Raw genomic sequence first — 55,397 nt, 5'->3', positions numbered from 1 at the left:
CGGTGGGGTGAAGATCACAGCACTCCTACCTCTTGGGCGGACCGCGCGCTGAGTACCGTGAGCGGGTGCCCGAGCCCAAGAACACGTTCTCGTTCTCCTCCTGGCGGCGCCGCCTCCTCCAGCGCGCCGTGCACGCGGGCTGGGCGTGGGTGCAGCGCACGGGCTCCGTCACCGCCGAGAGCCCGGGACGGCTGCGCTTCGGCGCGATGGGAACGGGTACCAGGCTGGCCTTCCCGCTGGGCACGGTCTTCGGCGAGCCCTGGATCCACCTGGGCGCCCACTGCATCATCGGCGAGCAGGTCACCCTGACCGCGGGCCTCATGCCCGACCTCGACCTCGGCCCCGAACCCATCCTGCGCATCGGCGACGGCGTCGTCCTCGGCCGCGGCAGCCACGTCATCGCCGACACGACGGTCTCCATCGGCAGCGACTGCTACTTCGGGCCGTACGTCTACGTCACGTCCACCAACCACTCCTACGACGACCCGCACGAGCCCATCGGCAAGCAGTGGCCGCGGATGGACCCGGTGGAGATCGGACCGGGGTGCTGGATCGGCACCGGCGCGGTGGTCCTGCCGGGCGCGCGGATCGGCCGGAACGTGGTCGTGGCCGCCGGCGCGGTGGTCCGCGGGACCGTGCCGGACCACGCCGTGGTGGCCGGCGCGCCCGCCCGCGTCGTCCGGCGCTGGACCGCGGCCGAGGGCTGGCAGCCCCCGCTCCGGACCCCGCCGCCGGTGCCGATTCCGGAAGGCGTCACCCCCGAGCAGTTGCTGGCGCTGGCGGATCTGGACGAGGAGGGCGCGGCCCGGCTCGCCGAGCTGGAGACCGAGGGCTGACTCGGATCCCCCTTCGGGACTCTCAGCCCGTCGCGAGCAGCAGTGTCCCCAGCAGGGCCAGGCCCGCGCCCGCAGCCTGGACCGCCCTCAGCCGTTCGCTGAGGAAGCCGCGGGCGGCCAGGGCGGTCACCACCGGGTAGAGCGAGGCGAGTACGGCGGCCACGGTGACCGGGCCGTGCTGGGCGGCGACCGAGTAGGTGCCGTTGGCGGCGACATCGGCGAGGCCGACGAACGAGAGCGCCGGCAGCGAGGCCCAGGGGAAGCCGCCCGCCGGGAGCGCGGAGCCGCCCCGCCTCACGGAGACGTACAGCGCGGCGCCGCCCGCGGCGACGTTCGTCACGCGCTGCACGAACAGCGCCAGGAACAGGCCGGTCACGGTGGTCGAAGCCTCCGCGATCAGCGCGAACACCGTGCCGAAGCCGAGCGCCGCGACCAGCGTGAGCAGGATCGTCTGCCGCTGCACCGGCGCCCCCCGCAGCTGCGGCCCGCCCGCGAGGACCACACCGGCGACGGCGACCGCGATGCCCGCGACCTGCGTGAGGCCGGGGCGCTCGCCGAGGACGAGGCCGACGCCGACGGGGACGGCGACGCTGAGGGTGGCGAGCGGTGAGACCACGCCCATCGGCCCCAGCGCCAGTGCCTTGTAGAACGAGAGCAGCGCGACCGGGCCCACCAGGCCCGCCGCGAAGGCGAACCACAGGCGCGGGCCTGCCTCGCTCCAGCCGCCGGTGGCGACCACGATCGCGCCCAGCACGGCCGCCGCGATCGCCTGCGAGACGACGACCACCGTCAGCGCCGGTGTACGTCGTGTCAGCAGCCCGCCGCCGAAGTCGGCCAGCCCCCACAGGAGACTGGTGGTCAGGGCGAAGAATGCTGTCACGGGCCGCCTCGCAGTACAGTTCGGTGAACGATCGGGTGCACCCCACCGTAGTTCAGTGAAGTGAACTCTGTCATCTATCATATTGGACCGGTGGTGAACCGGGCCGGACCGGACTCTTGGACGTGATGTGTCGGACCTCGACCTGCTGACCCAGTCCCTGGCGCGCAACGTCAAGCGCTGGCGCACTGAGCGCGGCTTCACCCTGGACACGCTGGCCGGCCGCGCGGGAGTCAGCCGCGGCATGCTCATCCAGATCGAACAGGCCCGCACCAACCCCAGCATCGGCACGGTCGTCAAGATCGGCGACGCGCTCGGCGTCAGCATCACCACGCTGCTCGACTACGAGCAGGGCCCCAAGGTCCGGATCGTCCCCGCCGACCAGGCCGTACGGCTGTGGCACACCGACGCGGGCAGCTACAACCGGCTCCTAGCGGGCACCGAGGCCCCCGGCCCGCTGGAGATGTGGGACTGGCACCTGATGCCCGGCGAGCGCAGCCCCTCCGACCCGCACCCCACCGGCACGGTCGAGCTCGTCCACGTCACGGCGGGCGAGCTGACGCTCACCGTCGACGGCGTGGAGTACCGGGTCCCGGCAGGCGCGAGCGTCTCCTTCGAGGCCGACACCCCGCACACGTACGGCAACCAGGGCGACGTCCCGATGGAGATGGTCATGGCCGTCTCCGTCCCGCCCGTGCACTGAGGCGCCCGGACGGCTTTGCCGGCGTGCCGGACGCGCCCATCGGACACCTCGACCACGCCACACCCGCCCCGGACGCCCTCGGGAACTGACCCGCCCGGTCGCCGACGCCGTACGCCACCGGAACGGCAGCGTCCCCGCCGAGCGGATCGGCTACGTCGACACCGACCCGCAGTGGGCCGACACTGCCACCTTCGCCGAGCTGCCGGGGGCGGTGGTGCTGGAGGGGCTGGGGCCGTCCCGAGGTCAGACCGTCAGGTGGTGGGCCAGCGGCAGGTGCGGGTCCGCCTCGCCCGGAGCGGGTGCCGGATCCGCGTGCACGAGGGCCGCGGTGAGCCTCGGGACGGCGTGCAGCAGGGCGTGCTCGGCCTCGACGGCGACCGCGTGCGCCTGGCGGACCGTCGCCTCGCCGTCCACCACGACGGCGACCTCCGCCCGCAGCCGGTGCCCGATCCACCGCAGCCGCAGCTCGCCGACCTCCCGCACGCCCGCGACCTCCCGCAGCGCCCGCTCGGCCCGGTCCACCAGCGCCGGGTCGACGGCGTCCATCACCCGCCGGAACACCTCGCGCGCCGCGTCCCGCAGCACCAGCGCGATCGCCGCCGTGATCGCCAGCCCCACGAGCGGGTCGGCCAACTGCCACCCCAGGGCGGACCCTCCGGCGCCGGCCAGCACGGCCAGTGACGTGAAGCCGTCCGTACGGGCGTGCAGACCGTCGGCGACCAGCGCGGCCGAGCCGATCGCGCGGCCCACCCGGATCCGGTACCGGGCCACCCACTCGTTCCCCGCGAACCCGGCCAGCGCGGCCACGGCGACGGCCGGGACGTGCGCGACGGGCCGCGGGTCCAGCAGCCGGTCCACCGCCGCCCATGCCGCGAAGGCCGCCGACGCGGCGATCGTCAGCACGATCGCGATGCCCGCGAGATCCTCGGCCCGCCCGTATCCGTAGGTGAAGCGGCGCGTCGGGGCGCGCCGGCCGAGCGCGAAGGCGATGCCCAGCGGTACGGCGGTCAGCGCGTCCGCGGCGTTGTGCACCGTGTCGCCGAGCAGTGCCACCGACCCGGAGGCGCCCACGACGACCGCCTGCACCAGCGCCGTCGCGCCCAGCACGGCCAGCGAGACCCACAGGGCGCGCATGCCGCGCGCGCTCGACTCCAGCGCCGGGTCGAGCTTGTCGGCGGTCTCGTGGGAGTGGGGGGTGAGGAGGTGGGCGAGGCGGTGACGGGCGGAGGGCCGGTGGTGGTGCTCGTGGTGAGGATGGTGAGGGTGCCGGTCGCTCACGTGGTTCCCCTTTCGGTGCGGGAAGTGGACGTACGGCAGTCCACAGAGCCATTATGTGCGTATGAGCGCACGCATGCACCTGTCACCTGCGCACCATGCGCACCCGCGCACCCCGGGCGAGGAACAGTTCGCGCTCGCCGCCGAACTCCTCGCCCTGCTCGGCGACCGCACCCGCCTCGCCCTGCTGCACGCCCTGACGGCGGGGGAGGCCGACGTCACGACCCTCACGGCGGCCTGCGGGGCGGCCCGGCCCGCCGTCAGCCAGCACCTGGCCCGGCTGCGGCTCGCGGGGCTGGTGAACACGCGCAAGGAGGGCCGCCGGGTGGTCTACTCGCTGCGCGACGGCCATCTGCGCCGCCTCGTCGACGAGGCGCTGAACGTGGCGGACCACCGGCTGAGCGACCGGCCGGTGCACGACTGACGGAGGTCATGCCCGCGTGCCTGCGTACGTGCCTCAGTACTGCGCGGCCGTGCCCAGGTACTGCTCCGCGAACGCGGCGGCCGCGGCCGGTGAGGTGAACAGGCGGCGCAGCCGGGCCAGCGTGGTGCCCGCGCGGTAGGGGTCGCCGGAGGCGGCTCCGTGGTAGATGCCGGACAGCCACTGCGAGAACTCCTGGTAGTCCCACACTCGCCGCAGGCACGCCGCCGAGTAGCCGTCCAGCCCGCCGCCGTCGCCCCCGGTGAGGAACGCGGCGAGCGCGTCGCCGAGCAGGAAGGCGTCGTGCAGGGCCAAGTTCATGCCCTTGGCCGCGATGGGCGCGGTGACGTGGGCGGCGTCACCGGCGAGGAACAGCCGCCCGAACACCAGCGGTTCGACGACGTAGTCGTGCATGTCCAGCACGCGCTTCTCGATCAGCCGCCCCTCCGTCAGCGGCGGCGCGCCCGCCGCGCCCAGCCGCTCCCGCAGCTCGGTCCAGACGCGCTCGTTTCCCCAGTTCTCCGGGTCGTCGCCGGGCGGGCACTGCAGGTAGTAGCGGGTGACCTCGGGGCTGCGCGCCATGTGCCCGGCGAAGCCGCGCGGATGGACGCCGAACAGGACGCAGTCGGACGACGGCGGCGCCTCGGCGAGCAGCGCCAGCCAGCCGATGCCGTAGTCGTGCCGCGCGATCCGGGCCCGCCCGGCCGGCAGCGCGTTCCTCGTCACGCCGCGCGCCCCGTCGCAGCCCGCGACGAACGCGCAGCGGATCACCCGGCGTTCGTCCGTCTCCGGGCACAGGTACGACACCGAGGGCCGGTCCGTGTCGAGGTCGTGCAGCCGTACGTCCCGCACGCCGAAGCGGATGTCGCCGCTCCGGACGTCGGCGTACTCGCGCACCAGGTCGGTCACCAGCAACGGCTGTGGATACACGTAGTGGTGATGGCCCGTCAGGTCCGTGTAGGGGAACCGGTACCGCTCGCCGCCGAAGCGGAACTCGCACTCGGTGTGCGCCTGGGCCCGGACCGGCAGGTCCTCGGCCAGCCCGCGCCGCCCGAGCTCGCGCACCGCCCACTCCTCGACGACGCCGGCCCTCGGCCGCGTCTCGGTGAACTCCCGGCTCTCGGTCTCCAGGACCACGCAGTCGACGGAGGCGGCCCGCAGGATGCTGCCGACGGTGAGCCCGGCGGGCCCGGCGCCCACGACGACGACCGGACGGTGCTCCGCGGAGGGGGAACGGGGGTGGGGTGAGGGCAGCGGCACCCGAGCATTATGACGGTGTCCCGTCAGCCGCGGCCGGGGAGCCGTGGCGGACGGGACACCGCATCGGTACGGGGGCGGGTCAGTGCGCCGGAGCGTCGGTGAGCACGACCTCCTCGATGCTGCGCTCGATCTCCTCGGGCTTCGAGGCGGTCGCCCGGGCCCAGTAGTAAATGACCACGGAGAAGGCGGCGACGACCAGGATGTCCCACCACAGCGGGATGTTGCCCTGACCGCCGAAGGTGCTCTGCCACGAGATCAGGCCCAGGCCCACCAGGTAGGCCGGCAGCCACTGCGCGGCGCGGAAGTCGAGCCGGGGCGCGTCGGGCCGTCCCTTGCTGGTGGCGTACCAGGCGTAGCTGCCGAGCAGCACGTAGCCGAGGACGATCGCGAAGCCCAGCCGCCACAGGGTGTCCCAGCCGGCCCAGTAGATGATCAGGTTGGCCACCACGAAGGACAGCGGCGAGATGATCTTGCCGCCGGGCAGCCGGTAGGGACGCTCGTGGTTCGGCAGGCGGTCGGCGAAGACGCCGTAGGCCAGCGGTGCGCCCGCGTACATCAGCACGCTCGCCGAGGTGATGAAGCCGACCAGCTCCTGCCAGCTCGGGAAGGGCAGGAAGCAGACCACACCGGTCACGAAGGACATGGCGAGACCGAACCACGGCACGCCGCGCGCGTCCGTCTTGGCGAACGCCTTCGGCGCGTAGCCGTTCTTGGCCAGGCCGTAGGAGACGCGGGAGGTGGCGGTGGTGTAGATCAGGCCGGTGCCGCCGGGGGAGATGATCGCGTCGACGTAGAGCACCCAGCCCAGCCAGCCCAGGCCCACCAGGGTCGCCAGGCCCGCCCAGGGGCCGCTGATGCCGGCGAAGTCGAGCTTGGCCCAGCCGTGCGCGAAGGAGGCGTGCGGCAGCGCGGCGATGAACACGACCTGCAGGAGGATGTAGATCACGGCGCCGATCGCGACCGAGCCGAGGGTCGCCCGCGGCAGGTCGCGCTTCGGGTTACGGCTCTCGCCCGCCAGCTGGATCGCCTGCTCGAAGCCCAGCAGGGCGAAGATGATGCCGCTGGAGCTGATGGCGCCGAGGACACCCTTGGCGCCGAACGGCGCGAAGCCCTCCGAGGTGAAGTTGGCCGGGTGGAAGTTGCCCACGGCGATGATGAAGATCGCGGCAAGGGGGACGGCGATCTTCCACCAGGTGGCGGCGCTGTTGGTGTGCGCGAGAGCCCGGACACCGAAGAAGTTGACCCCGACGAAGACGGCCATCAGAAGGACGGCGGTGAGGAAACCGCTGGTCGTCAGCGTGCCGTCGGTGTGCTGCAGGCCCTGGGCCCACTTCCAGTGACCGGCGTAGCCGATCATGGCCTCGACCTCGATCGGGGCCACGGTCGCCGCCTGCAGCCAGGCGAACCAGCCGAAGGACATGCCGGCCAGGCCGCCGAAGGCGTAGTGCGGGTAGCGGGCCGTGCCACCCGCCACCGGGAACATGCCGCCGAGCTCGGCGTGCACGAGGGCCAGCAGCACGATCGCGACCGCGCCGATCACCCACGAGATGATCGCTGCGGGACCGGCCACCACGACCGCCTTCTCGGCTCCGTACAGCCATCCGGAGCCGATGATGGACCCCACGGAGGCCCACATCAGTCCGATCAGACCGACGTCCCTCCTCAGGCCGCCGGGATCGTTCTTGGTCGTCGGCACGGCACGGTCAACGTTCACCATGTGCAGGGGCCTCGCTGGTTCTGAGCGCGGATTTAACGGGGAAGACGCCACAGGTTAGGGAGACGTCACGCGCCAGGAAAAGACTGTTGCCCAAATCTTGACCCTCGGCATGCGTGGCGAAGGCAACACTCTTCGTACAGGTCAGCAGGCCGGTGGGAATGCCTGTATTCACCAGTGATAAACGAGAAGAGGATGAGACAGCTAGCGAAGACGGGGAATTTCGATCGCCGGGCACCGGTCCATCACCATGTCGAGTCCCGCCGTCCTGGTCCGCTCGTACGCGGCCTCGTCGATCACGCCGAGCTGGAACCAGACGGCCTTCGCGCCCGTGGCCACCGCCTCGTCGGCGACCGGTCCGGCGAGAGAGCTGTTGACGAAGACGTCGACGACGTCCACCTGGAAGGGGATCTCCGCGAGGGAGCCGTAGCCGCGCTCGCCGTGCACCGTCTCCCCTTTGGGATGGACGGGCACGACCCGCTTGCCGAAGCGCCGCAGCACCTCCGCGACGCCGTACGCGGCCCGGCTCCGGTTCGAGGAGAGGCCGACGACGGCCCAGGTGTCGCCGAGCTCGGTCAGGATCCTGCGGATGGTCGCTGCGTCGCCGTACACGGCGGGCCTCCTCGGGCCTCGGGGGTGACTGTCCTCGGCGGAAACGGCCGCCGCGGGGCGGTGATTCCCGCCAGACTGTCCGGGATCCCCCGGGCATCCCCGCCACAACAGCCGTAATCGGCGCCAAGTGCCTGCATACGGCCGCCCGGCCGCCTACGCTCGGCCCGTGCTGCGCATCATCGACGCCCGTACCGGTGAGCCCGTCGAGGCCGCCCCCGCCCGGCGGGGCCTGACCCGGGTCCAGGCTCACGCCTCGGGCCTGGACGCCTCGGCCCTGCGCGTGCTCCTCGTCGCCGACGTCCTCGTCCGCGCCCTGGAACTCGGCGGCACCCCCGTCTGGGCCATGCTCACCGGCGACCGCCGACAGCCCGAACTCCGCGCGGTCGCGACGACCCTCGGCGTCCGCCCCTTCGAGGACGGCCAGGACCTCGCGTCCGGGCTGGGCGAGGCGCAGGTCATCCATGTGGCGGGGGAGGCAGGGGCGAGTGCCGACGGGGCTGTGCTGGTCGAGGTCGCTCCGGTGCTCGGGAGCGGGGACGGTACGGCACCGGGATCCGACCCTGCCGCGGCGGCCGCACCCGAGGCCGCCGTCACCGCGGCGGCGGCCGAGCCCTCAGCCTTGCGCCTGGCCCTGCTCTCCGCGCCCCGCGGCACGCCCGTGCGGCTCGACGCGGACGCCCTCGACGAGGCCGGCCGGAGTCTCGCGCACTGGCGGCACGCCGTCGCCGTCTGGGCCCGGCAGCCGTCGCGGCCGGTGCCCGAGGAGGTGCGCGGGCGGCTGCGCACCGCCTGGGAGGACGATCTGGACGTACCCGGGGTGCTGCGCGTCCTGCGCTGGGTGGAGGCCGCGCCGGGCCTGCCGGACGGCGCCCGCTTCGAGACGTACGCCTACGCCGACCGCCTCCTCGGCCTCGACCTCGTCCGCGACCTCGGGAGGCTCGCGTGAGCGCGGGCCCGCTGCGCCGCCTGGTCGTCCTGCGGCACGCCAAGTCCGCCCGGCCGCCGGGCGTCCCCGACCACGAGCGCCCGCTGGCACCGCGCGGCCGCCGGGACGCACCCGCCGCGGGCCGCGCCCTCGCCGAGGCCGACCGCCTGCCCGACCTCGCCCTGTGCTCCACCGCCGTACGCGCCCGCCAGACCTGGGAGCTGGCCTCGGCGCAGTGGGGCACCCCACCCCCGGTACGGCTCGACCCGCGGCTGTACGCGGCCGGAGTACCCGAGCTGCTGCACGTCCTGCGCGAGGTACCGCCCGAGGTCGGGACACTGCTCCTCGTGGGGCACAACCCCGGCCTGGAGGACCTGGTCCTCGAACTGGCCGGGGACGACCTGGACGACGCGCTGGACCAGGTACGCACGAAGTTCCCGACCTCGGCGATCGCGGACCTGACCTGGCGCGGCCCGACCTGGCGCGACCTGACCCCCGGCACGGCACTGCTGACGTCGGTGACCGTGGCCCGGGGCGCGAAGGCATAGCGCGCCGTCCGCGCCGGCTGTGTCCCGCACCTCGCCCGGGGGCGACCGCGCGGGTCGGCATAGGCTGGCCGGATGCAGGACGAGTACCGCACAGTCGCCCGCGCGGGCGTGCACGAGACCGAGGTCAACCGCTCCCGCTTCCTGTGCGCGCTCGCCCCGGCGGCCACCGAGCAGGAGGCCCAGGACTTCATCGCCGCCGTCCGCAAGGAGCACGCGGACGCCACGCACAACTGCTGGGCGTACGTCATCGGCGCCGACGCCTCCGTCCAGAAGGCCAGCGACGACGGTGAACCGGGCGGCACGGCCGGCGTGCCCATGCTCCAGATGCTGCTGCGCCGCGACATGCGGTACGTCGTCGCCGTCGTCACCCGCTACTACGGCGGCGTCAAGCTCGGCGCGGGCGGACTCATCCGGGCGTACGGCGGCGCGGTGGGCGAGGCCCTGGACGCGCTCGGCACCCGCACCCGGCGCCGCTTCCGGCTGGCCACGGTCACCGTCGACCACCAGCGCGCCGGCAAGGTGCAGAACGACCTGCGCGCCACCGGACGCGACGTGCGGGACGTGCGCTACGGGGAGGCGGTCACCCTCGAGATCGGCCTGCCGGACGCCGACGTGGACGCCTTCCGCGCGTGGCTGGCCGACGCGACGGCCGGGACGGCGGCGTTCGAACTGGGCGGAGAGGCCTACGGCGAAGCGTGAGGCCCGGGCGGTGCATGGACGGGGTGGCCCTCGTCCCTCTCGCGGCCACCCGGCACATCGGCTCCGACATTTCCGTCTATACAGCGGCAGATGTGGAGGAGGTTTGGGGTCCGTGGTGGATCAGGGGCCGACAGGCGTTAGCGTGGTGGGTGCTGACGACGAGCCGGAGCGGTTTCTTGAGAGTGCTGCACACCTCCGACTGGCATCTCGGCCGGGCGTTCCACCGGGTGAACATGCTCGAGGCCCAGGCCCAGTTCATCGGTCACCTCGTGGCGACCGTGCGGGAGCGCGACGTGGACGCGGTGGTCGTGTCGGGAGACGTGTACGACCGGGCGGTGCCCCCGCTCGCCGCGGTCGAGCTGTTCGACGACGCCCTGCACCGGCTGGCGGAGCTGGGCGTGCCCACGGTGATGATCTCCGGTAACCACGACTCGGCCCGCCGCCTCGGCGTCGGCGCCGGCCTCATCGGGCGCGCGGGCATCCACCTGCGGACCGAACCGTCCGCCTGCGGAACGCCCGTCTTCCTCGCCGACACCTTCGGGGACGTCGCCTTCTACGGCCTGCCCTACCTCGAACCCGCCCTGGTGAAGGACGAGTTCGGGGTGGAGAAGGCGGGCCACGAGGCCGTCCTCGCCGCCGCCATGGACCGGGTCCGCGCCGACCTCGCCGCACGCGCGCATGGCACCCGCTCCGTCGTCCTCGCCCATGCCTTCGTCACCGGCGGCGAGGCCAGCGACAGCGAGCGGGACATCACCGTCGGCGGGGTGGCCGCCGTCCCGGCCGGCGTGTTCGACGGCGTGGACTACGTGGCACTGGGTCACCTGCACGGCTGCCAGACCATCACCGAGCGCGTGCGTTACTCGGGCTCCCCGCTGGCGTACTCCTTCTCGGAGGCCGGCCACCGCAAGAGCATGTGGCTCGTCGACCTCGGCGCCGACGGCTCCCTCGCCGCCGAGCGCGTCGACTGCCCGGCGCCGCGCCCGCTGGCCCGCATCCGCGGCACCCTGGAGGACCTCCTCGCCGACCCCGGGCTGGCCCGGCACGAGGACGCCTGGGTCGAGGCGACCCTCACCGACCCGGTCCGCCCCGCCGACCCCATGGCCCGCCTCACCGAGCGCTTCCCGCACACCCTCAGCCTGGTCTTCGCCCCCGACCGGGCCCTCGACGATCCCGCCGTCTCGTACGCCCGGCGTCTCGCCGGCCGCAGCGACCAGCAGATCGCCCAGGACTTCGTCGCCCATGTGCGCGGCGCCGGACCCGACGAGGAGGAACAGGCGGTACTGCGTGAGGCGTTCGACGCGGTCCACGCCGACGACGCGGTGCGGGAGGTGGCCCGGTGAGGCTGCACCGGCTCGGCATCACCGCCTTCGGGCCGTTCGGCGGCTCCCAGACGGTCGATTTCGACGCGCTGTCCACCGCGGGACTGTTCCTGCTGCACGGGCCCACCGGCGCGGGCAAGACCTCCGTCCTGGACGCCGTCTGCTACGCCCTGTACGGCTCCGTACCGGGCGCCCGGCAGAGCGGGCAGGGACTGAGTCTGCGCAGCGACCACGCCGACGCGGGCACCCGCACCGAGGTCCGCCTCGAACTGACCGTCGCCGGACGGCGGTTGGAGATCACCCGGCAACCGCCCTGGGAGCGGCCCAAGAAGCGCGGGTCGGGTACGACCCTGGACAAGGCCCAGACCTGGCTGCGCGAGTACGACGCGAGGGGCGGCGCCTGGAAGGACCTCAGCCGCTCCCACCAGGAGATCGGCGAGGAGGTCACCCAGCTGCTGGGCATGAGCCGCGAGCAGTTCTGCCAGGTCGTCCTGCTGCCCCAGGGCGACTTCGCCCGCTTCCTGCGCGCCGACGCCGAGGCCCGCGGCAGGCTGCTCGGCAGGCTCTTCGACACCCAGCGGTTCGCCGACGTCGAGAAGCGCCTCGCCGAACGCCGGCGCGCGACCGAGGCCCGGGTGCGGGAGGGGGACGCCGCGCTGCTCGCCGACGCGCACCGCATGCAGCAGGAGGCCGGCGACGCCATGGAACCGCCGGAGCCGGCCCCGGGCGAACCGGGCCTCGCCGAGGCCGTCCTGGGCGCCGCCGCCGTCGCCCGCAGCACCGCCCGCGAGCGGCTCACCCTGGCCCACTGTCGCCTCAGCGCCGCCGAGTCCGCCCAGGCCGCCGCCGACCGCCGGCTGGCCGGCGTACGCGAACTGGCGCGGCTGCAACGGCGGTTCGCCCAGGCACGGGAGCGGGCCGGGCTCCTGGAGGAGCGGGCCGGCGCCCACCGGGAGGCGCAGGCGCGGATGGAGCGGGCGCGCAAGGCGGAGGCGGTGGCGCCGGCGCTGGAGCTGCGCGAGGCCGCCGACGCCGAACACCGGCGGGCCGCCGCCGCCCAGGCACGCGCGCGTGCCGCCCTGCCGGACACCTACGCGGACGCCGGTACGGCCGGACTCGCCGCCGCCGCCCGCCGTGCCGCCGAGGAACTGGGCGGCCTGGAGTCCGCCCGCCGCGCCGAACGGCGGCTCACCGAACTCGTCACGGAACGCGCCGGCCTGGACCGTCAGCAGCGCGCCGACGAGGACGTGCTGCGCGAGGCCGAGAACTGGCTCGCCGAGTGGGACACCACGCGCGCGTCCCTCCAGGCCCGCGTCGAGTCCGCGCAGGAGGCCGCCACCCGGGCCGAACAGCTCGCCGTCCAGCGCGAACCCACCCGGCGACGCCTCGACGCGGCACGGACGCGCGACCAGTTGGCCGGTGACACCGAGGAGGCCCAGCGACGCGCCGTCGCCTCGCAGGCCCGCGCGCTGGACGCCCGCGCTCACTGGCTCGACCTCAAGGAACAGCGCCTGAACGGCATCGCCGCCGAACTCGCCGCGAACCTCACCGACGGAGAGCCCTGCGCCGTCTGCGGCGCCACCGCACACCCCGCCCCCGCCCGCAGGGTCGCCGGGCACGTCGACCGCGAGACGGAGGAGCAGGCGCTCGCCGCCTGCCAGCGCGCCGAGGAACGGCACGCCGAGGACGAGCGGCGCCTGGGCGTCGTACGGGAGGCACTGGCCGCCGCGACCGCCGAGGCGGGCGACACACCCACGGCCCGGCTCGCCGCCGAGGCCGACGAGTTGGAGCAGGAGTACGCGCGCGCCCGCCGGGACGCCTCCGGGCTGCACGCCGCCCGCGAGGAGCTGCGCCGGGCCGAGCACGAGCGCGAGCGGCGCCTGGCGGACCGGCAGCAGGCCGCGGTCCGGGCCGCCTCCCGGCTCACCCGCCGCGAGGCCCTCGAACGCGAACAGGCCGCGCTGGAACAGGAGTTGGCCCAGGCCCGGGGCGGCGCCGACAGCGTGGCCGCGCGAGCCGCCCAGCTGGAACGGCGGGCGGCGCTGCTCACCGAGGCCGCCGACACCGCGCGCGCCGCCGAGGACACCGCCCAGCGCCTCAAGGACGCCGACGCCCGCCTGGCCGACGCCGCCTACCGCGCCGGCTTCGAGACCCCGCAGGCGGCGGCCGCCGCGCTGCTCGACGACGCGGCCCACCGCGAGCTCCAGCACCGCCTGGACGCCTGGCAGCACGAGGAGGCCGCCGTACGCGCCGTCCTCGCGGAGCCCGAGACCGCCGCGGCGGCCCAGCAGCCGCCCGCCGACCTCGCCGCGGCCGAACAGGCCGCCGCCGACGCGGCCCGGCGGCTGCGCGAGGCCGCCTCCGCCCACGACGCGGCCGCCCGCTGCTGCGCCGAGCTGGACCGGCTCTCCGCCCGCGCGACCGACGGCGTACGACGGCTGGCGCCGCTGCGCGAGGAGCACGAGCGCGTGGCCCGCCTGGCCGCCCTCACCGCGGGCACCTCCGCCGACAACGAACGCAGGATGCGTCTGGAGTCCTACGTGCTGGCGGCCCGCCTGGAACAGGTCGCCGCCGCCGCGACGGTACGGCTGCAGCGCATGTCCTCCGGCCGCTACACCCTCGTCCACTCCGCCGACCGCAGCGGACGCGGCCGCAGCGGGCTCGGGCTGCATGTCGTCGACGCCTGGACCGGCCGCGAACGGGACACGGCCACCCTGTCCGGCGGCGAGACCTTCTTCGCCTCGCTCGCGCTCGCCCTCGGCCTCGCGGACGTCGTCACCGACGAGGCCGGCGGGGTGCGGCTGGACACCCTCTTCATCGACGAGGGGTTCGGCAGCCTCGACGACCAGACCCTCGACGAGGTCCTCGACGTCCTCGACTCACTGCGCGAACGGGACCGCAGCGTCGGCATCGTCAGCCACGTCGCCGACCTGCGGCGGCGGATTCACGCGCAGCTGGAAGTGGTCAAGGGCAGATCGGGGTCGGTGCTGCGGCAGCGGGGCGTGCGGTAGGCGGTTTGTGATCATCGGGAGTCTTACGACAGCCTCCGAACAGCGTGTCGTCGACTGGCCGGACGACTGCCTGGCCGCGGCGTGACACCGTCCGCGCGCCTCACCTCTTCCGGCTCCTGCCGGGCCGCTTCCGGCGCCCGGGGGAGGCGGGCTCGGGGACGGTGGTGACGTACGGCGCCGAGAACTGCCGGTTGGCGATGACCTGTTGGCGAATGGACTCGGGCAGGTCCGGCAGGGCGAGCAGCAGGTCGCAGGCGCGGACGGCGGCGGTGTGGTCGCCCACCCAGTGGGCGGTGATGGAGAACTCGAAGAGCAGCCCCCACCGGTACACCCAGGACCGGGTGAAGAGCAGGTCGTCGGGTTCCGGCCGGCCGATCGTCGTGGCGAGGAGGGCGTGCGCGGTGCGGTACCGGCCCTTCATCCGCAGCCGGGACGCCAACTCGTAGCAGGCTTCGAGCCGTTGGGGGCGTGCCTCCCAGGCCCTGCTGAACGCGTCCATCGCGCCCGGCCAGTCGTCGGTGCGCTCCGCCCGCAGGATCCCGGACTCCAGCAGGGAGACGTACACCTCCTCGGGCCAACCGCCCATCGCGGCACGGCGTTCGTAGAGGGCGATGGCGTCCTCGGCGTGCCCGAGGTCGCGTTCGGTGTTGGCCAGGTAGAAGACGGTGCGCGGATTGTCCGGGTCGCGGTCGAGTTCGCGGCGCAGCAGCCGGGCGTCCCGCTCGAACTTCTCGGCGCGGCAGCCGCCGTCGGCGTGGTCCTCGATGACCAGCGCGTCCAGGTTCTCCTGCGTGTCGGGGGAGTCGGTGCACGGGTACTCGTGGGTGACGCCCTCGTAACGCCACTCCAGGTCACCGTGCATGAGGTGCTTGAACCGGTGCTGGGTGCCGGGGGTGTCGTAACGCAGCATGTACGACGTCGCGGTGAGCCGGGGCAGAGGGGCGTCCTGACGCAGCACGTGGTCGGCGTCGAGGGTGAGCAGGTAGTCGGCCCTGCCGCGGGCCCGGCGGATGTTGCTGGTCCGGTTGTGCCCGAAGTCAACCCATTTCTCCTCGACGAGTTCACCGGGGATGCCGTCCAGCACCTTGCGGATCAGTTCCTGGGTGCCGTCGGTGGACCCGGTGTCGGAGATCACCCAGGTGTCGATGAGGGGCCGTACCGACTCCAGGCAGCGCTCGATGACGCGGGCCTCGTTCTTGACGATCATGCACAGGCACAGGGTCTGCGGCTTCACGGCGGTCAATCTGGCACACATCCGCTGCGCGGCCGTCGCTCCACGCGCAGAGCGGGTGCCGAGGGCGCCCGATCGGCCGTGCGTCGGGGTGATCGGGTGACGCAGGGTAAGACGTGCCTCTTCGGAAGGCCGGGATTGGTCCGACTTGAGGATAAATATCCTCCTTTGGACCGTCCGAATTGGCCGAGATCGAATGACCGGGTCACGCTCGCACTGGAGTCCGGCACTTCATCGGACTCGCGTCCGGGACTCCCCCGGACCGCTTCGAGTCAAGGAGCACGACCATGAGTCCTGACCACAGGACCTCCCTGCTTGGGCCGCTGGCCCGCGACAGGGTCAGAAAGGCCGGGATGGTGGCCTCACTCGCCCTGGTCCTCGCAGCCGGAGTGGCCAGCCCCGCCGCCGCCGCGGCTCGCAGCATGACCGGCCACGGGGCCACCAAGGTCCGCGCGGCCAACGGTGACGAATGCGACGGCCCGCGCCACCATCGCAACGAGCAGTCCCCGAAGGCGACCCCAGGCCCCAACGGCAACGACCAATGCAAGCCAACCGGCCCCACCGGCCACACGGGCGCGACCGGAGCCACGGGCGCGACGGGGGCGACCGGCCCCACGGGTGCGACCGGCCCCACGGGTGCGACCGGAGGCACGGGCGCGACCGGAGCCACGGGCGCGACCGGAGCGACTGGTCCCACCGGACCGCCCGGCCCCACGGGCACCACCGGAGCGACGGGAACAGCCGCACCGTGCGCCGACATCGACGCGGTCCAGTACAACGAGAACTACGAACTGAGGGCCGCGCTCAGCGGCGGCAGGACCTACGCGGGCATCCGGGACATCAGCGGTGCCGTACCCGGCTTCCTGTGGACCGATCTCAGCAATCTGGCCAACTATCCGACCACGGCCTGCGGTGTGGCCATCAACCAACACAGCAACACCGCGAACAGTATCAAGATCGACGTCCTGACCACGGCCGGGCAGGTCTGGGAAACGACCTGCTCGGAATCCGACTCCCCGCCACCGCCCCCGATCCACCCGATCCTGACATGTACAAGCCCCTGGGTCCTGCAGCACTCACCGGTCCCGGACGTCACCAACGGCTAGCGCCGCCCCCTGCGCGCCGAGCCCCCTCCCCCCGGGAGGGGGCTCGCCCCGTCAGGCCTCGACAGGTCAGAGCCGGGACAGTTCGTCCACCAGGTCGTCCAGCCCGAGTGACCCCTGGGAGAGGGCCGCCATGTGCCAGGCCTTCAGGTCGAAGGCGTCGCCGTGCCGCTTGCGGGCGTTCTCCCGGCCCAGCAGCCAGGCCCGCTCGCCCAGCTTGTAGCCGATCGCCTGGCCGGGAATCGTCAGATAGCGGGTCAGCTCGCTCTCCACGAAGTCCGCCGGCCGGCTGCTGTGCGCGGCGAAGAACTCCTGGGCCAGCTCCGGCGTCCACCGCTCACCGGGGTGGAACGGCGAGTCCGCGGGGATCTCCAGCTCCAGGTGCATACCGATGTCCACGATCACCCGGGCCGCCCGCATCATCTGCGCGTCGAGGTAGCCCAGCCGCTCCTCGGGCCCGGAGAGGTGGCCGAGCTCGTCCATCAGCCGCTCCGCGTACAGCGCCCAGCCCTCCGCGTTGGCGCTGACCCCGCCGACCGAGGCCTGGTAGCGGGAGAGGTCCTCGGCCACGTGCGCCCACTGCGCGAGCTGGAGGTGGTGACCCGGCACGCCCTCGTGGTACCAGGTCGACACCAGGTCGTACACCGGGAACCGGGTCTGCCCCATCGTCGGCAGCCAGGTGCGGCCGGGGCGCGAGAAGTCCTGCGACGGGGGAGTGTAGTACGGGGCCGCCGCCCCGCCGGGCGGCGCGATGCACGCCTCCACCCTCCGCACCCGCTCGGCGAGTTCGAAGTGCGTGCCGTCCAGTTCCCCGATCGCCCGGTCCATCAGACCCTGCAGCCACTCGCGGACCTCGTCGACGCCCTCGATGTGCCGGCCGTGCTCGTCCAGGTGCGCCAGCGCCACCCACGGCGTCTCGGCGCCGGGCAGGATCTTCTCGGCCTCCTGCCGCATCTCGCCGAGCAGGCGGTGGTACTCGGCCCAGCCGTACGCGTACGCCTCGTCCAGGTCCAGGTCGGTGCCGTTGTAGTAGCGTGCCCAGCGGGCGTACCGTTCCCGGCCCACCGTGTTGGGCTCCCCCTCGACGGCCGGCGCGTACACGTCCCGCATCCAGTCCCGCATCTCTGCCACGGCAGCGGTCGCCGCGCGGGCGGCCTCGTCCAGCTCCGCGCGCAGCGCCTCGGGACCGGCGGCGGCGAAGTCCTCGTACCAGCCGCGGCCCTTGCCGTCCGTGTCCGACCACTCGGTGAGCTGCTCGACGAAGGTGGCCGCGGGGCGCGGGCCCGCGTACAGCTTGCGTTCCAGTCCGAGCGCCAGCGACTCGCGGTAGCCCGCCAGCGCGGCCGGCACCGCGCGCAGCCGCTGGGCGATCGCCGCCCAGTCCTCCTCCGTCTGCGCCGGCGTCACGGTGAAGATGTCCCGCACCGCGTGCCCGGGTGTCCCCAGGTTGCCGACCTCGCGCAGGCCCTCGTCGGCCTCGTGCACCGCGAGCTGGGCGGTCAGCCGCTCGCGCAGCAGCCGTCCGCAGCGGCGCTCCTGGTCGCTGTCCGCGCCGGGCTGACGCTCGGCCTCGTCGAGCCGGGCCAGCGTGGCCCGCGCCAGTTCCGCCCGGGCCTCCTGGCCCGCCGGCGAGAAGTCGGGCAGCCTGCTCGAACTCTCCTTGACGCCGAGGTAGGTACCGATGACCGGATCGAGGGCGATGAGGTCGTCGACGTACGCGTCGGCGACCTCGCGGGGCAGCGGGCTCTTCGTCTGAGACATGCGGCCATCCTCGTACGGGACCGACGGCCGCGTCACCCCGGTTCAGCTGAGGGCGTGCCGGGTGGCAGCAGCGGTCCGCAGTCCCACTGCTGGAAGATCAACCGGGTCTCCACGCGGGCCACTTCGCGCCGTGCCGTGAACTCGTCAAGGACCAGCCGCTGCAGGTCCGCCATGTCCGCGACCGCGACGTGCACCAGATAGTCGTCCGGCCCGGTCAGGTGGAACACCGTCCGCGACTCCGGCAGCGCCCGGATCCGCTCCACGAACGGCCCCACCAACTCCCGCCGGTGCGGCCTGACCTGCACCGACAGCAACGCCTCCAGCCCGCGCCCCAGCTTCGCCGGATCGAGCCGCAGCTGATGGCCGAGGATCACGCCCGAGCGGCGCAGCCGGGCCACCCGGTCCAGACAGGTCGAGGGCGCGACACCGACCTGCGCGGCGAGGTCGCGGTAGGTGGTCCGGGCGTCGTTCTGCAGCAGGCGCAGCAGATGCAGGTCCACCGGATCCAGTACGACGGATTCGGCCATGGCCCGAACGTAACACGGAGTACGTGACCGGAGGACCGTTCGGTGTTCACCCTTCCGCTCATGGACCCAGCGAGCATCCGCGCACACGACGACGCGCGCACCGCGTCGAGAGCACTCGCCACCGAGGCCGTACACGCCGGCCGTGACGACCTCGCCCGGCAGGGGCTGCACGCCCCGCCGATCGACCTGTCCACCACCTACCCCTCCTATGACAGCCGCGCCGAGGCCGCCCGCATCGACGCCTTCGCCACCGACGGCGCGGAACCCGTCGGCCCGCCGGTCTACGGGCGGCTGGGCAACCCGACCGTGGCCCGCTTCGAGACCGCCCTGGCCCGGCTGGAGGGCACCGAGGCCGCGGTGGCCTTCGCCAGCGGCATGGCCGCGCTCAGCGCCGTCCTCCTCGCACGCGCCTCGACCGGCCTGCGCCACGTCGTCGCCGTACGTCCCCTCTACGGCTGCAGCGATCACCTGCTGACCGCCGGCCTGCTCGGCACGGAGGTGACGTGGACCGACCCGGCCGGGATCTCGGACGCGCTGCGCCCCGACACCGGGCTGGTCATGGTCGAGTCACCGGCCAACCCCACCCTCGCCGAACTCGACCTGCGCGCCCTCGCCCACGCCTGCGGCAGTGTGCCGCTGCTGGCGGACAACACCTTCGCCACGCCCGTGCTGCAACGCCCGGCCGAACACGGCGCCCGGCTGGTACTGCACAGCGCCACCAAGTACCTCGGGGGGCACGGTGACGTACTGGCGGGCGTGGTGGCCTGCGACGAGGAGTTCGCGCGGCGGCTCAGGCAGGTGCGGTTCGCCACCGGCGGCGTCCTGCACCCGCTGGCCGGCTACCTGCTGCTCCGGGGGCTGTCCACGCTCCCGGTGCGGGTACGGGCCGCCTCCGCGAACGCCGCCGAACTGGCCCGCCGCCTCACCGCCGACCCGCGCGTCGCCCGCGTCCGCTACCCGCGGCTGGGCGGCGCGATGATCGCCTTCGAGGCGCACGGCGACCCCCACGAGGTGATCGCCCGGGTCCGGCTGATCACCCCCGCCGTGAGCCTGGGCAGCGTCGACACCCTCATCCAGCACCCGGCGTCCATCAGCCACCGCATCGTCGACACCGAGGACCGCCGGGGCGCGGGCGTCAGCGACCGGCTGCTGCGGCTGTCGGTGGGGCTGGAGGACGTCGAGGACCTGTGGGCGGACCTGGACCGGGCGCTGGGGGAGGGGGCGGGAGGGCCGGCTCCCGCGCGACACCGGGAGACGGTGGGCTGAGCCGGGTGCCGGAGGCCCACGCGGTGACGGGTGACGCGCGGGACGGTGAGGCCGGCGCGGGGGCGGGCACGCCGGGGCACCGTCGGGGCGGAGGCCGCCCTGACGCATGACCCGGCGTACCGGCATGCCGGGCCGTGCGTCACCGCGGGCGGGCGGGGTCAGTCCCGCGCGGTCCGTCCGCCGGACGGCTGCTCCCGTCGCTGTCGTGCGACAGGCGCGAGCCGACCGGGGTGGCGTCCAGACGGGCGGTGATGACCAGGGTGCCCTCCTCTATCTGGTAGTCGAGGGGGAGGCCCAGGCCGCGCATCGCGGCGACCATGCCGGTGTTGGACGCCTGCGTCACCGCGTACACGCTGTCGCAGCCCGCGTCGACCGCCAGCGCCACCAGCCGGCTCAGCAGTTCGCTGCCGATGCCGCGCCGCTGCCACTCGTCCTCGACGAGCAGCGCGACCTCCGTCTCGTCGCCGTCCCACAGCAGGTGGCCGAGGCCGACGACGCGGCCGGACGCGGTCTGCACCGCCAGCGTCCGCCCGAAGCGGGGACTGAGCAGGTGGTTGAGGTAGCGGTCGGCGTCGCCGACCGGCCCGTGGTACCGCATGCTCAGGGTCCGTGCCGAGCAGCGCTCGTGCATCGCCTTCGCCGCCTCCACGTCGCGCGTGTCGGCCCGGCGTACGGTGATGGAGTTGCCCTCGGGCAGCGTCAGTACGTCCTGGCTGCGCGGGATCCGCGGACCGAGCCGGGCGTCCAGCTCCACCAGCGCCCGCGCCCGCGCGAACTCCGTCGGTGTGAACGGCAGATACGGCCGCTCGACGGTGATCACTCCGCCTTCCGGCGCCCGCAGCCGCAGGACGGTGTCCTCCAGTACCCCCTCCACCGGAACGGCCTCCGGCCCGCGCCCGCCGCCGACCGGCGTGGCCGGCAGCGAACGGATGGTGCACCGTCCCAGCAACTGCCGGAGCGCCAGCGGCAGTTCGGCCGCGTCCAGCGCCGTGCGGGCGGCGAGACCGAGCACCCGGGTCGGCGCGTCCACGAGATCGTGCGCGTCCGCCCGCTCGATCCAGATGCTCGTGCCGCCGGCCAGGGAGACCACCCGGCTGATCTCGGCCGCCCCCAGCTCGCCCGGGGCCCGCAGCAGGAACTCGTCCACCGTGCCCTCGGCCAGCGGATGCGTCTGCAGGCTCAGGATGTCGACCCGCCGCCCGGCCAGCGCCGTGCACAGCGCGGCCAGCGATCCCGGTTCGTCCTTCACCGTCGTCCGCATCCGCCACAGCGTGCTCGACCCGGCCACGGCGTCGGGCGTCGCCGCGGGCTCGGCGGACGGCCCGGCCTGGCGCACCTCGGCGCCCGGCCGGGCGCCGGTATCACCGGCCGGGGGTGCGTGGCCGTGCCGACGTGCCCACCAGGTGTGGAATCCCGCGGTCGCGGCCAGCATGATCGCCGAGATCACCAGCAGCGCCGGACCGTCCGGGCCGTGGCCGACGAGGTTCGCCACCACGTCCGCCACCGCGACGGCCGTGAACAGGGCGGCGAGTTCGACGAGGTCCCGTCGCCAGTGGTGCACCGGACGTCCGTCCTTCGCACGCGTCACATCAGATATGTCTCGAGTCATGCAGCCACTGTGAAGGAAGGGTGTTGCGTGATCACGAACGCTTTGTGACTGATGGGTAAAGCATGCTTCTGTCCCATTTATTGTTTTTTCTATTGTTGCTGTTTCATCCGGCCGCTTTCTCCGCAGCGCGCCGCGCACCGGGGGATGACGCCGGTGCGCGGCGCGGGTGAAGAGCGTACGGGAGTTGCGGGAGTTACCGGCCGACCCGGCCCGGCCGCAGCACCTGCGTGAACAGCACGGTGCCGTCCTGCTCGCGCAGCCGACCGTCGGTTCCCCGCTGTCGCCGTCGATGTCGACCTCGCCGGAGAACTGGTAGCCCCCGGCCGGCGACACGTTCGACGCGGACGGCGCCTTGACGAAGGCGCGGTCCGGGCCGAACGTGCCGTCGAGCGCGTTGGCCGGGAAGGCGCCGGCGTTGAGCGGGCCGGAGACGAACTCCCAGAACGGCTCGAAGTCCTTGAACGCGGCCCGCGAAGGGTCGTAGTGCTGGGCGGAGGCGTGGTGGACGTCGGCCGTCAGCCACAGCGTGCCCGTGATCCGCCGGTGCTCGACGAACCGCAGCAGCTCGGCGATCTGCAGCTCACGGCCCAGCGGCACGCCCGGGTCGCCCTGCGCGACGGCCTCGAAGTTCGCCCTGCCCTCGACCCCGTCCGGCACGACCGGGCCGAGCGGCATGTCCGCGGCGACTCCCCATGGCCGGGCCCCCGCCGTCAGACGGCGATCGCCTCCGCCATCAGCTTCACTCCCTCACGGATCCGCGCCGGGGGCAGGTGCGCGTACCCCAGGACCAGACGCACCCCGGGACCGCCGGCACGCGCGTGCGTGTAGGCGCTCAGCGGACGCACCACGACGCCGGCCGCGGCCAGCCGTGCGACGAAGTGCTCCTCCGCCCCGTACCGCTCGGGCAGTTCGGCGATGGCGTGCAGTCCCGCGGCGATCCCGGACACCCGGGCGTCCGGGAAGTGCTCCGCCAGCGCGGCGACCAGGACGTCCCGCCGCTCGCGGTAGGCGCGCTGGCAGCGGCGCAGCTGACGGTCGTAGTCGCCGCGCTCCAGGAACCGGGCGAACAGCGCCTGGTCCAGGGCGGGATGGCCCAGGTCCATGGTCCGTTTGCGCTCCACGACCTCGCCGGCCAGCCACTGGGGCACCAGCAGCCAGCCCAGCCGCAGCCCCGGAGCGAGGGACTTGCTGACCGATCCCGCGTAGGCGACCTGGTCCGGGTCGAGACCCTGGAGGGCGCCCACGGGAGCGCGGTCGTAGCGGAAGTCGCCGTCGTAGTCGTCCTCCAGGACGAGGCCGTCCACGGACCGGGCCCAGTCGAGCAGTTCGGCGCGGCGCCGGGCGGAGTACGCGATACCGGTGGGGAACTGGTGGGCCGGCGTCGTCGTCACCGCCCGTACGCCCGAGTCGCGCAGCGGGCCGATGGCCAGGCCCCCGGAGTCCACCGGCAACGGCACCGTGGCCATGCCGGCCGAGGCGTACAGGGCGTCGTGCTGCGGGCTGCCCGGGTCTTCCACGCCGACCGTGCGCATCCCGCGCGCGTGCAGCGCGAATCCGAGCAGGGTGGTGGCCTGGGCGACACCGGAGACGACCACGATCCGTTCCGGGTCGGCGACCACGCCCCGGCGGCGGGTCAGCAGCTCCGCGAGAGCCGTGCGCAGGCGCGGCAGCCCGCGCGGGTCCGGGTAGCCGAGGTCGTGGTGCGGCAGCTCGGCCAGGACGCCGCGGTGCGCGGCGGTCCAGGCGGCGCGTGGGAACAGCGACAGGTCCGGCGTCCCGGGGACGAAGTCGGCCCGCCCGCCCAGGGAGCGCGGCGCCAGGTCACGCGCGTGTGGCGGGGCGGACCGTACGGCCCCGCCCACCCAGGTCCCCGCGCCCCGGCCGCTGCGCAGATAGCCCTCGGCGGTCAACTGCTCGTACGCCTCGGTGACCAGCCCGCGCGACACCCCGAGGTCGGCCGCGAGGTCCCGGCTCGACGGCAGCCGTGTGCCCGCGGCCAGGCGCCCCGAGCGGATCGCCTCGCGCAGCGCCGCCTGCAGGGAGCGGCCACGCGCGCGTGCCGGTGCCGAGGCGGCCGGCAGCAGCAGTTCCCACGCGGCGGAGCCCACGAGCCCGCCCGGATTGGTCCCCGATGACGTCATGGCACTGGACCTTAAACCGGACCGCGAAGCTTCCTAGCGTCGCGGTCATGAACGCCACCACCCGCGGCGCCCTCCTCGCCGCGCTCGCCTGCGTCCTCGTCGGCGGCTCCTTCACCGCCAACAGCGTCCTGGGCGACTTCCCGTACGCGGGCGGCCAGTTCCTGCGCTACGCCCTGGCCTGCCTGCTGCTGCTCCCGCTGACCGGCCGGGGCGGACGCGCACCCCTGCGCGGGCTCGCGCCCCGCCAGTGGGCCCGCCTCGCCCTCCTCGCGGCGGTGGGCATGGTCGGTTTCAACCTCGCCGTCATCGCCGCGGAACGCAGCTCGGAACCGGCGATTCCGGGTGTCTTCGTGGGCTGCGCGCCCGTGGTGGTGGCGGTCGTCGTGCCGCTGCTCGACGGGCGGCGTCCCCGGCCGGCCGTGCTCTACGGGGCGTCGCTCGTCGCCGTCGGCGCGTTCACGGTCCAGGGGTGGGGCCGCACCGACGGCGCCGGGATCGCCTTCTCGGCGTGCGCGCTGGCCGGTGAGGTGGGTTTCGCGGTCCTCGCCGTACCGGTGCTGCGGCCGCTCGGGCCGCGCCTGCTGTCCGCCACGGTGTGCGGTGTCGCCGCCGTCGAGGCGGCCGTGGCCGGAGTGCTCCTCGACGGCGGTGGCTGGCTGCGGCGCCCCGGCGCCACGGAGGCCGCCGCGCTGCTGTGGCAGGCGGCGGTCGTCACGGTCGTCGGCTTCGTGTGCTGGTACATGGGTATGCAGCGCATCGGCGCGGAGCGGGCCACGCTGTTCTCCGGGCTCATCCCGGTGGCCGCCGCCTGCACCGCGCCGCTCGTCGGAACGGGCTCCTACGGGGCCGCCCAGGCCGCGGGCAGCGCCCTCGTGGGAGCCGGAGTCGCCCTGGGCTCCGGCGCGTTGTCCCGGATCCCGCGCCGGTCAGCGGCTGCCGTCGAGGATGACGCGGGCGACCAGCGCCGGGTAGTCGTTCATCGGGACGTGACCGCAGCCGGGCAGCCGCACCAGCCGCGCCTTGGGGATGATGCCCTTGGCCCTCACGCCTTGCCGTGGCACCAGCAGCCGGTCGCTGGAGCCCCAGGCCAGGGTGACGGGGATGCCGGGGATGTCGTCGGTGAACCGCACCGCCGTACCGGCCCGTAGGGTCTCGTCGAACCCGGTCGCGGTCGCCAGCGCGAGCGTCTCGGCGACCACGGCCTCGGGTGAACGGCGGGTGGGGCGGGCGTAGATCGTGCTCGTCAGGGCCACCCGGCCGGCCGCCGTGCGCGCCGCCCGCTCCACCAGCGGCAGCGGCAGCCGCCGGGAGATCCCGCGCATCGACTTCAGGACGCCGAAGGCGTAGACGCGCTCGGCATCGGACCAGAACCCGGCGGGGGACAGCGCGGTGACGGACCGTACGAGCTTCTCGCGGCCGAGTTCCAGGGCGATCAGGCCGCCGAGCGAGTTGCCCGCGACATGCGGGCGCTGGAGTTCCAGCGCCTCGCAGAACGCGCGGAACACCGCGGTCGTCGAGGGCAGGTCGTACGCCAGCCCGTCCGGCAGGCCGGGGGACACGCCGAAGCCGGGCAGGTCCACGGCGATCACCTCGCGCTCGGTGGCGAGGACGTCCACCACCGGGTCCCAGGCCTGCCGGTGGTGGCCGATGCCGTGCAGCAGAAGCAGCGGTTCGCCGCTGCCCACGCGCGCGTAGGAGACGGTCACGGTCCGCGGGCCGTGCGGTGAGGGGACCGGGAAGGAGACGGTGGCGGACATGGTGCTGCTCCTCGTCTGGACTCGCTGGCGGACGTCGCGGGTAGACAGACTGTCAGCAATTCCTACCGACGGGTAGCCCCCCGGGCCTCCGTCTCGCCCCGGTACCGGCCTGAACGCGCCCTGCGCGCCCGGATGGTGTACATCGCTCGCAACCCCGACAAGCTGCGCTCCCCGGCCGGCCGCTGAGCCGTGTGCGAGAACACCGTGTGAACGCTCCGCGGCGCACACCTCTGTGTTGCCTATGGGATCGAGGATTGGTCTTGACCAAGGATGGGGGCCGCCCTATGGTCGCAGATAAGTGCAACAACCTTTAATAAACAAGGGCGCTAAAACGCCGCGGGCCACGGCGATTGCGGAGGACAGGGTGGGGACCACGCAGCTGGAACCGGTGCCGGAACCGAAGTACTGGCATCTCAAGACCGTGCTCAGCGAGGCACTGGACTCGGAGTTCGCCGTGGGCGAGATCCTGCCGAACGAGCGCGACCTCGCCGCCCGTTTCGGCGTCGCCCGCGCCACGCTCCGCCAGGCCCTCGAACAACTCGAACTGGAAGGCCGGCTCCAGCGGCGGCGCGGCGTCGGCACGACCGTGGCGCCGCCGCGCGTGGGCGTGGCCGTCGGCACCGAGCACCACGCCTGGCCGGGTGCGCCCGGCGACGCCTGGCAGCCCGTCGACTGCGCGCAGGCCGCGCCGCCCGCCGCCGTCGCCTCCGCCCTGGAGACCGGCCCCGACGAGGCCGTGCACATCGTGCGCCGCTCCCGTGTCTCGCGCGGCCAGCCCGTCGCCGCCGAGCTGCTCTACATCCCGGCGTCCTCGGTCCCCGGCCTGTCCGGGATCGACGCGCCCTCCGGACCCGCACACGCGCGTGCCGTGCTGCGCGAGCTCCAGCACCTGGAGCTGGAGGGCGAGGACCGCGCCGTGGAACTCGGCTCGGCCCGCGCGGACGACGCCAAGGAACTCGACCGGCTCCCCGGCGCGCCCGTCCTCGTCGTCACCACCCGCTTCTTCGCCCGGGGCCGCACCGCCGCGCTCTCCGTCGCCACCTACCGCGCGGACACCTGCCGGCTGACCTTCGGCGACTCCGGCGGCGTGGAGATACACCACGGACCCGAGCGCCAGGCTTCCTAGGCCGTCCGCCGGGGCCGGGCGAGCACCGGCCTCGCCGGGAGCCGCGCCCGCCGCGCCCCGGAACCCCTCCGGGGGGCGGCGCGTTGCACCGGCGGGCCTGCGGGGACCCGGTCAGCGCCGCGCCGTCACCGTGCCCTCCACCGCGAACAGCTGCTCCTCGACATGGTCGAGGGCGAGTCGCAGGGCGCCCGTCGCCACGGCCGCCTCCCCGAGGAGGGACAGCGTCACCCTGGGGGGACGCAGACAGTAGCGGGCGAGTTCGTGGCGCAGCGGCTCGAGGACGCCGTCCAGCCCGGCCGCCCAGCCACCGATCACCACCAGCTCCGGGTCGAGGGCGAGGACGAGCGCCGCGACGTCGTGCACCAGCCGCTGGATGAACCGGTCGACGGCGGCCCGGGCCCGCTGGTCGCCCTCCCGGGCGAGCGTGAACACCTCGGCGACCGCCTGTTCGTCGAGCGGGTGCAGCGGCTCGTGCGTGGTGGACAGCAGCGCCTCCGGCGTCGCCTCCCGGCCCAGCAGGTGCAGCGCGCCGATCTCGCCGGCGGCCCCGCCGTAGCCGCGGTGCAGCCGTCCGCCGATCAGCGCGCCGGCGCCCGGGCTCAGCCCGGCCAGTACGAACACGACGTCGTCCGACTCGGTCGCGGCGCCCTTCCAGTGCTCGGCGACGGCGGCGGCATTGGCGTCGTTCTCGACCAGGACCGGGCACTTGAAGGAGCGGCTGAGCCGTTCGCCCAGGCGCAGGCCGGTCCACTGGGGCAGCGCGGTGCCCAGCCGTACGGTGCCGTCGGCCTCCACGATCCCCGGCGTGCCGACGCCGACCGCCCGCAGCGAGCCGCGCGCCACCCCGGCCCGCCGCAGCAGCTCGGCCACCGCGCTGCGCAGCCGCTCCAGGCGCTCGTCGGCGTCGGCCGTCTCGGAGACGTCCTTGGCCTGGGCGCCCAGAATCCGCCCGTCCAGGTCGGCCAGGAGCGCCGCCACGCGGTGCGCGCCGATCTCCAGGCCCAGCAGGTGCCCGGCCTCGCCCCGGAACCGGAACCGCCGTGCGGGCCGCCCCTGCCGCCGGGTGGCGCCCTCCTCGGCCGCCTTCTCGACGACGAGACCGGCCTCGATGAGCCCCTCGACGACGCCCTCCACGGTCGGCCGGGACAGCCCCGTCACCCGGGTGATCTCCGTGAGCGTCGCGCAGTCCGTGGCACGCAGCGCGTGCAGCACCACCGCGGAATTGATCCTTCGCAGCAGCGAGGGATCCCCGCCGGTCAGCCGCGCCACCGTCCGTCCTCCCCGCTCGTGCGCCGTGTGGGGCGGATGGTACTCGGCACACCGGACCCCGGCGAGAGCCGGGCCCCGTGATCCCGCGGGCCCTCGGTCAGCCGGGCCCGCTCCAGCACGGCCCCGCACGGTTGCCGCCGTCGCCCTCAGCGCCGTACCGCGCGGCGAGCTGCCGCACCGGGGCCGGGGCCGGCGCGAGCGCCGGCTCCCACGGTGTCGACATGTCGATGAACAGCCGGCCGCGCCCGCCTGGGCCGAGGGAGCGCGCGGTGGTTGGTCCTCCGCAGCAACTGGGACGGCGGCCACGCTCCTCGCCGGAGCGTGGAGCTCGGACCCGCCCGACGCCTGACACCCCGCCAATTGTCAGTGGCGCCCGCTTTACTGGATCGCATGGACATCGCCCAGTACCTCGCCGTCATCGATCTGCTGTGCACCCGGGAGTTCCCCGAGGAGCACGGCAGGACGGACGTCGGCGAGTCCGGACCCGGCTACTTCACGGCCGAGTTACAGACCAGCGACGAGTTCTGGGAGGACGACGGGACGGAACGGGAGGAGACGGAGGCGCAGTACGAGTTCGACCGGGACGGCCTCGGCGAGCGGCTCAGCGCACGCTGGGGGCCGCCGCAGATGTTCAGCCTGGCCGGAATACTCGACCGCGTCCTGCAGGGCGAGGCCATACCCGAGCCCTGGAGCACTCTGAGCGGACACGTGCCGGACCTGCACCTCTGGCAGCCGCCGGGAGTGGGGCGCTATGTCGCCCTCGGGATCTCCCAGTGGGACAAGGAACTGCCGTTCCAGCTCCTCGCGCTGGTCACGGACATAGACCCCCCGTGACCCGTGGGCCGCGCGCGACCCACTGGGCCGGCGCGACCCGTTAAGCCTGCGCAGCCTCCCGCAGCCGTGCGAACTCCTCGGCCATCGTCGCCGCCGTCCAATGGGCGTTCAGGCCGCTCGGGTTGGGCAGCACCCACACGCGCGTGTCCCCGATCAGCCGCTCCTGCGGCCCCACCCGGGCCGTGCGGTCACCGAACGCGGCCCGGTAGGCGGTCACCCCCACCACGGCCAGCCACCGCGGCCGCAGCCGCGTCACCTTCGCCGCCAGCAGCCGCCCGCCCTCCACGTACTCCTCGTCGGTCAGCTCGTCGGCCCCGGCCGTCGCCCGCGCCACGACGTTCGTGATGCCCAGCCCGTACGACAGCAACTCCCGCTGCTCCGACGGCTTCAGCAGCCTCGGGGTGAACCCGGACAGGTGCAGCACGGGCCAGAAGCGGTTGCCGGGCCGCGCGAAGTGGTGGCCGGTGGCCGCCGTCATCAGACCCGGGTTGATGCCGCAGAACAGGACGTGGAGGCCGTCCGCGACCACGTCCGGCACCAGACGCTCGCGGGCGGCCTCCAGCTCCGCCTGGGTGAAGCGGGTCAGAGGATCGCTCCCGGGGTGTAGCCCGCGGCCTCCGGGTGTCGCTTGACGATCTCCTCGATCCGGCCGACGACGGCGCCGACCTGGTCGGCCGCCGCGCCGGTGAAGGACAGCTTGTCCGCCATCAGCGCCCCCAGCCGCGCACGGTCGAGCGGGAGACGCTCGTCGCCGGCGAGCTTGTCCAGCAGGTCGTTGCGCTCGGCGCCCTGCTCGCGCATCGCCAGCGCGGTGGCGACGGCGTTCTCCTTGATGGCCTCGTGGGCGACCTCGCGGCCGACACCGGCCCGGACCGCGCCCATCAGGACCTTGGTCGTGGCGAGGAACGGCAGGTAGCGGTCCAGCTCACGGGCGATCACCGCCGGGAACGCGCCGAACTCGTCGAGGACCGTCAGGAAGGTCTCCAGCAGGCCGTCCAGGGCGAAGAACGCGTCCGGCAGCGCGACCCGGCGCACCACCGAGCAGGACACATCGCCCTCGTTCCACTGGTCGCCCGCCAGCTCGCCGGTCATCGAGGCGTAGCCGCGCAGGATGACCATCAGGCCGTTGACGCGCTCGCAGGAGCGCGTGTTCATCTTGTGCGGCATCGCGGAGGAGCCGACCTGGCCGGGCTTGAAGCCCTCGGTCACCAGCTCGTGCCCGGCCATCAGCCGGATCGTCCTGGCCAGCGAGGACGGCGCGGCGGCCAGCTGCACGAGCGCGGTCACGACCTCGTAGTCCAGCGAGCGCGGGTAGACCTGGCCGACCGAGGTGAAGGCCTGCGAGAAGCCCAGGTGCCGGGCGATCCGCTGCTCCAGCTCCGCGAGCTTGGCGGTATCCCCGCCGAGCAGGTCCAGCATGTCCTGCGCGGTGCCCACCGGGCCCTTGATGCCGCGCAGCGGGTAGCGGGTGAGGAGCTCCTCGACCCTGCCGTACGCCACGAGCAGCTCGTCGGCGGCGGTCGCGAAGCGCTTGCCGAGGGTGGTGGCCTGGGCGGCCACGTTGTGGGAGCGGCCGGCCATGACCAGCTCGCCGTACTCGGCGGCCAGCTTGGCCAGGCGGGCCAGGACAGCCACCGTGCGGTCGCGCATCAGCTCCAGCGAGAGCCGGATCTGCAGCTGCTCGACGTTCTCCGTCAGGTCGCGGGAGGTCATGCCCTTGTGTACGTGCTCGTGCCCGGCGAGGTCGTTGAACTCCTCGATCCGTGCCTTCACGTCGTGCCGTGTGACCTTCTCACGTTCGGCGATCGAGGCCAGGTCGACCTGGTCGAGGACGCGCTCGTAGTCGGCGATCGCCGCGTCGGGGACCTCGATCCCGAGGTCCTTCTGGGCCCGGAGCACGGCGAGCCAGAGCTGCCGCTCCAGTTTCACCTTCTGCTCGGGCGACCAGAGCGTGGCGAGCTCGGCGGAGGCGTAGCGTCCGGCGAGGACGTTCGGAATGCGGGGCTTGGCGGGCGCAGAAGTCACGTGTACGGATTCTACTGGCGATTCGTGCAGGCCAACGCCACGGGCCGGTTCGGCGGAAGCTACGAGACCGGCGTCACGTCGTCCGCCTCACCGCTCTCGGCCGGCTCCGCCCGTACGTCCGCGTGGCCCGGCTCGGGTGCGCACCAGCAGGCCGGCGTCCTGCCGCGCAGTCCCGGCGCCAGCTCCCTCAGCTGCGGCTCCTCCGCGGCCGACGTGGCCCGCGTCCTCCGGGAACGGACGTTACGCCGCAGGCCCCTCGTACGGCAGCAGCTCGGGTCGCTTCGGCGGGAGTCCGTCTCCGGAGGACCGGCCGGTCAGCCGCCGCCCTATCCACGGCAGCAGGTGCCGCCGGGCGAACCGCACGTCCGCGACCCGCCGGGCGACCCACCCCGGCGGCACGGTCGGCGGCATCGGCGTGTGCCACTCGGTGTCCTCGGGCTCGTGGCCGAGCGTCTGCCAGACCGCCTCCGCGACCCGGCGGTGCCCCTCCGCGGTCAGGTGCAGCCGGTCCACGTCCCACAGCCGGGGGTCGGCCAGCGAGGGCGCCCCGTACAGGTCGACCACCAGCGCGCCGTGCCGTGCGGCGAGCTCGTCGACGCAGGCGAACAGCTCCTCCATGCGCGGCCGGAACCGTTCGAGGACCGGGCCCTGCCGGCCGGGGCTGCGCATCAGCACCAGCTGCTTGCACGACGGCGCCAGCCGCTCCACGGCCTCCGTCAGCAGATCCCGCACCCGCACCATGTCGCACTTGGGCCGCAGCGTGTCGTTCAGCCCGCCGACCAGCGTGATCACGTCGGCCCCCATCGCGGCCGCCACCGGCACCTGCTCCTCGACGATCTGCCCGATCAGCTTGCCGCGCACCGCGAGGTTGGCGTACCGGAAGCCGGGTGTGCGGGCGGCCATCCGCGCGGCGAGGAGGTCGGCCCAGCCCCGGTAGGAGCCGTCGGGCAGCAGGTCCGACATGCCTTCGGTGAAGGAGTCGCCGACGGAGACGAGGCTGGTGTGTGCGGGAGGGGGCGTGGCGTTCATGTGCATGGCGACAGAGATGCTATCCCGGCTCCATACCCACCGGTCGGTCGCCCTGGTCGCCTCGGTGGGCCGATGAGCCGCGGGGCGGCCGATCAGTCCCGGCCGACCCGGCCCGCCCGGCCGACCCGGCCCGCCCGGCCGACCCGCCCCGCCCAGCCGGCCCGGCCCGCGCGGCCAGTCCCCGCCCCCTGTCGGCCAGACCCCCTCACGCAGGCTGTCCGAACAGCTCCCGCAGCACGTCCTCCATCGTCACCAGCCCCGCCAGCCGCCCGTCCGTCCCCAGGACGGCCGCCACATGCGTACGACTGCCCCGCATCGCGGTGAGGACGTCGTCCAGGGGGGTGATCTCGCGTACCCGGGCGATGGGCCGCATGTCCCGGAGCCGGAACGGCACGTCCCGGGGGGAGGCGTCGAGCGCGTCCTTCACGTGCAGGTAGCCGACGATCCGGCGCCCCTCGTCGACCACCGGGAAGCGGGAGAACCCGGACTGGGCCGACAGCCGCTCCAGTTGCTCGGGGGTGACGCCCACGCGCGCGTACACCACGCGTTCCAGCGGGACCACGACGTCCCGCACGGGGCGGCTGCCGAGCTCCAGCGCGTCGTGCAGCCGCTCCTGCGCGCGGTCGTCGATGAGGCCGGCCTCGCCGGCGTCCTTGACGATCTCGGCCAGTTCGGCGTCCGAGAAGGTGGCCGAGACCTCGTTCCTGGCCTCGACCCGGAGCAGTTTGAGCAGCGCGTTCGCGAAGGCGTTGACCGTGAAGATCACCGGACGCAGTGCCCGGGACAGCGCGACCAGCGGCGGGCCCAGCAGCAGCGCGCTGTGCACCGGTTCGGCGAGGGCGATGTTCTTCGGCACCATCTCACCGAGCAGCATGTGCAGATACGTGGCCAGGGCCAGCGCGATCACGAAGGACACGGCGTGGCCCGCGCTCTTGGACACGCCCAGCGTGTGGAACACCGGCTCCAGCAGGTGCGCGATCGCCGGTTCCGCGACCACACCGAGGACCAGCGTGCACAGCGTGATCCCGAGCTGCGCGGCCGCGAGCAGCGCGGACACGTGCTCCAGGCCCCACAGCACGCTCTTCGCGCGCCGGTCACCCGCATCCGCGTGCGGTTCGATCTGGCTGCGGCGCACGGAGATCAGCGCGAACTCGGCGCCGACGAAGAAGGCGTTGACGACGAGTGTCGCCAGACCGATCAGCAGCTGGACGGCCGTCACCGCGCACCCTCCCTCTGGTCGTCGTCGAGCGGCGCGTGCAGCAGCACCCGGGCGGCCCGGTGGCCCGAGGCGTCCACCACGTCCAGGCGCCACCCCTCGACGGCCACGCTGTCGCCGACCGAGGGGATACGGCCCAGCCGCGCCGCCACGAGCCCGGCCAGCGTCTCGTACGGTCCTTCGGGCGCCCTCAGCCCCACGCGCGTGAGCTGGTCGATGCGGGCGGCGCCGTCCGCCGAGTACAGGGCGCAGCCCGCCTCGTCGGCGCCGGCCGGGGCGAGGTCGGGCGTCTCGTGCGGGTCGTGCTCGTCGCGCACCTCGCCGACGACCTCCTCGACGATGTCCTCCAGGGTCGCGACGCCCGCCGTGCCCCCGTACTCGTCGATGACGACGGCCATGGTGCGCTTGCCGGAGAGCCGGTCCAGGAGCCGGTCGACGGTGAGCGTCTCGGGGACCAGCAGCGGCTCGCGCATCACCTGCGCGACGGACCGGCGGGGCCGCTGCTCCCCGGGCACGGCCAGGACGTCCTTGATGTGGGCGATCCCGACGACCGAGTCGAGGCTGTCGCGGTAGACGGGGAACCGGGACAGCCCGGTCGCCCGGGTCGCGTTGGCCACGTCCGCGCAGGTCGCCTGGACGTCGAGGGCGACGACCTGGACGCGGGGCGTCATCACGTTCTCCGCGGTGAGGTCGGCGAGGTTCAGCGTGCGGACGAACAGTTCGGCGGTGTCCTCCTCCAGGGCGCCCTCCCTGGCGGAGTGCCGGGCCAGCGCCGCCAGTTCCTGCGGTCCGCGCGCGGAGGCCAGCTCCTCCGCGGGTTCCACACCGAGGCGTCGTACGACGCGGTTCGCCGTGTTGTTGAGGTGCGTGATGAAGGGGCGGAACGCGGCGCTGAACCAGCGCTGCGGATTGCCGACCCGTTTCGCCATGGCCAGCGGTGAGGAGATCGCCCAGTTCTTGGGCACCAACTCACCGACCACCATCAGGAACACCGTCGACAGGGCCGTACCCAGCACCAGCGCGACCGAGCCCGCCGCGGTCCGCGAGATGCCCAGCGCCTCGAGCGGACCGGCGAGCAGCCTGGCGATCGACGGCTCGGCGAGCATGCCGACCACCAGGTTGGTGACCGTGATGCCGAGTTGCGCCCCGGAGAGCTGGAACGTCAGGTTCCGCACGGCCTTCAGGGCGCCCGGCGCCCCGCGCTCGCCGCGCAGGGCGGCCCGCTCCAGCTCGCCCCGCTCGACCGTGGTCAGCGAGAACTCTGCCGCGACGAAGGCACCGCAGGCGAACGAGAGCAGGATCGCCACCAGCAGGAGGAGCACTTCGGTCATCGGGTCACCTCCTTCCCATGGTCGGACAGGGCAGGAAGCGGCGCGCGATGTCGCTGACCGGGAGGCTCGCCCATGGGCGGACGCTCACACCTTTCATGGCGGACCGAGTGATCCTCCAAGGGTAAAGAATGGGCAAAGAAGTGCGGTGGGTCCCCTCAGTCGGCGACGAGCGCAGTCGGCGACGAGCGGCTTCACCCAGCGCCGCCACTGCTCCTCCGGCGCATACCCGGCCGCGCGCGAGGCATGGTGCGCGGTCTCGTTGCGCATCAGCACCACCGCGTCCCCGCGCCGCCCGCCGAGCCGGACGAACCGCTCCTCGGTGGCGGCCGGCAGCGCCGAGCCGATGCCCTGCCGCCGCCGCTGAGGGCGCACCGCCGGCCGGTACAGATGGCAGCGCCAGCGGTCGAATCCTGGTTGCTCCCAAACATGCGGCTGACCGTGTCTACAGGGGCTTGACCCAGCGTCGCCAGTGGTCCTCGCGATGGTAGCCACTGGCGGCCCACGCGTGGTGGGCCTGTTCGTTGGCTTCCAGGACCATGGCGTCGACGCGTCGCCCGCCCAGGGCGGCGAAGCGTTGTTCTGCGGCTTCCAGCAGGGCGGTGGCGATGCCTCGCCGACGGTGGTCGGGGTGTACGGCCAGTCGGTAGGCGGAGCATCGCCATCCGTCGAAGCCGGCTATGACGGTCCCGGTGAGAATGCCGTCGCGCTCTGCGAGGAGCAGGGCTTCGGGGTCTCGTGTGATGAGTCGGGCCACTCCGTCGTGGTCGTCGCTGATGCTCGTTCCTTCCGCGGCGTCGCGCCAGAACCGCAGCACGGTGTCGATGTCCGAGAGGGTGGCGCAGCGGATGTGAAGATCGCTCATGGGGTGAGCCAAGCAAAGCGCCGGTCTGCCTGGCGAACGGTTTCCGTGCCGAGGGTGGACATCGCGGGCTGCTCACCGTCATCGGCAGGGCCAGGAGGAGGGGCAGCTCCTCCTGGCCCTGCCGACGGCATGCGTCCCGCGGTTGCTCGCCGGCGGCTTCGTCTCCCCGTTGCTCGGGCGGCGCCGACCGCCGGTATCGGGGGTGGCCGAGGTGCAGCTGTTTCGCCGCGTGCAGGGGCACGGGGTAGCGGGAGCGGTCGGACCAGGCGACGGTCTGGTGACACACGATCGGATCACGCCCCCGCTGTGATCGATGGCCCCACGTCTTCGAGGACGAGCACTGGAAGGATGGCCAGTCCCGGATTCTGAAGATCCACGTTCGGGCCTGCGGCCTTCTCGGCAACGCTGGGCAGCCAGGCGGCCAGCCGGTCGAGTGCCGATACCAGGCCTTCCCGGTCGTCACCGAGAAGTGCTGCCATGAGCGACACGACGTCGGCGCGGGAGCTGCCTGCCGGAGCCGGGAGCCCGGCCAACATCGGCGGTGCGTGCTGGTCATGAGCCTTGCAGAGCGCCGTGAGGGCGGCGGGAGCGAATCGGACGGCATCGTGCGCTCGTGAACACCCCACAGCCCTGTGCTTGTTCCGGGAGCGCAATGGCGACGCCTTTGCCAGTCCCTCCCATCAGAAGGAGTTGGCACCCTGAACGACCTCGGCCGGCTCCGACGGCTTGTCCCTCCACGACTCGGCAAGAACCGTATAGGGCGACTTGAGACTTCGCCGGGATTCCATCACTCGTGCGCGATGGCCGCCAGCACATTCATGCGGGATGCACGCAACGCGGGCAGCAGGGCCGCCACCACGCCCACCACCGCCGAGCCGACCACGACCGCGACGATCGTGCCCCACGGAATCGCCAGCGCGGTCATGCCCTGCAGGGCCAGCACCTGCTGGGTGCACACGCCCCACACCAGGCCCAGGGCGAGCCCCAGGACCGCGCCGAACACCGCGATCACCACCGACTCCAGCCGGATCATCCGGCGCAGCTGCCGCCGCGCCAGCCCGATCGCGCGCAGCAGGCCGATCTCCCGGGTGCGCTCCACGACCGACAGGGCGAGCGTGTTGACCACGCCGAGCACCGCGATCACGATCGCGAGCCCGAGCAGCGCGTACACGAGGTAGAGCAGCACCGCGATCTGGTCGTGGACCAGCTTCTTGTAGTCGGCCTGGTCGCGGACCTGCACCTGGGGGTAGGGCTTGAGCGTCTTCTCCAGGCGCGAGCGCAGCTGGTCGGCGCTGGTGCCGGGTGCCTTGTCGACGTACAGCGCCGCGTCCTGGCCGCCGGGCACGTACTTCTGCGCCGTGGCGATGCCGAAGAACAGCCCGCCCTGCATGCCGAATCCCGAGCCGCCCTGGTCGGTGAGGGCGCCCACGGTCATCTCGGTGGTCCGGCCGCCCGGGAACTCCACCGGGATCGTGCTGCCCAGACGCACGTCGTGGTCCCTGGCGAAGCCCACGTCCATGCCGAGGTGACCGTCCGCCAGTGCCGCCGTGCTGTCGCCGCCCTTGTACGTGACGTGGGCGACGTCGTCCACCTGCGGGTCGTACCCGGAGGCGGTCGTCTTGACCCGCTTGCCGTCCGGCAGCCGTACCGCCACCGGAGCGAACCGCTGCCGGACGACGAGACGCACGCCCTCGGTGGCGCGGACCCTGTCGGTGATCTCCTTGGTGAAGGGCAGGAAGTTGCCGTTCTGGACGGTGAAGTCGGCGCCGAGCGTCTTGTCGATCTGCTGGTCGAACGACCGGGACATGGAGGCGCTGGCCACCGACATCCCGCCGACCAGGGCCAGCCCCACCATGAGCGCGGCGGCGGTGGCGCCGGTACGGCGGGGGTTGCGCAGGGCGTTGCGCTGGCTCATCCGGCCGATCGAGCCGAACAGCGCGGGGAAGGCGCCGCCCAGGACCCGGATCACCGGCCGGACCAGCAGCGGCCCGGCGATGACGGTGGCGACCAGGGTCAGGACGACGCCGAGACCCAGCAGGGAGGCCGCCGAGGCGGTCTTCGTCGCCACCGCGCAGCCCGCCAGCGCGGCCACGCCGGCCGCCCCGACGACGCCGCCGACGATCGCGCGGGTCTTCAGCGGACGCCCCACCCCGGCGATCTCGGCGTCCGCGAGCGCCGCCATCGGCGAGACGCCCGCCGCGCGCCGGGCGGGCAGGTACGCGGCGACGAAGGTGACGCCGACACCGACGACGTACGCCGAGACGGGCGTCGGCCAGCCGATGACCATCTCCGTGGCCTTGAGGTTCATGCCGAACGCGGACATCAGCTTGATCAGCCCGAACGCCAGCCCGATCCCGGCCGCCAGGCCCAGCGTCGAGCCGACCAGGCCGAGCAGCACCGCCTCGGTGAGAACGGACCGCCGCACCTGCCGCCGGTCGGCGCCCAGCGCCCGCAACAGGCCCAGTTCGCGGGTGCGCTGGGCGATCAGCATGGAGAAGGTGTTGACGATCAGGAAGACGCCGACCAGCACGGCGATCCCGGCGAAGCCGAGCATCACGTACTTGATCACGTCGAGGAAGCCGCCGAGGTCGGCGGCGGCCGACTTGGCCTGTTCGTCGGAGGTCTTCAGGTCGTAGGCACCGGTGCCGATCGCCTCGCGGACACGGACCTTGAGCTGGGCGTCGCTCACGCCCTTCGCCGCGTCCACCGAGATGCTGGTGGCCCGGTCGGCGGAGCCGAGCAGCTCGCGGGCGGCGACCGCGGGGTCGAGGAAGACCAGGGCCGCGCCCGGGTTGGTGGTGGTGAACGTGGCGATGCCGACGACCTTCACCCGGAACGTGCCCGGAGCCGCCTGCACGGTCAGCGTGTCGCCGATCCGTACGTGCTTCTTGTCGGCGGTGTCCGCGTCCAGCAGCGCCTCACCCGCACCGTGCGGGGCGTGACCGGAGGTCAGCTTCACCGGGCTGCGGTGGGTGAGGTACCAGTCGGTGGCGATGGTCGGGGCGCCGGTGGTCGGGCCGACGGACTTGTTGCGGCTGTCGACCACCACGATGTTCTGCACGGACACGTCGGCGTGGGTCGCCGCGACCCCCTCGGCCTTCGCGGCCTTCTCCGCGAGCGCGGCGGGCACGGTCTGGACCGCGCCGGTCGGCACGGACGGCTTCAGGTCCTGCTTCGGCTCCACCGTCACATCGGCGGAGGTGGAGGCGAAGAGCCGGTCGAAGGTGCGGGTGACCGTGTCGGAGAAGATCAGGCTGCCCGCGACAAACGCCACGGACAGGACGACGGCCAGCGCGGACAGCAGCAGCCGTCCCTTGTGGGCGAGGAAGCTGCGGAGTGTCGCCTTGAGCACCGGGTCAGCCCTCCTCGGGCGCGCTGTCGCGGTCGAACGGGCCGCGCGTGACGTCGAAGCGCTTCATGCGTTCCAGCACCGCCTCCGCCGTGGGCTGCTCCATCTCGTCCACGATCCGCCCGTCGGCGAGGAAGAGCACCAGGTCGGAGTGGGCAGCGGCGCCCGGGTCGTGAGTCACCATGACCACGGTCTGCCCGAGATCGTCGACGGCGCCGCGCAGGAACCCGAGGACCTCAAGACCGGCCCGCGAGTCGAGGTTGCCGGTCGGCTCGTCGGCGAAGATCAGCTCCGGCCGGGAGGCCAGCGCCCGGGCGCAGGCGACGCGCTGCTGCTGTCCGCCGGACAGCTGTGCGGGCCGGTGCTTCAGCCGCCCCCGCAGCCCGAGCGTGTCGATGACCTGGTCCAGCCACTTCTCGTCGGGCTTCTTGCCCGCGATGTCCATGGGCAGGGTGATGTTCTCGGCCGCGTTCAGCGTCGGGATGAGGTTGAACGACTGGAACATGAAGCCGATCCGGTCCCGCCGCAGCCGGGTCAGCTCGCGTTCCTTCAGCCCCGTGATCTCGGTGCCGCCGAGCCACACCTGACCGGCCGACACCGTGTCGAGCCCGGCCAGGCAGTGCATCAGGGTGGACTTCCCCGAGCCCGAGGGCCCCATGACCGCGGTGAACCGGCCGCGTGCGATGTCCACGTCCACCGAGTCCAGGGCGAGCACCGTGGTCTCGCCCGAGCCGTACGCCTTGGTCAGTCCCCGGGCGCGGGTCGCGATCCCGTCACCGGGCGCCCGGCCGGGCGCGTGCTGCGCAGCAGGTGTGGACAAGGCCGCCTCCTCGATCGCCTGGACGTCGTGACTCCGCGTCCCGGCCGAGCGTAGTGTGACGGGGCGCACACCCGGTATCCCCCCTGGGTTCCAGCGCGTCTCCGCCTCAGGTCGGGTTCCCCATGCCGGTGTAAGGGGCACTCTCCACCCCGGGGAGGAGATCCGGCCGCCGCGGGACCCGGTCCGTCAGCCGCCCTCACCGCTCCCCGGGCCGCCAGGCCGTGCCCAGCACGCAGTAGGAGGTGGGCAGCCTCGGCCCCTTCTCCGGCAGCCACACCTCGCGGTACGGGCCCAGCTCGAACCCTGCCTCCCGCAGCGCGGCGACCGGCTCTCGGGACAGATGGCAGCCGCCGCTCAGCACCGGCCACACGGTCCGGTCCAGGGTGCGCTGGGTGAGGGTCATCGCCCGGCCGCCGCCCCGGCCGTGCTCGAAGAACCGCACCTCCCCGCCGGGCCGCAGCACCCGCCGCACCTCGCCCAGCGCGCGCGGCACGTCCCGTACGCTGCACAGCACCAGCGACAGCACGGCCGCGTCGAAGGCCTCGCTCTTGACCGGCAGCGCCTCCGCCACGCCCGGCACCACGTCCACCGGCACCTCCGCGCGCAGGGCGGCCCGCACCGCCAACTGCCTCAGCACACGCTCCGGTTCGATCGCGACCACCTCCGAGACCGCGCCGGGACAGTGCGCGAAGTTCAGGCCGTTGCCCGCGCCGATCTCGATCACCCGCCCGGACAGCCCGGCGAGCAGCCTGGCCCGCACCCCGGCCATCCCGAGCCTGGTCTCGGCGCGCGCGCTGACCCGGGCGTAGCAGCGGGCGAAGAGCGGGTGGTGGACGGGGTCCCGCGCCACCTTGCCTGAGCCGGTGGACCGTAGCCGCATGGCGACCTCCCGGAGTGGACGGGCCTACGGGGATGGTGCCCCGTACGGGCCCGTCCCACCCTGCATCTGCGTGCGGGACGTGTACAGCCATCCGCACAGGAAGGCGACGGAGGTGCCGTGGTTCACGCCGGCGACCGACACGAAGTCGTCACGAGGTCGAGCTTCGAGGCGCCGGTCTTCGCCGGCCCCGTCCCGACTCGGTGGCCAGGTGCCGGGCGGTCGCGGCGTTCGACGGGGACCAGCCGTACGCGCGGCGGTCACCGGCCACGAGGAGGCCTGCCGGGAGCACGCCCGCGCCCTCGCGCGCCCCCGGGCCCGGTGATCGCCCGCACGGCCGCCGCCGACGTGACCAACCGCGAGACCGCCGGCCGCCTCGCTCTCAGCGACTGGTGCGGCTGCCGGCAGACGCGGACGGCTTGAGGGCCTCAGGGTGTGTTGCGGACCCGGAAGGCCTCCGCGTCCCACGTCCCGGCCAGGCGCGGCGCCAGCCAACCCGGAGCCGCGGTACGGAAGTCCGCGGGCGGCAGCGCACCGGCCCCGGCGGGCAGCGCGCCGAGCAGCGGGGCGCCGGCCACCTCCGGCAGGTCCGCGAGGTTGCAACGGCAGGCCAGATCGGGGGCGTCGGGCCAGGAGCCGATCACCACGCCCAGCAACTCGGTCTCCCGGGCGCGCAGTTCCCGCGCCGTCAGCTCGGTCGTGTTCAGCGTGCCCAGCCCGGCCGAGGCGACCAGCAGCACGGGCGCGTTCAGCAGCCCGGCCGCGTCCGCCAGCGTCCCGCCCGCCGCGTCGAACCGCACGAGCAGCCCGCCCGCCCCCTCCACCAGCACCAGTTCGTGCTCGGTGGCCAGCTTGGCGGCGGCCTCGGCCACCTCGTGCGGATGCACCGGCGCCATGCCCGCCCGCCGCGCCGCCGTCCCCGGTGCCAACGGCTCGGGATAGCGGGCCAGTTCGCCGGCCGTCACGGCCCCCGCGAGCCGCACGACCTCGTCGGCGTCCCCGCGCTCGTCGGGCCCCACGCCCGTCTGCGCGGCCTTCAGTACGGCCACCGACCGCCCGGACGCCAACGCGGCGGCGGCGACGGCGGCGGTCGTGACCGTCTTGCCGACCTCCGTACCCGTTCCCGTGATCACCAGTACCGGCATCTCATCCCTCCCGCGCCGCCGCGCACACCGCGCGCGCGATCCGTGCCACGTCCGCGTCCGAGGTGACGTACGGCGGCATCGTGTAGATCAGGTCGCGGAACGGGCGCACCCAGACGCCCTCGCGCACGGCGGCCCCGGTGGCCGCCGCCATGTCCACTTCGTGGTCGAGCTGGACGACCCCGATGGCGCCCAGGACCCGTACGTCCCGCACGCCCGGCAGCTCGGCGGCCGGAGCGAGCCCGTCCCGCAGGCCCGCCTCGATCCGCTTGACCTCCGTACGCCAGTCCTGACCGAGCAGCAGCTCGATGGAGGCGCAGGCGACGGCCGCCGCGAGCGGATTGCCCATGAACGTCGGCCCGTGGGCCAGGACCGGCACCTCGCCCCGAGAGATGCCGTCGGCCACGCGCGCGGTGCACAGCGTCGCGGCCATCGTCAGGTAACCGCCGGTCATGGCCTTGCCGACGCACATCACGTCCGGCGTGACGGCCGCGTGGTCCGCCGCGAACAGCGCACCAGTACGCCCGAATCCGGTCGCGATCTCGTCGAACACCAGCAGCACGTCGTGCGCGTCGCACGCCTCGCGCAGAGTGCGCAGATAGGCGGGGGAGTGGAACCGCATCCCGCCCGCGCCCTGCACCACCGGCTCCACGATCACGGCGGCCAGTTCACCGGCGTGCCGTTCGATCAGGTCGTGCAGGTGGTCGGCGTACGCGTCCTCGTACTCCACGGGCGGCGCGTCGGCGAACAGCTGGCGCGGGAGCACCCCGCTCCACAGTCCGTGCATCCCGCCCACGGGATCGCACACGGACATCGGCTGCCAGGTGTCGCCGTGGTAGCCGCCCCGCCAGGTCAGCAGGCGGCTCTTCTCCGGGCGGCCGAGCGAACGCCAGTACTGCAGGCACATCTTGACCGCGACCTCGACCGACACCGACCCGGAGTCGGTCAGGAAGACGTGCTCGAGCCCCTCGGGCGACATGTCGACAAGGAGCTTCGCGAGGCGTACGGCGGGCTCATGGGTGAGCCCGCCGAACATCACGTGGCTCATCCGCCCGATCTGCTCTCGCGCGGCCTCGTTCAGGACCGGGTGGTTGTAGCCGTGGATCGCCGACCACCACGACGACATGCCGTCCACCAGCTCGCCCGAGCCGTCGGCGAGCCGGAGCCGGACCCCGCTCGCCGACTCCACGACGAGCGGTTCGGCACGCCCGGGCATCGGGCCGTACGGATGCCACACGTGCCGCCTGTCCAGCTCCAGCAGCTCCGGCACGCTCAGGCCGGGCCGGTCAGGCATTGGGCGCGAGGTCCGTGCCGGCACCCCGGCGGCGTACGGCGACGAGGTCGGTACGTGCCTCGCCCGTCTGGGGGACCGAAGCGGTACCGCAGATTCCGCCGCCCTCGTGGGAGCCGCAACCGGCGTCCGCCGCGTGCGAGCCGCAGCCCGCCTCCGCGTGTGACCCGCAGCCGCCCCCGGCCGATGCCCGGTGCTCCGGCAGCGTCACCTGGCCGGCCCCCTCGACCTCGAACCCGGCGTCCGCGATCATCTCCAGGTCGGCCTTGCCCGCCTGGCCCTCACTGGTGAGGTAGTCGCCGAGGAAGATCGAGTTGGCCAGGTGCAGGGCCAGCGGCTGCATGCTGCGCAGATGCACCTCGCGACCGCCCGCGATGCGCACCTCGACGTCCGGGCAGACGAACCGGACCATGGCCAGGATGCGCAGGCAGCGCTGCGGGGTGAGGTGCCATTCCTTGGCGAGCGGGGTGCCCTCGAACGGGATCAGGAAGTTCACCGGAACGGAGTCCGGGTCCAGCGCGCGCAGCGAGAAGACCACGTCGACCAGGTCCTCGTCCGACTCGCCCATGCCCGCGATCAGCCCGGAGCAGGCGGACAGACCGGCGGCGTGCGCCTTCTGCACCGTGTCCACCCGGTCGGCGTACGTGTGCGTGGTCGTGATGTCCGCGTACGTCCCCTCCGAGGTGTTGAGGTTGTGGTTGTACGCGTCCGCACCCGCCTCGCGCAGCCGCTCGGCCTGGCCGTCGGAGAGCAGGCCGAGGCAGGCGCACACCTCGACGCCCTCGTTCTGCTCCTTGATCGCCTTGATGGTGTCCGACACCCGGTCCACGTCCCGGTCCGTCGGGCCGCGCCCGCTGGCCACCAGACAGACCCGCTTGGCACCTCCGGCCAGGCCCGCGGCCGCCGCCTCGGAGGCCTCGTCGGGCTTGAGCCAGGTGTACTTCAGGATGTCGGCCTTGGAGCCGAGCCGCTGTGAGCAGTAGGAGCAGTCCTCCGGGCACAAGCCGGACTTGAGGTTGACCAGATAGTTGAGTTTCACGCGCCGGCCGAACCAGTGCCGGCGCACCTTGCCGGCCGCGGCCACCACATCGAGTACGTCGTCGTCGGAGGTGGCCAGTACGGCGAGTGCTTCCTCGCGGGTCGGCAGCTCGCGCCGAAGCCCCTTGTCCACCAGCGTGTTCAGCAGGTTCATGAGGTCCGATCCTGTCCTACGTGACCGCCCGGGGCCAAGGAGAGTTTGCACAACGGAGACGGTTCACCGTGTGGGTATTGCCACACCCTGGGCGACTGGCCGTCCGGCTAGTGTCTGTCCACTGCCTACAAAATCCCCGGAGGAGTCATGGCGTTCGGCTGGATCGACGACCAGGCGGAGCAGCGCCGCCGCGCCGGACTGGTGCGGAGCCTGCGGCCCCGGGTCGCCGACTCACCGCTCCTCGACCTCGCGAGCAACGACTACCTGGGCCTGGCCCGCCATCCCGAGGTCACCGAGGGGGCCGCGGCGGCGGCGCGGACCTGGGGCGGCGGCTCCACCGGGTCCCGGCTGGTCACCGGCACGACCGAGCTGCACACCGAGCTGGAGCGCGAGCTGGCCGACTTCTGCGGCTTCGAGGCGGCCCTGGTGTTCTCCTCCGGGTACGCCGCCAACCTCGCCGCCGTCACCACGCTGGCGCCGCACGGCTCACTGATCGTCTCCGACGCGGGCAACCACGCCTCCCTCATCGACGGCTGCCGGCTGGCCCGGGGCGCCACGCAGGTCGTGGGGCACGCCGACCCGGACGCGGTGCGCAAGGCGCTGGGCACGCGTGAGGGGCCCGCGGTGGTCGTCTCCGACACGGTGTTCTCGGTCGACGGGGACGCGGCACCGCTGGCGGCGCTCGCCGAGGCGTGCCGGGAGCACGGCGCGGGGCTGCTCGTGGACGACGCCCACGGCCTGGGCGTCCTGGGCGAGGGCGGCCGGGGCGCTCCGTACGCGGCGGGGCTCGCGGGCGCCGACGACGTGGTGGTGACGGTCACCCTGTCCAAGTCGCTGGGCAGCCAGGGCGGCGCCGTGCTCGGCCCGGCCCGGGTGATCGACCACCTGGTCAATGCCGCACGAACGTTCATTTTCGACACGGGCCTCGCCCCCGCCGCGGCGGGCGCGGCCCTGGCGGCCCTCCGACTGCTGCGCCGGGAGCCGGAACGGGCGGCGCGGGCACGTTCGGTGGCCGCCGAACTGCACGCACGCCTGACCGCCGCGGGTCTGGAGGCGGTGCGTCCGGACGCCGCGGTGGTCTCCGTGCGTGCCCCGTCCCCGGAGCAGGCCGTGCGCTGGGCGGCCGACTGCCGGGCGGCAGGCCTGGCCGTGGGCTGCTTCCGTCCTCCTTCCGTGCCCGACGGCATCTCACGGCTCAGGCTGACCGCGCGAGCGGACCTCTCCGGGGCCGAGATCGAACGCGCTGTACGAGTGATCGGCGCTACGCGACCATGAGTCGGCGTGACACGGTCGTGCACCGCCTGGGCGGAAACGGGTCAGTGCGAGGTCACCGGAGCGCGGCGACGAACCCCGCCCAGCTCCCGGGGGAGAAGAGCAGCGCGGGTCCGGCCGGGTCCTTGGAGTCGCGCACGGCGAGCAGCCCGGTCCAGGGACCGGAGTGCGGCCGGGCCGTCTCCACGCAGTTGTTCGCTCCGGTGCTGTAGCTGCTGCGCAGCCACCGCACACCGTGCAGATCGGTACTGGAAGGTACGTTCCGAGGCAGTGCAGACATGGTGCCTCCTTACGAGCCGTCACCTATCCCGGCGATGTAATCCAACGAGTCCTCGGGTGAAAGGGCGTGGATCTGAAGGGTGTTGAAGGCCTCTGAGTAAGCCTGGAGGTCTTCTTTCCGTTCCAAGTAGAGGCTACTCGTCAAGTGGTCCAGAACAACCACATCCAGATCAGAAGTGCTCGGAAATGAGAAGATAACGAAAGGGCCGGTGATACCGATGTGCGCCCCGGCGGCAAACGGCAGCACCTGGAGCCTGACTTGAGGCAGATGCGCCGCCTCCACGAGCCTGTGGAGCTGCCGCGCCATCACGTCCGGCCCGCCGACCTCCCGCCGCAGCACCGCCTCGTCCAGGACGGCGCTGAGCTCCAGCGGCGGATCCGACTGCAGCACGTCCTGCCTGGCCAGCCGCACCTCCACCAGCGTGTCCAGCCGCTCCTCGGTGTCGTCGACGCCCCCGCCCACGGCCGCCCGGGTGACCGCACGGGCGTACTCAGGCGTCTGCAGCAGCCCCGGAACCACCGATGTCTCCAGGGTGCGCATCCCGCTCGCCTGCGACTCCAGGCTGATGAAGTCCCGGTAGGTGGGGGGCAGCACCCCGCGGTAGGCGTGCCACCAGTGGTGCCGGCCGCCGCCGTCGTGCGATCCCGCCAACACCAGGAGCAACTCGCGCAGTTGGCGGTCGGTCACGCCGTAGGCATCCAGGAGTAACCGCACATCGGCCGGTTTCACTCCGCTGGCGCCCGTCTCGATCCGGCTCACCTTCGACTGGTGCCAGCCCACCAGACGGGCCGCCTCACCACTGGTGAGGCCCGCACCGGTGCGCAGCGCGCGCAGTTCGGCGCCCAGTTTCCGGCGGCGCACCGCGGGACCGTTCTGCATGGGCCACTCCTTACTCGCCATTACTCCTTATGTGCCGCCCGCACAGGGTGTGCCGTCGCAGAGTTCACCGCTTCGAGCGACAGATATATGCACTTCTTGGTGGATCCCACCCGTGACCGGCGCGCTGATGGCAGTCTGGCGATGAAGCACCAGTCCGGGACCGTACTCGAACCATCCGCTCCTGTCGGACTGCGGTCCCGTGGGAAAGGGACGACGTCGCCATGGCAGACCATTTGGAAGCATCCGTCACTCTGCCGAGCGATCCCGCCTCGGTCTACGCCGCCCGCACGTACGTGGTGGGCACCCTGGCGGAGTGGGGCCTTCCGGCGGACACGGACGTGGCCGACACCATCCGGCTCATCGTCTCCGAACTCGCCACCAACGCCGTACAGCACACTTTGGGGCAGTCACCCACCTTCACGGTGGACCTCGCGCTCGACCGTGACGAACATCTGCGCATCGGCGTCACCGACAGCCACCCCCGCTTCCCGAAGAGACTCCCGGCCGCCGTGCAGCAGGACAACGGCCGCGGCATGGTCATCATCCGCTGGCTGACGGCCGAGTGCGGCGGCAGGCTCAGGGTGCGCCCCACGCGCGAGGGGGGCAAGACGGTCCTCATCGAGCTTCCGTGGACACTTCCGGCCCGCCCGGTGACGCCGGCCGGCCAGCAGGAGCCGTAGGGGTTGTCCGGCAGGGTCTCCGCGCCGTGCCGGGCCGGGTGGTACGGGCCGCCACGCTGATCGGCGGCGGAGCGGCCGGCGGCGGCCGGGAGGGCGCACGGCTCAGGGGGCCGGCGCTGACGGCTCCGAGGGCGGCCCGCTCCTGAGGCCGTCGCCGTCTGACCTCGGGTCAGCCCGGGTCGCCAGCAGAGGGGGTGACGGCACGCCAGGCACCGCCCACCCCCTCTGCCGCGGGTCAGCTGACCCGGCCGTACCAGACGCTCTTCGTCCAGATCTTCTGCAGCCTCACCACGTCCCCGGTCCTCGGGGCGTGCCAGATCTTTCCCTTCCCGGCGTAGATGCCGACGTGGTAGACGCTCGAGCCCGAATGGAAGAAGACCAGGTCACCGGCCTTGCGGCTCTTGGCGGAGATGTGATGCGTCTTGTTGTACTGCTGGGCGGCCGTCCGCGGCAGCTTCTTGCCCGCCTTCTTGAACGAGTACAAGGTGAGACCGGAGCAGTCGAACCTGCGGGGGCCGGTGGCGCCCCACTGGTACGGCGCGCCCTTCTTGGACGCCGCGACCTGCAGTGCCTTCGTCGCCGGAGCCGCGGCCGCGGCGTCGGAGGCGACACCGGGTACGACTATCGAGCCGCCGACGGCGGCGATGGCGAAGGCCGAGGCAGTACCGGCCCGGGCCATGAGCGACGGGACACGATTGAGCGCAGTCATGCGCAACCCTTCGTCAGCCGCCTGTGAAGGATGACCTGTCGGATTCGGGCTGGCGAAGTTGCCCGGCCGCGTTGCCGCGGCTTCACCCCAAGGGCCGTTCGGAGGCGAACGAACGTCCGCTCCGGCGACCCGTCTTGCTTGGGTCCTCCACTCCTGCCGATCCACTCCTGTCGACCGGTCATCCAGGCGGCGGCAGGACTCGGCGTCCGCCCGGACCGCCCCACCGCTGTGGCGGGGGCTTGTCGTCAGACAGGGATCTTCGCCCACAGCTGTCCGAAAATCCCAACGGAACCGGGGATTTGTGGTGTTACTCACCACTCACCCGTTCGGGTGGACAGGCCTGCGTTCGAGTCGCTGCCGGGACGGCCGCGCACCCCCGGACCAGGGCGAAAGCACTTCCCGAGGCCCGTCGGCCGGGCGATGTGCGCAAGCTCGGGAGCCCTGAAAAAGGAGGCGCGGCTACTCCGGACGTGGGTACGTCCTTTGGGTCGTTTCGACTCAGTCCCGAAGGTGCAAGCGTCAACCGGCGCCGTCCGGTGGCACGGTGACGCGCGCGGTCCGGCGCTCGCCGTCCAGTACCCGAAGCGCCCGCGCCAGGGTGGGCGCATGCAACTCCGTCTCGCCCCGCTGGTGCATCAACGCCAGCGCGTCGCGCAGCTCTGTCGCCTTGCGCACCAGCGCCTGGGCGGCCCGCAGTCCGCTGTAGGTGTGGCCGTGCTGCGCCGGATTGATCCGGCCCAGCAGGTCTACCGCCTCCAGATAACGGTCGATCAACTCACCCTCGGCCCGGGTCAGCGCGGGCAGCGGCGGCAGCTCCGGTGGCAGCATCGGCGGCTCACCTCGTGCCCGGGGCCGTGGCGCGCGGGGCCTTGCGGCTGGGGATGATCCCGTCCACCAGTCCGTACTCCAGCGCGCCCCGTGCATCCAGCACCAGGTCCCGCTCGAGGTCCGCGTGGATCTGCTCCGGGCTGCGGCCCGTGTGGCGAACGAGCATTCCTTCCATCAGGGTGCGCACCCGGGCCAACTCCTCCGCCCGGATGATGAGATCGCTCGGCTGCCCCTGTGCGGGCTCGGCCAGCGACGGCTGCTGGAGCACCACCCGTGCGCCCGGCAGCGCGAACCGCTTGCCCGGCGTGCCGGCGGCCAGCAACACCGCGGCGGACGAACCCGCCTGGCCCAGGCAGACCGTCTCCACGTCGCAGCTGACGTACCGCACGGTGTCGTAGATCGCCGTCATGGCGCTGAACGAGCCGCCGGGGGAGTTCACGTACAGCGAGATGTCCCGGTCGGGTGCGTGGTGCTCGAGGTGCATGAACTGCGCCATGACGTCGTTGGCCGCGGTGTCGTCGATCGGCGAGCCGAGGAAGACGATCCGCTCCTGCAACAGCTTCGAGTACGGGTCGAGCGTGCGGTGCCCGGTGCTGGTGCGTTCGCTGAACTCGGGCAGGACATAGCGGGCGGACGGTCGGGTCATGACGTACCCCTCCTCATGGCAGAGCCGTCTCCGGTGGGCTCTCTCGCCAAAAATGTACAGGACGTACAGACTGAACTGGACGGGTCTCGGGTGCTCGGCTCCGGATGTCCTCAACTTCCCAGCAGTACATGGGCGATTTGCGAAGATAGGCTGGAGTAGACAGCGATCATTTCCGGGGCGAGCCCGGAGGTGGGGGTGGGCCGCCCGCCGTCGGAAGGCCCCGTACCCGTCGCCGTCCGCGTGCTCGGCGACGATCCCTGCGCGGACGTCGCCGTACTGGCGATCGGCTACCCGGAGTCCTTCGAGAACCCGGCCACGCAGAAGCCCGTCCACACCTCAGGCACCGTTCAGTCGCCGAACGTGCCCGCGGACCCCTCGCCGTCGCTTCCCCACTGCCCGGCGACCATCCAGCACTCCGCCACCGTCAACGCCGGAAACTCGGGCGGCCCGCTCCTCGACTCGGACGCCAAGGTGGTGGGCCTGAACACGCTGACGAACCCCGAGGCGCGGGGGCAGTACTGAGCGATCAGCAGCGATCGCGTGCGTCCGATGCTGGACGGGCTGGCCGCGGGGGACAAGAAGGACGATCCCGGGTGGATGATCGGCTCCGTGGACGACCCGGGCCTCAGTGACGATTTCCAGGATTCCCGGGATCAGCGGGATGTCGCCGAGGCGCAGCAGCGCCTGGCGGACGCGGAGAAGTCCGGACTGTTCGTGGAGGCCGGGGCCACCGGCTCCCCGGCGGACAAGGCCCAGCTCGAGTACGGTGACGTGATCACCACCGTCAAGGACACCCCCGTCTCCACGGTGGCCGACCTGTGCGACGTGCTGCAGTCCGCGGCGCCCGGCGAAAAGCTGCCGCTCCAGGGCATGTACACCGTGAACGCCGGCGAGTACGAGACCACGGACTTCGGGGACGAGTGGACCACGGACCTGGTGCTGCCGAACAAGTAGCGCGCTCGCCGAGAGGGTCCCGGACGCCGCCCCGTAAGCTGATGACATGGCCTACGAGATTCCGGTGACGCAAGCCAGGGCTGAACTCGCCGACCTGATCAACCGGGTGGTGTACGGCGGCGAGCGCGTCGTCGTGACACGGCACGGAAAGCCCCTCGTCGCCCTCGTCTCCGCCGCCGACCTTGGGCGACTCGACGCACTCGACCAGCCGGAGGAGGAGCAGGTGATCAGCTCGGTCTCCCGGGTCCGCGACGTCCCGTCCGCTCCGCGCGAACGGCAGCGCTTCGGTATCGCGGCGGAGCACCGCGGGCACAACGCGTCGTAGCCGGGCGGCTGTCGGGCCTCGACGGGGGTTCCGGGTTTCCCCGGCCGCCACTCGCGCCACCGGGCACGGCCCGAAGCGCCGCCCCAGGGTGCTGCGGGCGCGGGCCTCGCGGCCGGTGACCGTGCGGCCGTGGCTGTGCGGCGGTCGGAAACGGCAGGACCGCGGGTCCCGTCCCTGGCGGCCGGGATGCCCGGCCGTCGCGCGTCCTGTGGCGGCAATGTGATCAGCTCGGTCTCCCGGGTCCGCGACGTCCCGTCCGCTCCGCGCGAACGGCAGCGCTCGGGTGTCGCGGCGGAGCACCGCGGGTGTGACGCGCTGCAGCCGGGCGGCCATGGCTGTGCGGCCGGTGACTGTGCGGTCGTCACCGTATGGCCGTCGGAGACACCCGTGGCGGTCAGCCGGCTGGGGCGAGTTCCCTCTCGGTGGTGGGCGCGGTGTTCGTGGCCCGGGTCTTCAGTGCCCCGCCGACCAGCACCGCGCCCAGGCCCAACGCCGCCCACCACGTCAGGGTGAGGGCCGGGACGGTCGCCGCCGCGCCGTCGAAGAAGGACACCGAGCGCAGCAGCGTCGCGCCCGCCCCCGGCGGCAGCCACTGGCCGATGGTCCCCACCGGCTCGGGCAGCATCTCGGGAGCCGAGGAGGCGCCGGAGAACGGGTTGCCGAACAGCATGATCACGCTCGCCGTGATCCCTGTTCCAGCCTGGCCGACCAGGGCGGCCAGTCCGGCGACGGCACCGCTCACGGCCAGCGTCGACAACCCCAGCGCCGCCGCCTCCGCCCACCAGTCGCCGGTGAGCACCCCGAGCCAGCTGTGCGCGATCCCGGCCGCGGCCATGCCCACCAGGGCGGCGGCGCCGACCAATGCGCCCGCCGCACGCGCCCCGCGCAGGCCCAGCAGAGTCACCATCGCACCCGCGGCGATCCCGGCCAGGGCGAGCGGCAGCACGCTCGCCGTCAGCGCCGCGCCGCGCGGATCCTTCGCCGGGGTGGGGACGACGTCGACGGTCCGGATCGCCGTACCGCCGGCGGAGGTGCGCTCCGCCACCGCCTGCTGGAGGAACTGGGCGACCAGCGGGCTCGCGGCGGACGCGGTGAGCAGTTCGGGATTCTTGCCGGTGACGACGATCGCGCCGTATACGGTCCGGTCCGCGATGGCGTCCCGGGCCGCGGCCTCGTCGGCGTAGCGGTGGATCTCGAACGCGCCGTCCCGCTGCCGCAGTTGCCGCTCCAGCGGCGCCGTCGCGGCGGCCGGACCGGCCACTCCGAGGGGAAGATCGCGGGGTGCGGTACGGGCGGTCGGCCAGGCGAAGGCCCACAAGGCCAGGGTCGCCAGGAGCGGGACGAGGACCACGACGGCGATCAGGCGGCGGGCGGGAGACCTGGTCGGGGCGGTGGATGCGGTGGACATGGGAGCTCTCCCCGTAAAAAGAAGGATCGTTCGTTTTAGATGTGTCACCACCGTGGCGCCCGCCGGTGTCGCTTGTCAAGAAGGAATGTTCGTTTTAGATTGTCGCCATGGCACGCGTCTCCCAGGCCCACCTCGACGCCCGCCGCCGCCAGATCCTCGACGGCGCCGCGCTCTGCTTCGCCCGCAACGGCTTCCACGCCACCTCCGTCCAGGACGTGCTGAAGGAGACGGGCCTGTCCGCCGGCGCCGTGTACCGCTACTTCAGCGGCAAGGAGGAGCTGATCGGCGCGATCGTCGGCGAGGTGCTCGATGTGCTGCGGGAGACCTACGAGGCCGCGGCCGTGGAAACCCCGCCGCCGCTGCCCGACGTACTGATCTCCCGGGCCCTGGAGCGGCTCAGGGAGGTCAGGCCCGGAGGCCTGGAGGGCGGCCAGTGGGTCTTCTCGCGGCTGCTCGTCCAGGTGTGGACGGAGGTTCTGCGCAACGACGAGCTGGCTGTCCAGGTCCGGGCGGGCTACGACGCGGTGCGGGTCGCCTGGGGCAGGGTCGTGGGGAGCTACCGGTCCGCGGGCCTCATCGCTCAGGAGGCCGACGCCGATGCCATGGCGCGGGTGATGATCGCGCTGGCCCAGGGGTACACAGCCCAGCTGGCCGTCATCGAGGAGATGCACGACCGGATCCTCCAGGAGGGTCTACGGGCGTTGATGAGCATGCGCGACCCGCGCGCCGGCGGCTGAAGGATCACAGGACGGTTAACGTGCCCGAAATCCGCTCGCACTAGCCTGCCGATCCACGCCACCAGGGACTTTGCCCCGTGGCAGCGGCAGCCGGACCCCGCACGGTCCGGAGCGAGGACTGTGAGGTGGGACGTGCAACTGACCCCGCACGAGCAAGAGAGGCTGCTGATCCACGTCGCGGCCGACGTCGCCGAGAAGCGCCGGGCCCGTGGGCTGAGGCTCAACCACCCCGAGGCGATCGCTCTCATCACCTCGCACATCCTCGAAGGCGCACGTGACGGCCGTACGGTCGCCGAGCTGATGTCCTCCGGCCGCAAGCTGCTCACCCGGGACGACGTCATGGAAGGCGTCCCCGAGATGATCCACGACGTCCAGGTCGAGGCGACCTTCCCGGACGGCACCAAGCTCGTCACGGTCCACGATCCGATCGTCTGAGGGGGCCGTCGATGATTCCCGGAGAGATCCTTTTCGCCGACGACCCGGTCGTCTGCAACGAGGGCCGCGAGGTCACCCGCCTCACCGTCCTCAACGCCGCCGACCGGCCGGTCCAGGTCGGCTCCCACTACCATTTCGCCGAGGCCAACCCGGGCCTGGAGTTCGACCGCGCCGCCGCGCACGGCAAGCGGCTGAACGTCGCCGCCGGCACCGCCGTGCGCTTTGAACCCGGTATCCCCGTCGACGTCGAACTCGTCCCGCTCGCCGGCGCCCGTGTCGTGCCCGGCCTGCGCGGGGAGACCGGAGGTGCCCTCGATGCCTGAGATCTCCCGTGCCGCGTACGCGGACCTGTTCGGCCCGACCGCCGGTGACCGGATCCGGCTCGCCGACACCGACCTGCTGATCGAGATCGAGGACGATCGTTCCGGCGGTCCCGGGCTCGCCGGCGACGAGGCGGTCTTCGGCGGCGGCAAGGTCATCCGCGAGTCCATGGGCCAGTCGCGTGCCACGCGCGCGGAAGGCACTCCCGACACGGTCATCACCGGTGCCGTCATCGTCGACCACTGGGGGATCGTCAAGGCCGACGTCGGCATCCGCGACGGCCGGATCACCGGGATCGGCAAGGCGGGCAACCCCGACACCATGGACGGCGTCCACCCGGACCTGGTCATCGGCCCCGAGACGGAGGTCATCGCGGGCAACGGGCGGATCCTCACCGCCGGCGCCATCGACGCCCACGTCCACTTCATCTGCCCGCAGATCGCCGACGAGGCGCTCTCGGCCGGCATCACCACGCTGGTCGGCGGCGGCACCGGTCCGGCGGAGGGTTCCAAGGCCACCACCGTCACCCCCGGTCCCTGGCACCTGGCCCGGATGCTGGAGGCGATGGAGCAGTACCCGCTCAACATCGGCTTCCTCGGCAAGGGCAACACCGTCTCGCACGAGGCGATGCTCTCGCAGATCCGCGGCGGCGCGCTGGGCCTGAAGCTGCACGAGGACTGGGGCTCCACCCCGGCCGTCATCGACGCCTCGCTGACCGTCGCCGACCGCACCGGCATCCAGGTCGCCATCCACACCGACACCCTCAACGAGGCCGGGTTCGTGGGCGACACGCTCGCCGCGATCGCCGGGCGCGGCATCCACGCGTACCACACCGAGGGCGCGGGCGGCGGGCACGCGCCGGACATCATGACCGTGGTCTCGGAGCCGCACGTGCTGCCCAGCTCCACGAACCCGACGCGGCCGTTCACCGTCAACACCGCCGAGGAACACCTCGACATGCTGATGGTGTGCCACCACCTCAACCCGGCCGTCCCCGAGGACCTGGCCTTCGCCGAGTCCCGGATCCGTCCGTCGACGATCGGCGCCGAGGACATCCTGCACGACCTGGGCGCGATCTCGATCATCTCCTCCGACTCCCAGGCCATGGGGCGCGTGGGCGAGGTCGTCCTGCGGACCTGGCAGACGGCACACGTGATGAAGCGGCGGCGCGGCGCGCTGCCCGGTGACGGGCGGGCCGACAACCGGCGGGTGCGGCGGTACGTCGCCAAGTACACGATCAATCCGGCGCTCGCGCAGGGGCTGGCCCGGGAGATCGGATCCGTCGAGTCCGGCAAACTCGCCGACCTGGTGCTGTGGGAGCCCGCGTTCTTCGGGGTCAGGCCGCACCTTGTGATCAAGGGCGGCCAGATCGCGTACGCGCAGATGGGAGACGCGAACGCGTCGATCCCGACGCCGCAGCCGATCCTGCCTCGGCCGATGTACGGGGCGATCGGGCGGGCGCCCGCCGCCAACTCCTTCAACTTCGTGGCACCGCTCGCCATCGACGACGGGCTGCCGGAGCGGCTCCAGTTGGGCAAGCGCTTCGTCGCCATCGAGTCGACGCGCGGGGTGACCAAGGCGGACATGAAGGAGAACGACGCCCGGCCGCGCGTCCGGGTCGACCCCGACAGCTTCGCCGTGCACATCGACGGGGAGCTGGTCGAGGCGACACCTGCGGCCGAACTGCCCATGGCCCAGCGTTACTTCCTCTTCTGATGTCCAGGGCAGCACTTCTCGTCCTGGCCGACGGCCGCTTTCCCGCCGGGGGGCACGCGCACTCCGGCGGGGCGGAGGCCGCCGTCAAGGCCGGGCGGATCAGCGGGGGCGTGAGCCTGGAGGACTTCTGCCGGGGGCGGTTGCACACCGCAGGGCTCGTGGCGGCGGCGGTCGCCGCGGCTGCCGTCCTCGGCGTGGACCCCGTGGAACTGGACGCGGCGGCGGACGCGCGGACGCCGTCGCCCGCGT

The 55,397-nt window shown here is 73.0% G+C and carries 54 protein-coding genes, 4 pseudogenes and 1 riboswitch (1 of these 59 cut by a window edge); of the genes and pseudogenes, 24 read left to right on the top strand and 34 right to left on the bottom strand.

Going from position 1 to position 55,397, the window contains the following annotated elements; translation table 11 throughout:
* The first annotated feature begins 32 nt into the window (after positions 1–32).
* The gene (locus ACIBBH_RS25220; RefSeq protein WP_399408189.1) at positions 33–836 is read left to right on the top strand and encodes an acyltransferase; all 804 of its coding nucleotides are present in this window, start codon (positions 33–35) and stop codon (positions 834–836) included.
* Between the two features lie 22 nt (positions 837–858).
* Here the strand turns inward: ACIBBH_RS25220 and ACIBBH_RS25215 are convergent, their stop codons facing one another.
* Entirely contained in the window at positions 859–1,716 is an 858-nt protein-coding gene (locus ACIBBH_RS25215) for an EamA family transporter (RefSeq protein WP_399408187.1), read from the bottom strand.
* A gap of 127 nt (positions 1,717–1,843) precedes the next feature.
* Here ACIBBH_RS25215 and ACIBBH_RS25210 point away from each other — a divergent pair, with 127 nt between their 5' ends.
* Positions 1,844–2,416 (top strand): helix-turn-helix domain-containing protein, encoded by a 573-nt coding sequence (locus ACIBBH_RS25210; RefSeq protein ID WP_399408185.1) that lies wholly within the window; start codon positions 1,844–1,846, stop codon positions 2,414–2,416.
* A gap of 23 nt (positions 2,417–2,439) precedes the next feature.
* Positions 2,440–2,639, top strand: a pseudogene (locus ACIBBH_RS25205) (hypothetical protein); the annotation flags it as partial.
* Between the two features lie 20 nt (positions 2,640–2,659).
* Here the strand turns inward: ACIBBH_RS25205 and ACIBBH_RS25200 are convergent.
* On the bottom strand, positions 2,660–3,694 hold the full coding sequence (locus tag ACIBBH_RS25200) for a cation diffusion facilitator family transporter (RefSeq protein WP_399408183.1): 1,035 nt from the start codon (positions 3,692–3,694) through the stop codon (positions 2,660–2,662).
* Between the two features lie 61 nt (positions 3,695–3,755).
* On the opposite strand from ACIBBH_RS25200, the gene ACIBBH_RS25195 reads away from it, so the two are divergent.
* Entirely contained in the window at positions 3,756–4,115 is a 360-nt protein-coding gene (locus ACIBBH_RS25195; RefSeq protein ID WP_399408181.1) for an ArsR/SmtB family transcription factor, read from the top strand.
* 33 nt (positions 4,116–4,148) lie between these two features.
* Here the strand turns inward: ACIBBH_RS25195 and ACIBBH_RS25190 are convergent, their stop codons facing one another.
* The 3 genes from ACIBBH_RS25190 to ACIBBH_RS25180 form a co-directional block, all read right to left on the bottom strand.
* Positions 4,149–5,372, bottom strand: coding sequence for a 4-hydroxybenzoate 3-monooxygenase (locus ACIBBH_RS25190; RefSeq protein WP_399408179.1), 1,224 nt, complete (start codon positions 5,370–5,372; stop codon positions 4,149–4,151).
* A 79-nt stretch (positions 5,373–5,451) separates the two neighbouring features.
* Positions 5,452–7,089, bottom strand: a complete 1,638-nt coding sequence (locus ACIBBH_RS25185) for an APC family permease (protein WP_399408177.1) — start codon at positions 7,087–7,089, stop codon at positions 5,452–5,454.
* A 201-nt stretch (positions 7,090–7,290) separates the two neighbouring features.
* Entirely contained in the window at positions 7,291–7,698 is a 408-nt protein-coding gene (locus tag ACIBBH_RS25180; protein ID WP_399408175.1) for a CoA-binding protein, read from the bottom strand.
* A 166-nt stretch (positions 7,699–7,864) separates the two neighbouring features.
* On the opposite strand from ACIBBH_RS25180, the gene ACIBBH_RS25175 reads away from it, so the two are divergent.
* From ACIBBH_RS25175 to ACIBBH_RS25155, 5 genes are all read left to right on the top strand, one after another.
* The gene (locus ACIBBH_RS25175; protein ID WP_399408173.1) at positions 7,865–8,644 is read left to right on the top strand and encodes a hypothetical protein; all 780 of its coding nucleotides are present in this window, start codon (positions 7,865–7,867) and stop codon (positions 8,642–8,644) included.
* Entirely contained in the window at positions 8,641–9,171 is a 531-nt protein-coding gene (locus tag ACIBBH_RS25170) for a SixA phosphatase family protein (RefSeq protein WP_399408171.1), read from the top strand. Before ACIBBH_RS25175 ends, ACIBBH_RS25170 begins: the two co-directional genes overlap by 4 nt.
* Positions 9,172–9,243: 72 nt before the next feature.
* Positions 9,244–9,870: a YigZ family protein gene (locus tag ACIBBH_RS25165; protein WP_399408169.1), complete on the top strand. Its 627-nt coding sequence runs from the start codon at positions 9,244–9,246 to the stop codon at positions 9,868–9,870.
* A gap of 176 nt (positions 9,871–10,046) precedes the next feature.
* Entirely contained in the window at positions 10,047–11,210 is a 1,164-nt protein-coding gene (locus tag ACIBBH_RS25160) for an exonuclease SbcCD subunit D (RefSeq protein ID WP_399408168.1), read from the top strand.
* The gene (locus ACIBBH_RS25155; RefSeq protein ID WP_399408166.1) at positions 11,207–14,200 is read left to right on the top strand and encodes an AAA family ATPase; all 2,994 of its coding nucleotides are present in this window, start codon (positions 11,207–11,209) and stop codon (positions 14,198–14,200) included. The genes ACIBBH_RS25160 and ACIBBH_RS25155 overlap by 4 nt, the downstream gene beginning before the upstream one ends.
* A gap of 100 nt (positions 14,201–14,300) precedes the next feature.
* Here ACIBBH_RS25155 and ACIBBH_RS25150 read toward each other — a convergent pair whose 3' ends face one another.
* Positions 14,301–15,434 (bottom strand): glycosyltransferase, encoded by a 1,134-nt coding sequence (locus ACIBBH_RS25150; RefSeq protein ID WP_399408164.1) that lies wholly within the window; start codon positions 15,432–15,434, stop codon positions 14,301–14,303.
* 284 nt (positions 15,435–15,718) lie between these two features.
* On the opposite strand from ACIBBH_RS25150, the gene ACIBBH_RS25145 reads away from it, so the two are divergent.
* Positions 15,719–16,537 (top strand): hypothetical protein, encoded by an 819-nt coding sequence (locus tag ACIBBH_RS25145; RefSeq protein WP_399408162.1) that lies wholly within the window; start codon positions 15,719–15,721, stop codon positions 16,535–16,537.
* A gap of 66 nt (positions 16,538–16,603) precedes the next feature.
* Here ACIBBH_RS25145 and ACIBBH_RS25140 read toward each other — a convergent pair whose 3' ends face one another.
* Positions 16,604–18,295, bottom strand: a complete 1,692-nt coding sequence (locus tag ACIBBH_RS25140) for a DUF885 domain-containing protein (RefSeq protein ID WP_399408160.1) — start codon at positions 18,293–18,295, stop codon at positions 16,604–16,606.
* A gap of 32 nt (positions 18,296–18,327) precedes the next feature.
* Positions 18,328–18,822 carry an Lrp/AsnC family transcriptional regulator gene (locus tag ACIBBH_RS25135; RefSeq protein WP_399408158.1) on the bottom strand — a complete coding sequence of 165 codons (495 nt, stop codon included), beginning with the start codon at positions 18,820–18,822 and terminating at the stop codon, positions 18,328–18,330.
* Between the two features lie 60 nt (positions 18,823–18,882).
* Here ACIBBH_RS25135 and ACIBBH_RS25130 point away from each other — a divergent pair, with 60 nt between their 5' ends.
* Entirely contained in the window at positions 18,883–20,088 is a 1,206-nt protein-coding gene (locus tag ACIBBH_RS25130) for a trans-sulfuration enzyme family protein (RefSeq protein ID WP_399408156.1), read from the top strand.
* 139 nt (positions 20,089–20,227) lie between these two features.
* Here ACIBBH_RS25130 and ACIBBH_RS25125 read toward each other — a convergent pair whose 3' ends face one another.
* The 3 genes and pseudogenes from ACIBBH_RS25125 to ACIBBH_RS25115 form a co-directional block, all read right to left on the bottom strand.
* The gene (locus ACIBBH_RS25125; protein WP_399408327.1) at positions 20,228–21,697 is read right to left on the bottom strand and encodes a GNAT family N-acetyltransferase; all 1,470 of its coding nucleotides are present in this window, start codon (positions 21,695–21,697) and stop codon (positions 20,228–20,230) included.
* Positions 21,698–22,027: 330 nt separating this feature from the next.
* Positions 22,028–22,372, bottom strand: a pseudogene (locus tag ACIBBH_RS25120) (alkaline phosphatase D family protein); the annotation flags it as partial.
* A gap of 35 nt (positions 22,373–22,407) precedes the next feature.
* On the bottom strand, positions 22,408–23,838 hold the full coding sequence (locus ACIBBH_RS25115; protein ID WP_399408155.1) for a PLP-dependent aminotransferase family protein: 1,431 nt from the start codon (positions 23,836–23,838) through the stop codon (positions 22,408–22,410).
* On the opposite strand from ACIBBH_RS25115, the pseudogene ACIBBH_RS25110 reads away from it, so the two are divergent.
* Positions 23,829–24,719: pseudogene (locus ACIBBH_RS25110) on the top strand (EamA family transporter); the annotation flags it as partial. The gene ACIBBH_RS25115 and the pseudogene ACIBBH_RS25110 sit on opposite strands and share 10 nt — an antisense overlap.
* A gap of 45 nt (positions 24,720–24,764) precedes the next feature.
* Here the strand turns inward: ACIBBH_RS25110 and ACIBBH_RS25105 are convergent.
* Entirely contained in the window at positions 24,765–25,595 is an 831-nt protein-coding gene (locus ACIBBH_RS25105; protein WP_399408154.1) for an alpha/beta fold hydrolase, read from the bottom strand.
* A gap of 364 nt (positions 25,596–25,959) precedes the next feature.
* Between ACIBBH_RS25105 and ACIBBH_RS25100 the strand changes: the two genes are divergently transcribed.
* Entirely contained in the window at positions 25,960–26,721 is a 762-nt protein-coding gene (locus ACIBBH_RS25100; protein WP_399408152.1) for a GntR family transcriptional regulator, read from the top strand.
* A 111-nt stretch (positions 26,722–26,832) separates the two neighbouring features.
* Here ACIBBH_RS25100 and ACIBBH_RS25095 read toward each other — a convergent pair whose 3' ends face one another.
* Positions 26,833–27,990, bottom strand: coding sequence for an ROK family transcriptional regulator (locus tag ACIBBH_RS25095; protein ID WP_399408150.1), 1,158 nt, complete (start codon positions 27,988–27,990; stop codon positions 26,833–26,835).
* 390 nt (positions 27,991–28,380) lie between these two features.
* Here ACIBBH_RS25095 and ACIBBH_RS25090 point away from each other — a divergent pair, with 390 nt between their 5' ends.
* Positions 28,381–28,824, top strand: a complete 444-nt coding sequence (locus tag ACIBBH_RS25090) for a hypothetical protein (protein WP_399408149.1) — start codon at positions 28,381–28,383, stop codon at positions 28,822–28,824.
* Positions 28,825–28,864: 40 nt separating this feature from the next.
* On the opposite strand, the gene mug is transcribed toward ACIBBH_RS25090, so the two are convergent.
* The 15 genes and pseudogenes from mug to bioB all read right to left on the bottom strand — a co-directional run bounded on the left by mug (position 28,865) and on the right by bioB (position 43,958).
* A complete protein-coding gene (gene mug, locus ACIBBH_RS25085; protein WP_399408325.1) occupies positions 28,865–29,410 on the bottom strand; it encodes a G/U mismatch-specific DNA glycosylase in 546 nt (181 codons plus the stop codon).
* Entirely contained in the window at positions 29,407–30,849 is a 1,443-nt protein-coding gene (purB, locus tag ACIBBH_RS25080; RefSeq protein WP_399408147.1) for an adenylosuccinate lyase, read from the bottom strand. The genes mug and purB overlap by 4 nt, the downstream gene beginning before the upstream one ends.
* 59 nt (positions 30,850–30,908) lie before the next feature.
* Complete coding sequence (locus ACIBBH_RS25075) at positions 30,909–31,100, bottom strand: DUF4326 domain-containing protein (RefSeq protein WP_399408323.1); 192 nt, start codon at positions 31,098–31,100, stop codon at positions 30,909–30,911.
* Positions 31,090–31,884, bottom strand: coding sequence for an SGNH/GDSL hydrolase family protein (locus ACIBBH_RS25070; protein WP_399408145.1), 795 nt, complete (start codon positions 31,882–31,884; stop codon positions 31,090–31,092). The genes ACIBBH_RS25075 and ACIBBH_RS25070 overlap by 11 nt, the downstream gene beginning before the upstream one ends.
* A 199-nt stretch (positions 31,885–32,083) precedes the next feature.
* Positions 32,084–33,097: a hemolysin family protein gene (locus tag ACIBBH_RS25065; RefSeq protein ID WP_399408143.1), complete on the bottom strand. Its 1,014-nt coding sequence runs from the start codon at positions 33,095–33,097 to the stop codon at positions 32,084–32,086.
* Positions 33,094–34,425, bottom strand: a complete 1,332-nt coding sequence (locus ACIBBH_RS25060; protein WP_399408141.1) for a hemolysin family protein — start codon at positions 34,423–34,425, stop codon at positions 33,094–33,096. Before ACIBBH_RS25060 ends, ACIBBH_RS25065 begins: the two co-directional genes overlap by 4 nt.
* A gap of 183 nt (positions 34,426–34,608) precedes the next feature.
* Positions 34,609–34,791: pseudogene (locus ACIBBH_RS25055) on the bottom strand (GNAT family N-acetyltransferase); the annotation flags it as partial.
* A gap of 76 nt (positions 34,792–34,867) precedes the next feature.
* Entirely contained in the window at positions 34,868–35,287 is a 420-nt protein-coding gene (locus ACIBBH_RS25050; protein ID WP_399408139.1) for a GNAT family N-acetyltransferase, read from the bottom strand.
* Between the two features lie 293 nt (positions 35,288–35,580).
* Complete coding sequence (locus ACIBBH_RS25045) at positions 35,581–35,766, bottom strand: hypothetical protein (protein WP_399408137.1); 186 nt, start codon at positions 35,764–35,766, stop codon at positions 35,581–35,583.
* 308 nt (positions 35,767–36,074) lie between these two features.
* The gene (locus ACIBBH_RS25040) at positions 36,075–38,639 is read right to left on the bottom strand and encodes an ABC transporter permease (protein ID WP_399408135.1); all 2,565 of its coding nucleotides are present in this window, start codon (positions 38,637–38,639) and stop codon (positions 36,075–36,077) included.
* A 4-nt stretch (positions 38,640–38,643) separates the two neighbouring features.
* Complete coding sequence (locus ACIBBH_RS25035; protein WP_399408133.1) at positions 38,644–39,456, bottom strand: ABC transporter ATP-binding protein; 813 nt, start codon at positions 39,454–39,456, stop codon at positions 38,644–38,646.
* Positions 39,457–39,652: 196 nt separating this feature from the next.
* Complete coding sequence (locus ACIBBH_RS25030) at positions 39,653–40,336, bottom strand: class I SAM-dependent methyltransferase (RefSeq protein ID WP_399408131.1); 684 nt, start codon at positions 40,334–40,336, stop codon at positions 39,653–39,655.
* A gap of 425 nt (positions 40,337–40,761) precedes the next feature.
* A complete protein-coding gene (gene bioD, locus ACIBBH_RS25025) occupies positions 40,762–41,478 on the bottom strand; it encodes a dethiobiotin synthase (protein ID WP_399408129.1) in 717 nt (238 codons plus the stop codon).
* Position 41,479: 1 nt separating this feature from the next.
* Entirely contained in the window at positions 41,480–42,769 is a 1,290-nt protein-coding gene (locus ACIBBH_RS25020) for an adenosylmethionine--8-amino-7-oxononanoate transaminase (protein ID WP_399408127.1), read from the bottom strand.
* Positions 42,762–43,958 carry a biotin synthase BioB gene (bioB, locus tag ACIBBH_RS25015; protein ID WP_399408125.1) on the bottom strand — a complete coding sequence of 399 codons (1,197 nt, stop codon included), beginning with the start codon at positions 43,956–43,958 and terminating at the stop codon, positions 42,762–42,764. The genes ACIBBH_RS25020 and bioB overlap by 8 nt, the downstream gene beginning before the upstream one ends.
* Before the next feature lie 147 nt (positions 43,959–44,105).
* Here bioB and ACIBBH_RS25010 point away from each other — a divergent pair, with 147 nt between their 5' ends.
* Positions 44,106–45,233, top strand: a complete 1,128-nt coding sequence (locus tag ACIBBH_RS25010) for an 8-amino-7-oxononanoate synthase (RefSeq protein WP_399408123.1) — start codon at positions 44,106–44,108, stop codon at positions 45,231–45,233.
* A gap of 52 nt (positions 45,234–45,285) precedes the next feature.
* Here the strand turns inward: ACIBBH_RS25010 and ACIBBH_RS25005 are convergent, their stop codons facing one another.
* Positions 45,286–45,510: a DUF397 domain-containing protein gene (locus ACIBBH_RS25005; RefSeq protein ID WP_399408121.1), complete on the bottom strand. Its 225-nt coding sequence runs from the start codon at positions 45,508–45,510 to the stop codon at positions 45,286–45,288.
* Between the two features lie 9 nt (positions 45,511–45,519).
* Complete coding sequence (locus tag ACIBBH_RS25000; protein WP_399408119.1) at positions 45,520–46,389, bottom strand: helix-turn-helix domain-containing protein; 870 nt, start codon at positions 46,387–46,389, stop codon at positions 45,520–45,522.
* A gap of 221 nt (positions 46,390–46,610) precedes the next feature.
* On the opposite strand from ACIBBH_RS25000, the gene ACIBBH_RS24995 reads away from it, so the two are divergent.
* The gene (locus ACIBBH_RS24995) at positions 46,611–47,069 is read left to right on the top strand and encodes an ATP-binding protein (protein ID WP_399408117.1); all 459 of its coding nucleotides are present in this window, start codon (positions 46,611–46,613) and stop codon (positions 47,067–47,069) included.
* Positions 47,070–47,304: 235 nt separating this feature from the next.
* Here the strand turns inward: ACIBBH_RS24995 and ACIBBH_RS24990 are convergent, their stop codons facing one another.
* From ACIBBH_RS24990 to ACIBBH_RS24980, 3 genes are all read right to left on the bottom strand, one after another.
* On the bottom strand, positions 47,305–47,778 hold the full coding sequence (locus ACIBBH_RS24990) for a C40 family peptidase (RefSeq protein ID WP_399408115.1): 474 nt from the start codon (positions 47,776–47,778) through the stop codon (positions 47,305–47,307).
* A gap of 3 nt (positions 47,779–47,781) precedes the next feature.
* A riboswitch (cyclic di-AMP (ydaO/yuaA leader) is annotated at positions 47,782–47,993 on the bottom strand.
* Positions 47,994–48,297: 304 nt separating this feature from the next.
* Positions 48,298–48,606 (bottom strand): hypothetical protein, encoded by a 309-nt coding sequence (locus ACIBBH_RS24985; protein WP_399408113.1) that lies wholly within the window; start codon positions 48,604–48,606, stop codon positions 48,298–48,300.
* Positions 48,607–48,613: 7 nt separating this feature from the next.
* Positions 48,614–49,252 carry an ATP-dependent Clp protease proteolytic subunit gene (locus ACIBBH_RS24980; protein WP_399408111.1) on the bottom strand — a complete coding sequence of 213 codons (639 nt, stop codon included), beginning with the start codon at positions 49,250–49,252 and terminating at the stop codon, positions 48,614–48,616.
* 195 nt (positions 49,253–49,447) lie between these two features.
* On the opposite strand from ACIBBH_RS24980, the gene ACIBBH_RS24975 reads away from it, so the two are divergent.
* Genes ACIBBH_RS24975 through ACIBBH_RS24965 form a run of 3 tightly spaced genes read left to right on the top strand, consistent with a single transcriptional unit; the run spans position 49,448 to position 50,531 of the window.
* The gene (locus ACIBBH_RS24975; RefSeq protein ID WP_399408109.1) at positions 49,448–49,774 is read left to right on the top strand and encodes a trypsin-like peptidase domain-containing protein; all 327 of its coding nucleotides are present in this window, start codon (positions 49,448–49,450) and stop codon (positions 49,772–49,774) included.
* A gap of 27 nt (positions 49,775–49,801) precedes the next feature.
* Complete coding sequence (locus ACIBBH_RS24970) at positions 49,802–50,206, top strand: PDZ domain-containing protein (protein ID WP_399408321.1); 405 nt, start codon at positions 49,802–49,804, stop codon at positions 50,204–50,206.
* 46 nt (positions 50,207–50,252) lie between these two features.
* Complete coding sequence (locus ACIBBH_RS24965; protein WP_399408107.1) at positions 50,253–50,531, top strand: type II toxin-antitoxin system Phd/YefM family antitoxin; 279 nt, start codon at positions 50,253–50,255, stop codon at positions 50,529–50,531.
* 394 nt (positions 50,532–50,925) lie between these two features.
* Here the strand turns inward: ACIBBH_RS24965 and ACIBBH_RS24960 are convergent, their stop codons facing one another.
* On the bottom strand, positions 50,926–51,939 hold the full coding sequence (locus tag ACIBBH_RS24960) for an ABC transporter permease (RefSeq protein WP_399408105.1): 1,014 nt from the start codon (positions 51,937–51,939) through the stop codon (positions 50,926–50,928).
* Positions 51,940–52,046: 107 nt separating this feature from the next.
* Here ACIBBH_RS24960 and ACIBBH_RS24955 point away from each other — a divergent pair, with 107 nt between their 5' ends.
* From ACIBBH_RS24955 to ACIBBH_RS24935, 5 genes are all read left to right on the top strand, one after another.
* Positions 52,047–52,676, top strand: a complete 630-nt coding sequence (locus ACIBBH_RS24955) for a TetR/AcrR family transcriptional regulator (RefSeq protein WP_399408103.1) — start codon at positions 52,047–52,049, stop codon at positions 52,674–52,676.
* A 132-nt stretch (positions 52,677–52,808) separates the two neighbouring features.
* Positions 52,809–53,111 carry an urease subunit gamma gene (locus ACIBBH_RS24950; protein ID WP_389426120.1) on the top strand — a complete coding sequence of 101 codons (303 nt, stop codon included), beginning with the start codon at positions 52,809–52,811 and terminating at the stop codon, positions 53,109–53,111.
* Between the two features lie 11 nt (positions 53,112–53,122).
* Positions 53,123–53,434 (top strand): urease subunit beta, encoded by a 312-nt coding sequence (locus ACIBBH_RS24945; RefSeq protein ID WP_399408101.1) that lies wholly within the window; start codon positions 53,123–53,125, stop codon positions 53,432–53,434.
* Positions 53,427–55,148, top strand: a complete 1,722-nt coding sequence (locus ACIBBH_RS24940) for an urease subunit alpha (RefSeq protein ID WP_399408099.1) — start codon at positions 53,427–53,429, stop codon at positions 55,146–55,148. The genes ACIBBH_RS24945 and ACIBBH_RS24940 overlap by 8 nt, the downstream gene beginning before the upstream one ends.
* Positions 55,148–55,397 carry the 5' portion of an urease accessory protein UreF gene (locus tag ACIBBH_RS24935; RefSeq protein WP_399408097.1) on the top strand. 425 nt of this gene lie beyond the right edge of the window, so only the first 250 of its 675 coding nucleotides appear in the window; its start codon is at positions 55,148–55,150; its stop codon lies off the right edge, out of view. The genes ACIBBH_RS24940 and ACIBBH_RS24935 overlap by 1 nt, the downstream gene beginning before the upstream one ends.

The sequence above is a fragment of the Streptomyces sp. NPDC051636 genome, from assembly GCF_044453765.1.
In the GTDB taxonomy this organism is placed as follows: Bacteria; Actinomycetota; Actinomycetes; order Streptomycetales; family Streptomycetaceae; genus Streptomyces.
This window is presented reverse-complemented; position numbering and strand designations above follow the sequence as displayed.

Coding starts and splice junctions, on each gene's coding strand:
- ACIBBH_RS25070 (WP_399408145.1), bottom strand. CDS start 31,884: ATGCACATGAACGCCACGCCCCCTCCCGCACACACCAGCCTCGTCTCC.
- ACIBBH_RS25140 (WP_399408160.1), bottom strand. CDS start 18,295: ATGTCTCAGACGAAGAGCCCGCTGCCCCGCGAGGTCGCCGACGCGTAC.
- ACIBBH_RS24985 (WP_399408113.1), bottom strand. CDS start 48,606: ATGCTGCCACCGGAGCTGCCGCCGCTGCCCGCGCTGACCCGGGCCGAG.
- ACIBBH_RS24955 (WP_399408103.1), top strand. CDS start 52,047: ATGGCACGCGTCTCCCAGGCCCACCTCGACGCCCGCCGCCGCCAGATC.
- ACIBBH_RS25125 (WP_399408327.1), bottom strand. CDS start 21,697: ATGACTCGAGACATATCTGATGTGACGCGTGCGAAGGACGGACGTCCG.
- ACIBBH_RS24990 (WP_399408115.1), bottom strand. CDS start 47,778: ATGACTGCGCTCAATCGTGTCCCGTCGCTCATGGCCCGGGCCGGTACT.
- bioB (WP_399408125.1), bottom strand. CDS start 43,958: ATGAACCTGCTGAACACGCTGGTGGACAAGGGGCTTCGGCGCGAGCTG.
- bioD (WP_399408129.1), bottom strand. CDS start 41,478: ATGCCGGTACTGGTGATCACGGGAACGGGTACGGAGGTCGGCAAGACG.
- ACIBBH_RS25010 (WP_399408123.1), top strand. CDS start 44,106: ATGGCGTTCGGCTGGATCGACGACCAGGCGGAGCAGCGCCGCCGCGCC.
- ACIBBH_RS24995 (WP_399408117.1), top strand. CDS start 46,611: ATGGCAGACCATTTGGAAGCATCCGTCACTCTGCCGAGCGATCCCGCC.
- ACIBBH_RS25130 (WP_399408156.1), top strand. CDS start 18,883: ATGGACCCAGCGAGCATCCGCGCACACGACGACGCGCGCACCGCGTCG.
- ACIBBH_RS24940 (WP_399408099.1), top strand. CDS start 53,427: ATGCCTGAGATCTCCCGTGCCGCGTACGCGGACCTGTTCGGCCCGACC.
- ACIBBH_RS25050 (WP_399408139.1), bottom strand. CDS start 35,287: ATGAGCGATCTTCACATCCGCTGCGCCACCCTCTCGGACATCGACACC.
- ACIBBH_RS25020 (WP_399408127.1), bottom strand. CDS start 42,769: ATGCCTGACCGGCCCGGCCTGAGCGTGCCGGAGCTGCTGGAGCTGGAC.
- ACIBBH_RS25165 (WP_399408169.1), top strand. CDS start 9,244: ATGCAGGACGAGTACCGCACAGTCGCCCGCGCGGGCGTGCACGAGACC.
- ACIBBH_RS25060 (WP_399408141.1), bottom strand. CDS start 34,425: ATGACCGAAGTGCTCCTCCTGCTGGTGGCGATCCTGCTCTCGTTCGCC.
- ACIBBH_RS25135 (WP_399408158.1), bottom strand. CDS start 18,822: ATGGCCGAATCCGTCGTACTGGATCCGGTGGACCTGCATCTGCTGCGC.
- ACIBBH_RS24970 (WP_399408321.1), top strand. CDS start 49,802: ATGCTGGACGGGCTGGCCGCGGGGGACAAGAAGGACGATCCCGGGTGG.
- ACIBBH_RS25185 (WP_399408177.1), bottom strand. CDS start 7,089: ATGGTGAACGTTGACCGTGCCGTGCCGACGACCAAGAACGATCCCGGC.
- ACIBBH_RS25030 (WP_399408131.1), bottom strand. CDS start 40,336: ATGCGGCTACGGTCCACCGGCTCAGGCAAGGTGGCGCGGGACCCCGTC.
- ACIBBH_RS25195 (WP_399408181.1), top strand. CDS start 3,756: ATGAGCGCACGCATGCACCTGTCACCTGCGCACCATGCGCACCCGCGC.
- ACIBBH_RS25105 (WP_399408154.1), bottom strand. CDS start 25,595: ATGTCCGCCACCGTCTCCTTCCCGGTCCCCTCACCGCACGGCCCGCGG.
- ACIBBH_RS25115 (WP_399408155.1), bottom strand. CDS start 23,838: ATGACGTCATCGGGGACCAATCCGGGCGGGCTCGTGGGCTCCGCCGCG.
- ACIBBH_RS24965 (WP_399408107.1), top strand. CDS start 50,253: ATGGCCTACGAGATTCCGGTGACGCAAGCCAGGGCTGAACTCGCCGAC.
- ACIBBH_RS25005 (WP_399408121.1), bottom strand. CDS start 45,510: ATGTCTGCACTGCCTCGGAACGTACCTTCCAGTACCGATCTGCACGGT.
- ACIBBH_RS24960 (WP_399408105.1), bottom strand. CDS start 51,939: ATGTCCACCGCATCCACCGCCCCGACCAGGTCTCCCGCCCGCCGCCTG.
- ACIBBH_RS24945 (WP_399408101.1), top strand. CDS start 53,123: ATGATTCCCGGAGAGATCCTTTTCGCCGACGACCCGGTCGTCTGCAAC.
- ACIBBH_RS25090 (WP_399408149.1), top strand. CDS start 28,381: ATGGACATCGCCCAGTACCTCGCCGTCATCGATCTGCTGTGCACCCGG.
- ACIBBH_RS24980 (WP_399408111.1), bottom strand. CDS start 49,252: ATGACCCGACCGTCCGCCCGCTATGTCCTGCCCGAGTTCAGCGAACGC.
- ACIBBH_RS25045 (WP_399408137.1), bottom strand. CDS start 35,766: ATGGCAGCACTTCTCGGTGACGACCGGGAAGGCCTGGTATCGGCACTC.
- ACIBBH_RS25145 (WP_399408162.1), top strand. CDS start 15,719: ATGAGTCCTGACCACAGGACCTCCCTGCTTGGGCCGCTGGCCCGCGAC.
- ACIBBH_RS25000 (WP_399408119.1), bottom strand. CDS start 46,389: ATGCAGAACGGTCCCGCGGTGCGCCGCCGGAAACTGGGCGCCGAACTG.